This window comes from Mucilaginibacter sp. (assembly GCF_025362475.1).
Taxonomy (GTDB): domain Bacteria; phylum Bacteroidota; class Bacteroidia; order Sphingobacteriales; family Sphingobacteriaceae; genus Mucilaginibacter.
The window spans coordinates 1-57,671 of sequence record NZ_JANYGH010000079.1; the positions used below are offsets into that span (position 1 = coordinate 1).

Annotated in this window: 48 protein-coding genes, 1 tRNA gene and 1 riboswitch (1 of these 50 running past the window's edge); of the genes, 17 read left to right on the forward strand and 32 right to left on the reverse strand. The window is 41.3% G+C overall.

Features of this window, described 5'->3' with window-relative positions; all coding sequences use genetic code 11:
- The first annotated feature begins 13 nt into the window (after nt 1-13).
- On the forward strand, nt 14-1,105 hold the full coding sequence (locus Q0R88_RS26485; protein ID WP_295721716.1) for a PD-(D/E)XK nuclease family protein: 1,092 nt from the start codon (nt 14-16) through the stop codon (nt 1,103-1,105).
- A gap of 75 nt (nt 1,106-1,180) precedes the next feature.
- Here Q0R88_RS26485 and Q0R88_RS26490 read toward each other — a convergent pair whose 3' ends face one another.
- Nucleotides 1,181-2,935 (reverse strand): hypothetical protein, encoded by a 1,755-nt coding sequence (locus tag Q0R88_RS26490; protein WP_295721718.1) that lies wholly within the window; start codon nt 2,933-2,935, stop codon nt 1,181-1,183.
- Between the two features lie 288 nt (nt 2,936-3,223).
- Entirely contained in the window at nt 3,224-3,466 is a 243-nt protein-coding gene (locus tag Q0R88_RS26495) for a hypothetical protein (RefSeq protein ID WP_295721721.1), read from the reverse strand.
- A gap of 87 nt (nt 3,467-3,553) precedes the next feature.
- Here Q0R88_RS26495 and Q0R88_RS26500 point away from each other — a divergent pair, with 87 nt between their 5' ends.
- Nucleotides 3,554-8,155 carry an ATP-binding protein gene (locus tag Q0R88_RS26500; protein ID WP_295721723.1) on the forward strand — a complete coding sequence of 1,534 codons (4,602 nt, stop codon included), beginning with the start codon at nt 3,554-3,556 and terminating at the stop codon, nt 8,153-8,155.
- Between the two features lie 55 nt (nt 8,156-8,210).
- On the opposite strand, the gene Q0R88_RS26505 is transcribed toward Q0R88_RS26500, so the two are convergent.
- Nucleotides 8,211-9,431, reverse strand: coding sequence for a site-specific integrase (locus Q0R88_RS26505; RefSeq protein WP_295721725.1), 1,221 nt, complete (start codon nt 9,429-9,431; stop codon nt 8,211-8,213).
- A 250-nt stretch (nt 9,432-9,681) separates the two neighbouring features.
- Nucleotides 9,682-9,753: transfer RNA gene (locus tag Q0R88_RS26510), tRNA-Glu, on the reverse strand.
- Nucleotides 9,754-9,949: 196 nt separating this feature from the next.
- On the opposite strand from Q0R88_RS26510, the gene Q0R88_RS26515 reads away from it, so the two are divergent.
- The 6 genes from Q0R88_RS26515 to Q0R88_RS26540 are packed head-to-tail and all read left to right on the forward strand — an operon-like array spanning nt 9,950 to nt 16,330.
- On the forward strand, nt 9,950-10,231 hold the full coding sequence (locus Q0R88_RS26515; protein ID WP_295721727.1) for a DUF427 domain-containing protein: 282 nt from the start codon (nt 9,950-9,952) through the stop codon (nt 10,229-10,231).
- Between the two features lie 2 nt (nt 10,232-10,233).
- Complete coding sequence (locus Q0R88_RS26520; RefSeq protein ID WP_295721729.1) at nt 10,234-11,619, forward strand: mercuric reductase; 1,386 nt, start codon at nt 10,234-10,236, stop codon at nt 11,617-11,619.
- 9 nt (nt 11,620-11,628) lie between these two features.
- Entirely contained in the window at nt 11,629-12,588 is a 960-nt protein-coding gene (locus Q0R88_RS26525; protein WP_295721731.1) for an ABC transporter ATP-binding protein, read from the forward strand.
- Complete coding sequence (locus Q0R88_RS26530) at nt 12,585-14,156, forward strand: ABC transporter permease/substrate-binding protein (protein WP_295721733.1); 1,572 nt, start codon at nt 12,585-12,587, stop codon at nt 14,154-14,156. Before Q0R88_RS26525 ends, Q0R88_RS26530 begins: the two co-directional genes overlap by 4 nt.
- Before the next feature lie 4 nt (nt 14,157-14,160).
- Nucleotides 14,161-15,312, forward strand: a complete 1,152-nt coding sequence (egtB, locus tag Q0R88_RS26535; protein WP_295721735.1) for an ergothioneine biosynthesis protein EgtB — start codon at nt 14,161-14,163, stop codon at nt 15,310-15,312.
- 19 nt (nt 15,313-15,331) lie between these two features.
- Nucleotides 15,332-16,330 carry an L-histidine N(alpha)-methyltransferase gene (locus Q0R88_RS26540; protein ID WP_295721737.1) on the forward strand — a complete coding sequence of 333 codons (999 nt, stop codon included), beginning with the start codon at nt 15,332-15,334 and terminating at the stop codon, nt 16,328-16,330.
- Between the two features lie 105 nt (nt 16,331-16,435).
- Here the strand turns inward: Q0R88_RS26540 and Q0R88_RS26545 are convergent, their stop codons facing one another.
- Nucleotides 16,436-17,257, reverse strand: a complete 822-nt coding sequence (locus Q0R88_RS26545) for a phytanoyl-CoA dioxygenase family protein (RefSeq protein WP_295721739.1) — start codon at nt 17,255-17,257, stop codon at nt 16,436-16,438.
- A 124-nt stretch (nt 17,258-17,381) separates the two neighbouring features.
- On the opposite strand from Q0R88_RS26545, the gene Q0R88_RS26550 reads away from it, so the two are divergent.
- Nucleotides 17,382-18,278 carry an AraC family transcriptional regulator gene (locus Q0R88_RS26550; RefSeq protein WP_295721740.1) on the forward strand — a complete coding sequence of 299 codons (897 nt, stop codon included), beginning with the start codon at nt 17,382-17,384 and terminating at the stop codon, nt 18,276-18,278.
- Between the two features lie 5 nt (nt 18,279-18,283).
- Here the strand turns inward: Q0R88_RS26550 and Q0R88_RS26555 are convergent, their stop codons facing one another.
- The 3 genes from Q0R88_RS26555 to Q0R88_RS26565 all read right to left on the reverse strand — a co-directional run bounded on the left by Q0R88_RS26555 (nt 18,284) and on the right by Q0R88_RS26565 (nt 20,886).
- Nucleotides 18,284-18,940 carry a response regulator transcription factor gene (locus Q0R88_RS26555; RefSeq protein WP_295721742.1) on the reverse strand — a complete coding sequence of 219 codons (657 nt, stop codon included), beginning with the start codon at nt 18,938-18,940 and terminating at the stop codon, nt 18,284-18,286.
- 44 nt (nt 18,941-18,984) lie between these two features.
- Nucleotides 18,985-19,767, reverse strand: coding sequence for a sensor histidine kinase (locus Q0R88_RS26560; protein ID WP_295721744.1), 783 nt, complete (start codon nt 19,765-19,767; stop codon nt 18,985-18,987).
- A 633-nt stretch (nt 19,768-20,400) separates the two neighbouring features.
- Nucleotides 20,401-20,886: a hypothetical protein gene (locus tag Q0R88_RS26565; protein ID WP_295721746.1), complete on the reverse strand. Its 486-nt coding sequence runs from the start codon at nt 20,884-20,886 to the stop codon at nt 20,401-20,403.
- A gap of 393 nt (nt 20,887-21,279) precedes the next feature.
- Between Q0R88_RS26565 and Q0R88_RS26570 the strand changes: the two genes are divergently transcribed.
- The 3 genes from Q0R88_RS26570 (at nt 21,280) to Q0R88_RS26580 (ending at nt 25,516) form a co-directional block, all read left to right on the forward strand.
- Nucleotides 21,280-22,215, forward strand: a complete 936-nt coding sequence (locus Q0R88_RS26570) for a hypothetical protein (RefSeq protein WP_295721748.1) — start codon at nt 21,280-21,282, stop codon at nt 22,213-22,215.
- Nucleotides 22,216-22,514: 299 nt separating this feature from the next.
- A complete protein-coding gene (locus tag Q0R88_RS26575; protein ID WP_295721750.1) occupies nt 22,515-24,350 on the forward strand; it encodes a hypothetical protein in 1,836 nt (611 codons plus the stop codon).
- Between the two features lie 434 nt (nt 24,351-24,784).
- Nucleotides 24,785-25,516 (forward strand): DUF6794 domain-containing protein, encoded by a 732-nt coding sequence (locus Q0R88_RS26580; protein ID WP_295721752.1) that lies wholly within the window; start codon nt 24,785-24,787, stop codon nt 25,514-25,516.
- A gap of 60 nt (nt 25,517-25,576) precedes the next feature.
- Here Q0R88_RS26580 and metF read toward each other — a convergent pair whose 3' ends face one another.
- The 9 genes from metF to Q0R88_RS26625 form a co-directional block, all read right to left on the reverse strand.
- Nucleotides 25,577-26,533, reverse strand: coding sequence for a methylenetetrahydrofolate reductase [NAD(P)H] (gene metF, locus Q0R88_RS26585; RefSeq protein WP_295721754.1), 957 nt, complete (start codon nt 26,531-26,533; stop codon nt 25,577-25,579).
- A gap of 42 nt (nt 26,534-26,575) precedes the next feature.
- On the reverse strand, nt 26,576-26,938 hold the full coding sequence (locus tag Q0R88_RS26590; protein WP_295721756.1) for a four helix bundle protein: 363 nt from the start codon (nt 26,936-26,938) through the stop codon (nt 26,576-26,578).
- A gap of 43 nt (nt 26,939-26,981) precedes the next feature.
- Nucleotides 26,982-30,656: a methionine synthase gene (gene metH, locus Q0R88_RS26595; RefSeq protein ID WP_295721758.1), complete on the reverse strand. Its 3,675-nt coding sequence runs from the start codon at nt 30,654-30,656 to the stop codon at nt 26,982-26,984.
- Nucleotides 30,657-30,817: 161 nt separating this feature from the next.
- A riboswitch (SAM riboswitch) is annotated at nt 30,818-30,928 on the reverse strand.
- A 132-nt stretch (nt 30,929-31,060) separates the two neighbouring features.
- Complete coding sequence (locus tag Q0R88_RS26600) at nt 31,061-31,792, reverse strand: Bax inhibitor-1/YccA family protein (RefSeq protein WP_295721760.1); 732 nt, start codon at nt 31,790-31,792, stop codon at nt 31,061-31,063.
- Nucleotides 31,793-31,906: 114 nt separating this feature from the next.
- Nucleotides 31,907-32,890, reverse strand: a complete 984-nt coding sequence (locus Q0R88_RS26605; RefSeq protein WP_295721762.1) for a YihY/virulence factor BrkB family protein — start codon at nt 32,888-32,890, stop codon at nt 31,907-31,909.
- Nucleotides 32,891-33,165: 275 nt separating this feature from the next.
- Nucleotides 33,166-34,392: an alanine dehydrogenase gene (locus Q0R88_RS26610; RefSeq protein WP_295721765.1), complete on the reverse strand. Its 1,227-nt coding sequence runs from the start codon at nt 34,390-34,392 to the stop codon at nt 33,166-33,168.
- Between the two features lie 56 nt (nt 34,393-34,448).
- Nucleotides 34,449-34,865 carry a tRNA (adenosine(37)-N6)-threonylcarbamoyltransferase complex ATPase subunit type 1 TsaE gene (gene tsaE, locus Q0R88_RS26615; RefSeq protein ID WP_295721767.1) on the reverse strand — a complete coding sequence of 139 codons (417 nt, stop codon included), beginning with the start codon at nt 34,863-34,865 and terminating at the stop codon, nt 34,449-34,451.
- 215 nt (nt 34,866-35,080) lie between these two features.
- Nucleotides 35,081-37,591 (reverse strand): TonB-dependent receptor, encoded by a 2,511-nt coding sequence (locus tag Q0R88_RS26620; protein WP_295721769.1) that lies wholly within the window; start codon nt 37,589-37,591, stop codon nt 35,081-35,083.
- 77 nt (nt 37,592-37,668) lie between these two features.
- On the reverse strand, nt 37,669-37,995 hold the full coding sequence (locus Q0R88_RS26625; RefSeq protein ID WP_295721772.1) for a hypothetical protein: 327 nt from the start codon (nt 37,993-37,995) through the stop codon (nt 37,669-37,671).
- Between the two features lie 265 nt (nt 37,996-38,260).
- On the opposite strand from Q0R88_RS26625, the gene Q0R88_RS26630 reads away from it, so the two are divergent.
- The 3 genes from Q0R88_RS26630 (at nt 38,261) to Q0R88_RS26640 (ending at nt 40,352) form a co-directional block, all read left to right on the forward strand.
- On the forward strand, nt 38,261-38,608 hold the full coding sequence (locus Q0R88_RS26630) for a hypothetical protein (RefSeq protein WP_295721774.1): 348 nt from the start codon (nt 38,261-38,263) through the stop codon (nt 38,606-38,608).
- A gap of 137 nt (nt 38,609-38,745) precedes the next feature.
- Nucleotides 38,746-39,465 carry a peptidylprolyl isomerase gene (locus Q0R88_RS26635; RefSeq protein WP_295721775.1) on the forward strand — a complete coding sequence of 240 codons (720 nt, stop codon included), beginning with the start codon at nt 38,746-38,748 and terminating at the stop codon, nt 39,463-39,465.
- Nucleotides 39,466-39,584: 119 nt separating this feature from the next.
- Nucleotides 39,585-40,352: an exodeoxyribonuclease III gene (locus Q0R88_RS26640; RefSeq protein WP_295721778.1), complete on the forward strand. Its 768-nt coding sequence runs from the start codon at nt 39,585-39,587 to the stop codon at nt 40,350-40,352.
- A 146-nt stretch (nt 40,353-40,498) separates the two neighbouring features.
- On the opposite strand, the gene efp is transcribed toward Q0R88_RS26640, so the two are convergent.
- The 7 genes from efp to Q0R88_RS26675 form a co-directional block, all read right to left on the reverse strand.
- Nucleotides 40,499-41,062 (reverse strand): elongation factor P, encoded by a 564-nt coding sequence (efp, locus tag Q0R88_RS26645; protein WP_295721780.1) that lies wholly within the window; start codon nt 41,060-41,062, stop codon nt 40,499-40,501.
- 360 nt (nt 41,063-41,422) lie between these two features.
- Entirely contained in the window at nt 41,423-42,466 is a 1,044-nt protein-coding gene (locus Q0R88_RS26650; RefSeq protein WP_295721782.1) for an NAD(P)-dependent alcohol dehydrogenase, read from the reverse strand.
- A 166-nt stretch (nt 42,467-42,632) separates the two neighbouring features.
- Nucleotides 42,633-43,253, reverse strand: a complete 621-nt coding sequence (locus tag Q0R88_RS26655; RefSeq protein ID WP_295721784.1) for an ATP-binding cassette domain-containing protein — start codon at nt 43,251-43,253, stop codon at nt 42,633-42,635.
- Between the two features lie 113 nt (nt 43,254-43,366).
- A complete protein-coding gene (gene lpxA / locus Q0R88_RS26660; RefSeq protein ID WP_295721786.1) occupies nt 43,367-44,152 on the reverse strand; it encodes an acyl-ACP--UDP-N-acetylglucosamine O-acyltransferase in 786 nt (261 codons plus the stop codon).
- Nucleotides 44,149-45,555, reverse strand: a complete 1,407-nt coding sequence (locus tag Q0R88_RS26665; protein ID WP_295721788.1) for a bifunctional UDP-3-O-[3-hydroxymyristoyl] N-acetylglucosamine deacetylase/3-hydroxyacyl-ACP dehydratase — start codon at nt 45,553-45,555, stop codon at nt 44,149-44,151. The genes lpxA and Q0R88_RS26665 overlap by 4 nt, the downstream gene beginning before the upstream one ends.
- A gap of 116 nt (nt 45,556-45,671) precedes the next feature.
- Nucleotides 45,672-46,712, reverse strand: coding sequence for a UDP-3-O-(3-hydroxymyristoyl)glucosamine N-acyltransferase (lpxD, locus tag Q0R88_RS26670; protein WP_295721790.1), 1,041 nt, complete (start codon nt 46,710-46,712; stop codon nt 45,672-45,674).
- Nucleotides 46,713-46,828: 116 nt separating this feature from the next.
- On the reverse strand, nt 46,829-48,070 hold the full coding sequence (locus Q0R88_RS26675) for an HD domain-containing protein (protein WP_295721792.1): 1,242 nt from the start codon (nt 48,068-48,070) through the stop codon (nt 46,829-46,831).
- 280 nt (nt 48,071-48,350) lie between these two features.
- Between Q0R88_RS26675 and Q0R88_RS26680 the strand changes: the two genes are divergently transcribed.
- Entirely contained in the window at nt 48,351-49,904 is a 1,554-nt protein-coding gene (locus Q0R88_RS26680; RefSeq protein WP_295721794.1) for a bifunctional response regulator/alkaline phosphatase family protein, read from the forward strand.
- A 282-nt stretch (nt 49,905-50,186) separates the two neighbouring features.
- On the opposite strand, the gene Q0R88_RS26685 is transcribed toward Q0R88_RS26680, so the two are convergent.
- The 8 genes from Q0R88_RS26685 to Q0R88_RS26720 are packed head-to-tail and all read right to left on the reverse strand — an operon-like array spanning nt 50,187 to nt 57,276.
- Entirely contained in the window at nt 50,187-50,924 is a 738-nt protein-coding gene (locus Q0R88_RS26685; protein ID WP_295721796.1) for a DUF4197 domain-containing protein, read from the reverse strand.
- Nucleotides 50,925-50,966: 42 nt separating this feature from the next.
- Entirely contained in the window at nt 50,967-51,977 is a 1,011-nt protein-coding gene (locus tag Q0R88_RS26690) for an inorganic phosphate transporter (protein WP_295721798.1), read from the reverse strand.
- Between the two features lie 21 nt (nt 51,978-51,998).
- Entirely contained in the window at nt 51,999-52,649 is a 651-nt protein-coding gene (locus Q0R88_RS26695; RefSeq protein ID WP_295721800.1) for a DUF47 family protein, read from the reverse strand.
- A 47-nt stretch (nt 52,650-52,696) separates the two neighbouring features.
- Nucleotides 52,697-53,761 carry an ATP-binding protein gene (locus Q0R88_RS26700; protein ID WP_295721802.1) on the reverse strand — a complete coding sequence of 355 codons (1,065 nt, stop codon included), beginning with the start codon at nt 53,759-53,761 and terminating at the stop codon, nt 52,697-52,699.
- Between the two features lie 9 nt (nt 53,762-53,770).
- Complete coding sequence (locus Q0R88_RS26705; RefSeq protein ID WP_295721804.1) at nt 53,771-54,469, reverse strand: methyltransferase domain-containing protein; 699 nt, start codon at nt 54,467-54,469, stop codon at nt 53,771-53,773.
- A gap of 18 nt (nt 54,470-54,487) precedes the next feature.
- Nucleotides 54,488-55,612 (reverse strand): NAD(P)/FAD-dependent oxidoreductase, encoded by a 1,125-nt coding sequence (locus Q0R88_RS26710; protein WP_295721806.1) that lies wholly within the window; start codon nt 55,610-55,612, stop codon nt 54,488-54,490.
- Between the two features lie 5 nt (nt 55,613-55,617).
- The gene (locus Q0R88_RS26715; protein WP_295721808.1) at nt 55,618-56,727 is read right to left on the reverse strand and encodes a type III polyketide synthase; all 1,110 of its coding nucleotides are present in this window, start codon (nt 56,725-56,727) and stop codon (nt 55,618-55,620) included.
- A gap of 18 nt (nt 56,728-56,745) precedes the next feature.
- Nucleotides 56,746-57,276, reverse strand: a complete 531-nt coding sequence (locus Q0R88_RS26720) for a YceI family protein (protein ID WP_295721810.1) — start codon at nt 57,274-57,276, stop codon at nt 56,746-56,748.
- 141 nt (nt 57,277-57,417) lie between these two features.
- On the opposite strand from Q0R88_RS26720, the gene Q0R88_RS26725 reads away from it, so the two are divergent.
- Nucleotides 57,418-57,671, forward strand: partial view of a UbiA family prenyltransferase gene (locus Q0R88_RS26725; protein WP_295721813.1) — the 5' portion only. Its footprint extends 631 nt past the window's final position; 254 of the gene's 885 nt are visible here — the first part of the coding sequence; its start codon is at nt 57,418-57,420; the stop codon falls past the right edge of the window.

The window sequence follows — 57,671 nt, forward strand, 5'->3', positions numbered from 1 at the left end:
TACAAGATAACCGATGGAAAAAACAGCCTTCCACCGTGATCTTCTAGCAACCTCTTATCTATTGACTGGTCCCTTTTGCCTCGGAATCACTGGTCCACTTTGCCTCGGAATCACTGGTATACTATGGAGCGGAATATCCAATCAGGAACAGGATCGGTTTATGAAGCAGTTTATTAGCTACCTCCACAGCTTTTCCGGCGTAAAAATCAGGAAAGATGATTTTGAGAATACCACTGTGATCCGAGAACAAGGTAGGTTAGATATTTGGATAAGGGATGAAGTATCACAAAAGGCAATTATCATAGAAAATAAAGTCAATAACGCTCCGGACATGGCCGAACAAATCGACCGGTATTATCAATATTCACACGAACTAAAGGGCTATAATGTCGAGCTAATTATTTATCTCTCCTTGGACGGGTTCAAACTTGCACCTAAAATTTCCACAAAAATCGACCTCCTTGTTCGCAATATTGGCGTGTATACAGGAATGCCCGACGATCTAGTTACGGGTTGGCTTAGCAATTGTCTGAACGATCATATTAACCAGGATAGCTACACATTTATTTACCAATACATTACTTTATTAAAATATCTCGCAAATAAAAATATGGATAATCGGGTAATGGAAGATTTCTATCGTCTTCTTTCAAATGAAAACGCATTTGAAAATATCAACAATATTGTGGAAATGAAAAACCGACTCCCTTCTTACCGGGCGGATAAATTTGCTACAGTAATAGGAGACGGTTTCAGTCCTTTTGTAAAACAAATAAGGTACAAAAGCAACTATTATTTGTTCGATAATTACCAAGTAAATTCAAATATTTTTAAACTCGATGTTTGGTTTGAAGCAGATGGCAATGCGGCATTGATGTTTTGGAATACTTCTGAACAAACTTCAAATGGAAGGGTTGCACTGACTGAAGAACTTAACAGGATAGGGTGGGAACAAGAATTTGACGACGAAATAGGCTATGGATATAATGGATACACTAAACGATTTACGATTGGATCAATTTATACAACAATGGCAATGGTTGATCATGCGGTAAGTAACTTTGTCCGGCAATTTTTTGATACCCTTAAAAAGGGAGCTGTGTGACAACCTTAGATTCTCACACTTACCTACGAACCTGTAATATCAGCAAAAAAACGCTCTGTGGGTACGATGTGCTGATCAAATCGTATTCCTCGAATTGAAAATGATTTTAGTCATTGCGTCGAGCATTCCCGGAGGCTTGTTCAAGTCGGTTTTGTCCAGTCGGCCTGCAAGCCACGTGTCAAAAGCAATAGACTTATTATTCATGATCTGCCCGGCAGTACGGTTATCAGTTTCGTTCAATCTGCGCGGCAATAAAACGTATTGATGATACTCGCTGATCATTTCACCAAGGTTAAACGTTTCTTCACGGAATATATCCTGCCGGTAAATCAAAGTATCTATATCGATAATGGTCAAGTTCCGGACACGCCTCGTAGGAAATCCTTTTACCGCCAGTTTGTCTAATTCAACAATAAACCAGCTATTAACGAGATGATTTAAGCCAGGCACCCGGAAGGAATGGTCATGAAGCACCAATACAGGATAGATTTTAATGGCCTGCGGTTTGTAAGAGGTGTCAAAGGGAAATTGCATGGTGAGCGCCCGCTCAATATTGCCCATGAGTTGCAATACCGCTTTATTGGAACGGCGGCCACCCTTGTCTTCGAAATATAATTTCTTTTTAAACTCAGCCTCCAGCAAGCTGAAATCATACTGTTCCTTAACAGCCGCGTTGATCAGGATATCCTTTGACTCGAAAAGGTACATATCTTCATTCTTCCTGGCATAATAATCCGGTTCTGCATTGATCCCGCTGTCTTTAATCTGTGAACCGGTAAACTTTACATTATCCTCGGGAAAAAAGTTGTCCCGTATCCGGTAAAGAAGCCAGCGTTCTGAAAATGCATCGGTGTAAAGACTTCGTAAATTCTTGAACTGCACGTCACCGGGAAGTGTGGCATTGATCTCATAAAGTTTAAAATACAGGCCTTTGTAAAGTGTTTCTATAACAAAAGGATTGAAAATGATCCGGTAGGTCAGCTCATCCACCCGTAAAAATGGTTTCGATCTGGTTTTGCGGAAATCGATATCAGACAGTGCCTCTTCGTCCTTAACAATCAGTTTTTCGAGAAAAGCGAGGTTATCAGCCAATTGTTCATCTTGTTGCACAACAATATCGGTATGTGCCTCTCGTTGATTTTTCAAAGCAGATAAGGTGAGGGGAATGACCTTTTTGAGATAGGTTTCCCAATCCGTTACATGATAGTAATTAAGGAACGCTTGTAAAAGGGGCTGCATTCCTTCTTGTGACGCTAAAAATTGGAAGAGCGATACAGATTTGATCAGCTGGCAGGCCCAAAGTTCGGTGATGGAATAATTGATCAGTTCACTATAGGCAAAGGATTGTGTCAGATTCCATAAAGGATAACGAAGTAAACTTGTGATATGTTCGGTTGTAGGGCCTGACTGCTCCTGTTTTCTCGTGTTGATCTCATTTTGCACTAACACCGCTTTGATGATGTTCACTTCAATTTCTACGTTAGTTTGTGTCTCTGTATCATCTAGGTGGTCATAGGCATATTCGAACAGCTGTAATGCAGTTTGCGGGTTGATCAAACGAACTTTTCGTTCGGAGCTGTTTTGCAATGCCTGTATCCGTTTCCAGAGGTCATTTACGAACTCATTATTTTCCGGACGGAATTTGGACAACAGTTCATAAGGGCTGCCCAAAACAGATTTCCTGTTGTAAAATCCAAGAAAAAAAGCTGCAATCTGCAATAATTTGGTCCTGCTGATACCAGTCAATAGTGCATGAAGTTCCGGAATCTCACCATCAAACAAAGCGCTGTACTCGGCCAGGATTTCAAAAGTAAACGGATTTTCCGGCATACGTTATAAAAAGCTTTAGGTCAGGCACTCTGTCGTTTGAAAGTACAAAAACGTTGGCCATAATACTATGATTCATTTATACGATTTTTACATCTTTTATTACAGGCATGTTGATTGAGGATAAAATTGTAACGATGCTGATTTTCGGTATAGGAAATATATCCCCGAAAGCAACCGTTCAACGAGTTCACGGTTAGCATAATTGCTGCGCTGACTCATCAATCAGGATGTTGTTTAGCTAACTTAATAAATAAACGCCAATAGCGGAAATATTGTCGGTAAATACCATTAAATACATAGTTGCAAAAAGACATCAAAGCAAATTTCATAAGATTTAAAAACAATTGAATTCCGGTAAGTAACTGCTTGTGCTTTCGGCGCGGCGAAAGCGTGGCGGAAAATTTTCGAGCCAGGGGACAAAAGTACAGGCTGTTGCCATTGCGGCAGAAAGCTGGTGAGCGAAATGAGGGGCGCGACAGCGCGCAAAATGAAGCAAATCTGCTGAACTGCCCATAAATGCATCTCCAGCATAATTATTCCTGTTGATTACGTGGACAATGTGAAAAACTTATTCCTAATCTGAATGCCAGTTTGAAAGAAAGGGATTATTTTTAACCAATGAGTATCATCAGCTACGAACAGCCGGAAGAAATAAAAAACGATCCCGTTTCCTACGAAGGGAAATCTTATCCCTATAACTTGGTTTCGGACCATCGTCGCTTTGAAGAACTCATCTACAGCATCTATAAAATAAAGATCGCCCGGTCGGAATTTCTCCCGTATGATACAATTAGCCTGATGAATGGAGTGCGTGATGAAGGCCGTGACTGCGCACTTTTAAAAGATGAACGGAACTACGGGCTTATTCAATGCAAAAAGTATGAGAAAAGCCTGAGCAAAGATATCTTCGGGAAAGAGATTACAAAGTTTGCTTTATATAGCCTACTCAATCCCTCACTTATATTTGACCGCAACCAGTTTGAGTATTATATCGCCGTGACCACCGGCCTGGCCAATGACTGTTCCAGTTTCATTGATGAATTTAACCACAAAATTGCTGGCGAACCGAAATTGCCGGCCTGGATTAATGACTGCCTGAAAGCCCCGACGCTGGCACTGTTAAAGGTCGAGGACCAGACAGAAAAGGTAATCGACATATTATCGGCTATCAAAGTTAAAAAAATACATCCCGCGGATCTGGATAGTTTACTTGCAGAGCCGGCGGTGGAACATATCACACCACTGTTTTTTAAAGTCAGGGCCTTAACGGATAACAGCCATATCATTGAACTAAAAAATGAGTTCAGGCGTTTTGTCAACAAAACACTTGATAAAAACGAGCTCGCATCCGAACTGCAAAAAGGCTCAGGCAGCCTTCGGTTTCAGATAAACGAGCTCGAAGAGGTTCCGGACTCCCATATTGATCGCCCGGAAACAATTCAGCTGCTGGATTGGATCGGAAATGCCCCTGAAAAAGACAAAACCGGCAGAGACAAAAATATTTGCTTGCTTGCAGGTGATGCCGGTATTGGTAAAACCGTAATCCTGAAAGATCTATATGACGAACTTTCCGAACAAAACGTCCCTGTATTAGCGCTGAAGGCTGACAAATTATACCCTGTCAATATGCAGGATCTACAGGCCAAAGTCAATCTGTCTATACCCGTTTTTGATTTTATTGATCAATGCAAACAAAACTTTGATATCACTGTTATTCTGATCGACCAAATCGATGCTTTATCACAGTCTATGTCATCGGACCGAAATTACCTGCACGTGTTCCGGCAGTTGATCGATAATTTTACTTACGATAGCAATGTGCGGATAATCATTTCGGTCCGGACCTTCGATCTCGAATATGACCCGTCCCTAAAGATCTACAAGGATATCAAAAAGATCAAGGTTGGTCTCCTTCCGGAAACAGCTGTCGAAACGCAGTTGCATAAATTGCAATTTCCGAAAGATGCTTTATCGCCTAAACTTCTGCTACTACTAAGGACACCGAATAACCTAAACATCTTTTCTATCGTGTATGTAAAGAGGACAGGCCCATTCTCAGGGCTTACATCCATTCAGGGATTGTATTCTGAACTCTGGTTACAAAAGATTGTCAACACATCCAATCCTAATATCCAGGCGGAACAACTCAAATTGCTTCTCTATAAAATTGCCAACAAAATGTTCGCAGAACAACGAATATCCATTGGCAGGCAGCAATTCGAGGATAAAAACCAGGAACTGATTTATCTGGAAAGTGAACGGATTCTTAAAGTCGACGGCCCACAGCTACAATTCTTTCACCAATCATTTTACGACTATGTTTTTGCCAAAGATTTCGTCGAACGCAAAGGGTCGCTCTATTTCTACATCATCGAACAAAGACAATCCATCCTCATCAGGTCCGCGGTTAAAATGATAGTCAATTATTTGAGGGATTACGATCATAACCGGTATGCTCGTGAACTGAAAAATTTGTTAAAAAGTAGCAGGATACTTTTCCATGTCAAACACATAGTGGCCTCCATGTTGGCTGTAATAGAGGAACCAAGTGAACAGGAGAAGCAAATATTTCTGGAGGAGATTTGTCGTTCGACGAAACTGAAAACCGTTTTTTTGGAACATGCTTATGGTAACGGCTGGACGGTTATCATTGTTAAAAACGGCTTGCTGGATTTTTTGATAGATCAGGTGGTGTCGAAAAAAAGCACATTCCTCCGAACCCTTTATCTAAAATATTTTCAATCCAATAAGCAACCGAACCAAATAGCCGAAAACTATCTCAGGCACGTTAGCCAGCAATACCTACGCAACCGAATGTCCGATGAGTCAGATACAATATTTGACTTTGTAGCTAGGATCATAGATCAGGACCTTCTTCGCTGGCTGGCCTTCACGTTAAATAAGTGGAAAGACCCAAGAGCGATCCAATTGTTTAAACGCTGCGATAAGTTCTATGAGGTTGATCCGTTTGGCTATTTTCATGCTTTGGAAAACATGCTCGATGACATACCTGATTTTGCATACGAGCAAGTTAAAGATCTTTTGTTTACGGAAGACTACTACAAAGACGACCGCAGAAACGACCATCATACAGAAATAAAGCTGGTCAAACAATTAACCAGCAAGATGCCCTTAGTTGTGGCAAGCCAGTTACTCATCAATCTTGACGCCCAGATCAATAATGAGCGGTACGAGGATCTCGATTTCAATGGGGATTTCAAATATAAGGGCGTTTACCTCAACGAAGACGCAGATGCAGATAACCCGGGACTGCTTTATAAACTTTTGGGGAGCTGTTTGAGAGTGGCCGCTGCCGAGCGTCACCCGATCTTTCTCAAATTCATTGCAGACTTTAAAAACAACGTCAACGAAAGTTACCTGCGGCTCTTGATCTTCGCTTTTGGTGCCGATCCGAAGCTGTACGCGTCCGACGTCTCGGAGCTGCTGACCCATTTGCTCCAAAGCGGAATGCTGTATCACGAAGGAAAGCTGAACGTGGAATTCCGGGTACTCTTTGAAAAATCATTTCTTCATTTTACGGAATATGAAAAGGTAAGTTCCTTAGCGCTGCTTAAGCAGCTCAAAATCAAAAAAGAAATTTTTGTTTTCCAGCGCAACGTTAAAAAGCAATATCACCTGAGCTGGGGGCTGACCAAATACTTTTTCCTGAAAAGGCTATCTGCGCCAATCATTGCAAATGATAAAGAGCTGAAGAAGACATACCAGGAATTAGAACGAAAATTCGGGGAGAAGGCAGATACGATAAAATATCAGTCTACCATTGCGCAAGCAGTTCGCAGACCCTTATCACAACAGGCTTATCATAAGATGAGCCCGGCACATTGGATCAGTTCTTTTAAAAGATATAACAACAACGAACATAATTGGGATGACTACCTTAAAGGGGGGCTTGATGAGCATTCCTGGGCTTTCAAAGAATACCTAGCCAAAAACCTCTCACAGCAGAATATCGAACTGGTCGGGACCATCATCGAGGATGACGACATCTGTCCTACGTATAAAGTGCGCGCACTCTATGGCTTGACCGAAGCTGAAATTGATGCTAAAGTGCTTTTTCCACTCGTTGAAAGCGTCATCGAAAAAGAACAGTACCGGGAAGATCAATCACTTTTCCTCTCCACATTAGGTTTCCTTTTTCATTATGATTGCTACAATGACAACCTCGTGAATTTTGTGATCAACGAAGCGGTTAACGGGGAAACACCGAATCATTGGAAGGAAAAAGAAAGTCATGATAAGACCTCGGTAAACGGCTTAGTCACGTCGGCCATTAACAGCAGCAAGGGAAGAGCTGCGGAATATCTATCGTATATCACCGACAAAAAATACCAGGACAGGATATTTAAGGTCATTGACCAGCTTCTGGAAACCGGGGTGCCGCAGATCCGAGCAGTCATTTACTACCGCTTTGCTTATTTAATGCGCGCAGACAGCGACCGGGCATTTAACTTGTTCGCCAAACACCTCAACAAAGAAGGAAACGAAGAAGTTTTGGTATCTGCTATTTGGTCGCTGCAATACCTCGCGAATTATGATTTCGACAAGCTCCAACCCATCTTCCAAAAGATGATCCGCATAGAAAACTTGGGAGACGAAGACAGCCGTGGCATATCTACCATCATCTTCATTTCGTACCTGAAAGGCAGAGAAACTGCAAAAAAGATTTTCACCGACTTCCTAACGATCAATAAAAAAACTCATTTTTGGGCGGTACATGAAGCACTCGAACATTTTTACCTGTTCCAGGACTCGCCACAGAAATGCCTGGAGATTCTGTTCACCGTGTTAAAGATCGCCGAACCAGAGGACGATTCGGATGAATTAAGTTTTCAGCTCTATAAACTGGAAAACATAAAATTCTTAGATGTGAAAAGATTATTGGATGCTTTTATTGACACCAAGGGATTCCAGTTGTCTGAAGAATTGACTAAATATCTGACTATATCTTGTAAGGACGAGCCTTTTGGATGTGTCGATCTCTTCACCAAAGCCATCAGTAAAAAGAAAAACGCAACCCAAAAAGATCACCTCCGGGATAATGACCACGCCACCCAGTTTGTCATCGCTGGTTTCAGCGCAATCAAAGGCAATGACCGCAAAAGCATAAATTATCGCGCTAAATTGCTAAAGTCATTTGACGCGATATTATCTGACTATCGATTCAGGAACAAGGCTGAAGTAATTTTAGATGCCGTTTAGCGATGGGAATAAACTCTATAAGGTGCCATTTTGCCACCTTATAGAGTTGTAATTATTAAACGGTTAGATATTTCTGTTTAAGAGCTGCCATATCCTGGCTCACTTTTAAATCCAGGATTTTAGCATAGTGCTGAGTGGTTTTGATATTGGTATGCCCTAACATTTTACTGACCGTTTCTATCGGTACGCTATTGGATAGGGTAACAGTTGTGGCAAACGTGTGCCTCGCCAGGTGAAACGTCAAGTGTTTAACGACATCCGATAGGTCAGCTATTTCTTTAAGGTAAGCATTCATTTTTTGATTACTCAATACAGGTAATAGCAATCCTTTATTTTCACATTGGGGATGATCCTGATAACGGTTTAATATAGTTAAAGCTACAGGGAGCAGTGGTATGCGGGAAGATGTATCCGTTTTTTGGCGACTGGTAAATATCCACTGCTCACCATCCATGCCAATGCCGATCTCGCTGCGTTTTAGCTTCTTTACATCGGCATAAGACAAACCTGTGTAACAGCAAAAAACAAAAATATCCCTTACTTGCTTCAGGCGTTCAATCGTAATTTTTGGGGATGTTGTAATATTATCAAGTTCCTGCTGCGTAAGAAAAGTACGCTCCTTTGCCTTAGCCGTGGATTTAAAATTGATGAATGGATTTTGCTTTAGCCAGCCATTAGCAATACAGTGATTAGCTATTTTTTTAAGATGTTTAATGTACTTGGCGGCAGATACACCAGTAATTTTACAATCTGCTTTCAGGTAAAACTCAAATCCTGTAATAAAGGCGTAGTTTAATTGGCTGATCTCTATATCTGTTTTGCCATACTCTTTTTGCAGGAAGCCAGTAAGGTGTTTTTCAGACGTATTGTATCCTTTTAATGTATTAGCCTCAAACCCATTACCAATCAATGCCTTTACTTTGGCATTGTGTTCCGCAAACAGTTTCATCAGATAGCGGCTCTTTTCTGTTTTTCCTGTGAATTGGTTCTGTAGGCTTTCAGTAGTGACGCGCTGGTTTGAATCAATCAGCACCTGGTGCGCATTTCTAACTTTGGTTAGCAGGCTGTCCAGATAATTATTAAGCGATTTGATCTCTTCTTTTGCGCCGATGGCTCGCCCCGCATGGCTGTTCCATTTGGCCGGATCACATTCACGTCCGGCAGACATTTCTACGCGTTTACCATCTACGGTAATGCGCATGTAGACGGCCATAGGGCCGCCTTTGTAGTTTTTTTGCTTTCTCAGGTAAAAAAGCAGGTGGAAATTACTTTTCATAATTACAAGCTTAAAAGTGAAACAAAAGTAAGTTTGTCGCCTGCTATTATCAAGATGTTTAATGATTGAACATCTTGATAGTCAATTAATTATGAGTAATTCGGTGCGTAGCATTTTTCCATTTAGGTACGCACCGAATTTGCGTCTTTTTTGTTGCAATTTGGTGCATAAAATGGTATTTTGATATAAACAAAAAAACCTGCAATCATTTGATTTGCAGGTTTTTAGCATCTTTCGATATTGTTTTAAGTAGCCCGTAGGGGAATCGAACCCCTGTTTCTAGAATGAAAATCTAACGTCCTAACCCCTAGACGAACGGGCCATTTTTTCTTTTTTGTTTCCCTTATTTTGGGATTGCAAAGATATAGCTTTAATGATAAAAATAAAATAAATTTTTCTTTTTTTTTATTTCTGCCTGATAATGAACGGCTTTTTTTTATTTACCAAACAAAATAGCACAATTTCAATTGTAAATCTGCCCCCGTTAAGGCTATCTTTATCCTAAAATCAATTTACTTATGAAAGCAATCTGGAATGATAAGATTATAGCAGAAAGCAATGATACAATTATTGTTGAAAATAATCACTATTTCCCAAAAGATAGCGTGAACGCAGAATACCTTGAAACCACCGACACGCACACAACCTGCCCATGGAAAGGCTTAGCATCCTATTATACCCTGAACGTTGATGGTAAAATAAATCAAGATGCTGCCTGGTATTATCCACAGCCTAAGGAAGCAGCCGCAAACATTACCAACTATGTAGCATTTTGGAAAGGTGTTAAAATAACCGAATAAAAATGAAAAAATACGATGCCATCGTCATAGGCGCCGGCCAGGCCGGCGGTCCGCTTGCCAAAAAACTGGCTATGGCCGGGATGAAAACTGCCTTAATCGAAAAACGTTTTTATGGTGGCACCTGTGTAAATGATGGTTGCACGCCCACCAAAACCTGGGTGGCATCGGCAAAAGCGGCTTATATGGCTGTTAAAAGTTCTGATTTGGGAGTATCGGTAAAGCGGTTCTCTATCAATATGCCCAAGATAAAAAAGCGTAAAGACGATATAGTGATGCGTTCGCGCGTGGGAGGCCAGCATGCAGCTGAGAAAATAAAAGGGCTGGATGTTATTTTTGGAGATGCTACCTTTACCGGCAAAAAAACAATTGCTGTTGCCCTTAACAGTGGAGGCAATCAAAATCTGCAGGCCGATCTTATATTTTTAAATACCGGTGCAAAACCCTCTATTCCCGAAATAGAGGGACTGAATGAAATTAAATATCTTAATTCAACTACCATTTTAGACCTGGATTATGTGCCCAAACACCTTCTGGTTTTAGGGGGTAATTACATAGGTTTAGAGTTCGGACAGATGTTTCGCCGGTTTGGGAGCAAGGTAACCATATTAGAAAAATCAGCAAGAATAGTTGCTCACGAGGACGAAGACGTATCGGCAGAGATGCAAAAAATACTGGAGGCAGAGCAGATAACTATTCATACAAACGCACAGGCCACCAAATTCAAGCAAAAAGGCGATGGTAAAATAACTGCAACAGTGTTGGCTAACGGAGAGGAAAAAAAAATCAAATGCTCCCATGTGCTGATAGCGGTTGGTCGTACCCCTAATACCGAAACACTGGGCTTAGCTAATGCGGGTGTAAAAACAGATGAAAAAGGGCATATCAAAGTAAACACCAAGCTGGAAACTAATGTGACGGGCATTTATGCTTTAGGTGATGTAAAAGGCGGCCCAGCGTTTACACATATCTCTTACAATGATTACACGATAGTTTACCGCAACCTCATTGAAAAACAAAATTTTAATACCACAGATAGGCCCGTTCCTTATTGCATGTTCACCGACCCGCAATTGGGCCGGGTTGGAATTGATGAAACGGAGGCAAAAAAGCAAGGTTTAGATTATAAAGTAGCCCGGTTACCTATGGCATATGTGGCCCGGGCCATTGAAACCGGGGATACACGGGGCTTTATGAAAGCGGTTGTTGATCCTAAAACAAAAAAAATCCTGGGTGTTACCGTATTAGGACCCGAAGGCGGCGAGATTATGACCGTATTACAAATGGCGATGGAAGGCGGCATTACTTATGACAGGATCCGCTATTGCGTTTTTGCTCATCCCCTGTATTCCGAATCATTGAATAACCTTTTTTTGGCTTTAGAAGATTAGTTTTACTACATGATAAAGGTAGATGGTATAAGCAAGCATTTTGGCAGGATTAAAGCCGTCGATACCATATCTTTTGAGGTGCAGGACCAGGATAACCTTATTTTGCTGGGCACTAGTGGTTGCGGCAAAACCACCACACTAAAAATGATTAACCGGCTGATAGAGCCCGACAGTGGCAATATCTACATCAACAACAAAAACATATTTGAGCAACAACCCGAAGTTTTAAGGAGAAGCATTGGCTATGTATTACAAAACAATGGATTATTCCCCCACTATACCGTGGCCGAAAATATTGCCATTGTTCCGCAATTGCTTAAGTGGGATAAAAAGAAAATAGAAGCCCGCACGGCAGAGTTGATGGAAAAGCTGCATTTGGATGCAAATTACCTCCATGCTTACCCAAACGAACTTAGCGGCGGTCAGCAACAGCGAATAGGGCTTGCCCGGGCTCTGGTGTCCAATCCGCCGGTTTTGCTGATGGATGAACCCTTTGGCGCATTGGATAATGTAACCCGGTCAAACATTCATAAGGAATTTAAAGCACTTGATGAGCTGAAAAGAAAAACCATTGTTATGGTTACCCATGATGTACAGGAGGCATTTGAATTAGGCGACAGGATATGCCTGATGGATAAAGGCAAAATTGTACAATCCGGCACACCTGCCGAACTATTATTTAACCCGGCCAATGAATTTGTGGAGGGTTTCCTGAAAGACCAACGCCTGCAGCTGGAGTTTAAAGCAGTTCGGCTACGCGATCTGTGGGGCCTGCTGCCAGAATTATACCAGGACCAGCTTAATTCATCTTCACTATCATCTGATATTGACCTTTGGGCGGCCCTGGAAAGTTTCAAATTCAGCAATGAGGAAATCATCAGGATCAATAAAGATCAACACACGCAAAAGTTAGTAAGCTTTGAGCAATTGATGTCTGCTTTTTATCAATATAAACAAGCAATGGCATGATGGAGCATCAGCAAACATTATTTGAATTTATGGGGCAACAGGCCGATAAACTCGCCATGCAAACGCTGCAGCATATCGGGCTTACTTTTATTTCACTTTTTATAGCCGTGCTTATTGGCTTGCCGCTGGGTATTTTTATCACCCGCAAAGTAAAACTATCCGGGCCGGTTTTGGGTGTTGCTGGTATACTGCAAACCATCCCCAGTATTGCATTATTAGGTTTTATGATCCCCCTTTTAGGAATCGGTGCCAGGCCCGCAATTGTGGCATTGCTGCTTTATGCTTTATTGCCTATCATTCGCAATACCTATACGGGCATTACAGGGGTTGATGCCGCGGTAAAGGAAGCCGCGGTGGCTATGGGGATGAATAAGTGGCAGGTATTGTTTAAAGTTGAGTTGCCACTGGCTATGCCGGTGATTTTGGCCGGTATCCGCACCGCTACGGTAATAAATGTGGGCGTGGCAACATTGGCCTCCTATATTGCAGCGGGTGGCTTAGGCGAGTTTATTTTCGGCGGTATATCACTCAACAATACCAACATGATATTGGCGGGAGCAATCCCGGCAGCGTTACTGGCTATTATTTTTGATTTCCTGCTCTCCAGGGTGCAAAAATTAAACTTCAAAAAGATCAAAGCAGGCGCTTATGGCATACCGGTTTTATTGGCATTATTATCATCGTTTTACTTTATCCCCTCTGCATATGGTGGCAAACTTACCGCCGGTTTTACGCCCGAGTTTATGGGCAGGCAGGACGGTAACCTTGGGCTGGAAAGCAAGTATGGCCTAAAAATCCACACCATTGTTATCAGCGATGCAGTTATGTACAAAGCCGCGTTTGAAAAACAATTGGATGTTATAAGCGGCTACTCAACAGATGGCCGGTTAAAAGCTTATGACCTGGTGGTACTGGATGACGACAAAGTCATTTTTCCACCTTATTATGCCGCGCCCATCGTTCGTGAAGAGTCAATCAGGAAATTTCCCGATCTGGAAAAAACATTAAATTTACTGGCAGGCAAAATAAATGATTCCATTATGACGGAATTAAACTTCCGTACCGACTATCTTCACCAAACCCCAGAACGTGTAGCAAAAGATTTCCTGGAAACCAATAAACTATATAAACCATCCCGCGAGGGGAATGCAGGAATCATTCGCATCGGATCAAAAATTTTTGGCGAGCAATATATCCTGGCTAATATGTACAGCATGCTAATAAAGGGGTATACTGATTATGATGTATCAACAAAAACAGGACTGGGCGGAACTAAAATTTGTTTCGACGCCCTGACCAATGATCAGATAGATTTTTACCCGGAATATACCGGTACGGGCTTGCTGGCTATATTACAGGCATCGCCGGCAACAGTTACCAGGGTAACCAAAAATAAAGATAGTACATACAACTATGTGCAGCAGGAATTTATAAAACGCTACCAGGTAAAATGGCTAAAGCCCATTGGCTTTAATAATGCTTACGCGTTAATGATGAGAAAACAGCAGGCAAAAAATTTAAATATTAAAACAATTTCAAACCTTAAACGATACTTGAATAGTAGATAATTCAATGAATTTAGTCGATTATTATACAAAAGTGCGCCAGCGAACGGAGCAAATTTGCAGTTTCCTGCAAACCGAAGACTACGTGGTGCAGCCTGTAGTTGATGTTAGTCCGCCTAAATGGCATATAGGGCATGTTACCTGGTTTTTTGAAACTTTTATTCTGAAACCTTATTTTATGGGTTACCAGGAATTTAATGCCAATTACAATTACGTTTTTAACAGCTATTACGAAACCGTAGGCAACCGGGTTATCCGTACTGATAGGGGCAACTTAAGTCGCCCAACGGTTGCCGATATTTATCAGTACCGGGCCTATGTGGATGAGGCCATGACCAGGTTTTTACGCGATGAGCCATCGGCAGAAATAAAAGAATTGCTGGTACTCGGTTTTAATCACGAAGAACAACACCAAGAGCTTTTATTAACCGATATTAAATACATTTTAGGGCACAACCCCTTGTTTCCGGCCTATTCTGATAAATATGTATCGCCAAAGATCCAAAAGGCCGACAGTGCCGATTTTATTAAGATGAACGAGGGTGTATATGAAATAGGTTTTACCGGCGATGGCTTTTGTTTTGACAATGAGCTAAACCGGCACAAAGTTTATTTAAACGAATATGAAATAAGCCCGAACCAGGTTACTAATGCCGAATACCTGGAGTTCATTAATAGTGGAGGCTATCATGATTTCAGACACTGGCACGCCGAAGGCTGGGATCGGGTAAACACCAATAAAGTGGAGTGCCCGCTGTACTGGCATTTAATTGATGGCGAATGGCAAAACTATACCTTCCACGGCCTGCTGCCGCTTAATTTAAAAGATCCGGTTTGCCATATCAGCTATTTTGAAGCTTATGCTTATGCCTCCTGGAAGGGCCTCCGTTTACCCACAGAATTTGAATGGGAAGCCGCCGCAACTCAGTTTAGCTGGGGCAAAAGCTGGGAATGGACAGAAAGCTCCTACCTACCTTACCCTGGTTTTGCAAAAGCTCCCGGTGCAATTGGCGAATACAACGGCAAATTCATGGTAAACCAAAAAGTATTGCGCGGAGCATCAGAAGCAACCCCGCCCGGACATAGCAGAATTACTTACCGCAATTTTTTTCAAACAAATTTACGTTGGCAATTTACTGGCATAAGACTTGCGAAGTAAAAGCACAAAACAGGAAGATATGGACTCAACCTTAACTCATACCCAATTGAACCCCGAATCAGGTATTAAAACTGATTCGTTTTATAACGATGTTATAAAGGGCTTGCAATCATCGCCAAAGCGTTTAAATTCAAAATACTTTTACGATGCCAATGGCGATAAGCTTTTCCAGGAATTGATGGGCTGCGAAGAATACTATCCAACCAACTGCGAACTGGAAATATTTTCTGAAAGGACCAATGAGATCACCAATGCGCTAATTGCCTCTGGTGATGCTTTTGACCTGATAGAGCTTGGCGCAGGCGATGCTATGAAATCGACCTACCTGTTGAAAGATTTGCTGGATAAAAAAGCAGATTTTACGTATTTACCTATCGATATTTCTGACAATGTGATATCGTACCTCAATATTACCCTCCCCGTAACCCTGCCTGGGTTAAAGATCACCGGCTTAAACGGCGAGTATTTTGATATGCTGCAGAAAGCGGCATCAATATCCTCCAGGCGTAAAGTGGTACTGTTCTTAGGATCAAATATTGGTAATATGGCCGTTCCTGAAGCGATTGAGTTTTGCAGGGAGTTGAGGAATAACTTATCCGAAGGCGACATGGTACTTATCGGCATGGACCTTAAAAAGGATCCTAAAGTTGTATTAGCGGCCTATAACGACAAGGGAGGTATCACCAAAAGATTCAATCTTAACCTGCTGGAACGGATCAACCGCGAACTGCAGGCTGATTTTGATTTGACCAAATTTGATCACTACCCAACCTATGACCCCGAAACCGGAGCATGTAAAAGCTACCTTATCAGCCTGGAAGATCAAAAGGTGAATATCAGCGGGAAAGAAACCATCACGTTTATGAAAGATGAATACATCTACATGGAGATCTCCCAGAAGTTCACCATTATGCAAACCGACCAGATAGCCATCAATACAGGCTTTGTTCCGCTAACACAGTTCTTTGATGGTAAAAAATGGTTTGTTGATGCTGTTTGGATAGCAGGTACAATATAAACACGATTTAGAGGATGAGGCAGAATTTACAGGTTTTTTGATTTGCGGTTTAAGTATTAAACCCGGCAAAAAACCTGTAAATCTTTTCAAATCCTCAAAATCATGTTAAAGTAATTTCGGATTCAATTCCGAGTCTATAAGCCCGCCAATTGGCTTGCCCATCAACCATTTATGGTGATCATTTTTTTGCCAATCGTTTTTATATGGGGTGATGCGCGCGCCGTCAGCAATATAAATAACGGTCATTACCTCGCGCATTTTATCGGAGTTGTTGCCCGGCGCGTTATGAATTGTAAACCCGCGGTGCCATGTAGCGTCACCAGCCTGCATCGTTTTTGCGCGGCTTATAGGGAAGTTATTGTTTTTCACATAATCATCAAATGCCGATTCCGACTCGTCTGAGATCTCGTGGTTAAAAACAGCTCCCTTGGTATAAGAGTTTGATGCAAAGGTGAGCATCCCCATATCAACATCAATATCAACCAGCGGCATCCACATGGTTACTGTATTATTGGTATCAATAGGCCAGTAATATTGATCCTGGTGCCAGGGGGTGGGGCCGCCGCCGGCTTCTTTAAACAAGGCCTGGTCATGGTACAGCCTCACGTTTTCAACCCCCATAAGGTCGGCGGCAATTTTTGCCATGCGCCTGGCAAAAACAAATCTTTTTACATCGGCATCAAGCTGCCACAGGTTCATGATCTGCAAAAATGCTTTGCCGTAAGTGTCCCTGTCTTCCAGCTTTCTTTTTTCGGTGTTATACCGGTCTGCAGCACCTACAATTATCGGCCTGTAAACCTCCATTTCATCCTTTGAAAGTACGCCTCGAACCAAAGTATGTCCCTTTTCACGGAACTCATGAATGCTTTCTTCGGGCAATTCTATCAAATCATCCAACAGCAAAAGATCAGAAATCTTTGTATTCATATTTTTTTTAGTTTATATCCAAAGTAAGTTTAACTTTAGCTGATAAAAAATGATGTAAATGGTGTTATTATGGATTATTTTATCCGTAACTTAACAATAAAATAAATTTACGCTAAAATATGCAATGATAAAGGCCTCGTACGAAGTTCTTCAACCCGCAAACACGCAGTCATTCCTGGTCAGGAAATTTGATAAACTGGCATTTGATGCCCCTTACCATTTTCATGAGGAATATGAGCTGACATGCATCATAAAAGGCGCCGGCAAACGATATGTTGGCAGCCACATGGAAGACTTTGTGTCTGGCGATGTTGTGTTACTTGGCCCTAACCTGCCTCATTGTTGGAAACTGGAGGGCGGTGATATTTTGCCCAGTGAAGCATGCGCTATTGTGATACAGTTTAACGATGCTTTTTTAGGCGACGAGTTTTTTAACAAGTTTGAGCTACTGCATATTAAGAAGCTTTTTCAAAAAAGCGGCTGTGGGATTTCGTTCCACTCAGATACGCAGGCAGAGGTTAAGCAACTTTTGATGAACCTAGTTGAGGAAAAAAGCAATTTCAGGATATTGATAGGCTTACTGGAGGTACTGCAGTGCCTGGCCTCGTCAGATGAATATATCCTGCTTGATCAGCACCGCATTGTGGCAGAGCGTACATCTGCAGAGCGGGAACGCATTAACCCGGTATTTGCCTACCTGGTTGAAAATTTCAGAAAGCAGGTATCACTGGATAAAGCCGCCAGCATAGCTAACATGACCACAAATGCTTTTTGTAAATACTTTAAGAAAGTAACCCGCAAAACATTTATGGAAACCATAATTGAATACCGGCTTAATTATGCCATACAGCAATTAGTACAAACAGATAAACCTATATCCGAAATTTCATTTGAAAGCGGCTTTGGCGATGTATCGCATTTTTATAAAATGTTTAAGGCCAAAATGCACCTTAGCCCGCTTAATTACCGTAAACGGTTTATGCGTAATTTAGCCAGTAGTGCCAAAAAACTATCGGCCTAAAAAAATTATACTACGTTGATGATACCGCGTTTAATGGCATATATAACCAGGCCGACTAAATTTTTTGAACCGGTTTTTTCAAACAACCGGGCCCGGTAGCCCTCAACGGTACGTACACTCAGAAAAATTTTATCGGCTATTTCCTGGTTTGAGTATTCCTGGCAAACAAGTTTCAAAACCTCTACTTCACGTTCATTCAGGTCGGCTTTATTTTGAGCAATATTTTCGGCGTGATCATTGCCCACCAGTTGTTTAATGAGCGTAATGGATAAATGTTCATTAAAATAAAAACCCTTGCTATGAACGGTAGATACAGCTTCGATGATCTCCTCCGGCTCGGCATTTTTAAGCAGGTAGCCCGATGCCCCGGCTTTCATCATGTCAACAATATATTTATCCTCGTTAAACATGGATAGTGCCAGTATCTTAATATTTTTATAATTCTGATGAACAAAAGCTGTAGTTTGAATACCATCCATCTCCGGCATTTTTATATCCATCAAAAGCACATCAGGGGTTTGGGTTGTTAATAACCCCATCAATTCTTTACCGTTTGAAGCCTCAAGTACCAGGTCAAAATCTTTGAAATCTTCAAGCGTAGCTTTTAAGCCATTTCTGAAAATTTTATGATCATCTACAATACCTAATTTAATTGTACCCATTGATTCACAAATAGTTGAATAAAGATAGTTTTAATGTAACAAAACTATGCTATTTTTAATTTAATAGTAGTGAGCGTACCATTTAATGGCTTGCTGTAAATATTAATGTCCCCGTTAATCAACTGCACCCGGCTTTCCAGGTTTTTAATTCCAAACCCCTGCTTTACTCCACCCAGGTTAAAGCCCACGCCGTTATCTTTAAACTCCATCACCATATAATTACCCTCCTTGTTAATAGACAGGTAAATAACTGTCGCATCGGAGTGTTTAATGGCGTTGCCAAAAAGCTCCTGCGCTATACGGTAAAGGGTAAGTTCTATTTCTTGCGCAAAGCGCTGGTCGGGCATATTTTTACTAAACTTTACTTTAATATGGGTGGTTTGCTCAACCTTATTACTTAAAGCTTCAACAGCAACTAACAGGCCATAATCGGTAAGTACGGGAGGCAACACATTATGAATAATATTACGAATCTCCTGGATGCATTCATCGGTCAGTTTTCGCGTATCGGCAAGCAGCGGCTGCGTTGCTTCGCTCATGCAATTTTTATCAAGCCGGTGCAAATTAAGCTTTATGGCCGATAACACCTGCCCAACACTATCATGCAGATCCTCAGCCAGCCGCTTGCGTTCACTCTCCTGAGTTTCAAAAACAGCGGCCAGCAGATCGCTTTGGCGCGCGTCATGTAATGATCGTAATTCAACCTGATTTTTGATCATTTTACGCTGGTAAATGATCACAAAAAAGAACAAGCAGGTGATCAGTACCACTACTACCAGTGTACCAATTATTAATACCGGGATCAGGTTGTTTTGTGGGGTTTGCAAAGTAATCCTACTGAAAATAAAATATTAGCGATTATGTTAGTAATGCTGTTAATTATATAGTAATTGTGCCGGTCACTTATGGGTATTTGTGTTAATAGCATAAACAGAAAAATATTAACTGATGAATAAAACAGAACACCCGCATTTATCCAGAACAGCCCTTGTTTTTCAATGTCAATATATTTTAAGGGATTTAACAACTTGTAAAAGTATATTAAAGATAATATAATTAAAGATACGCTCAATGATGTATTTGAAACTGTGGGGTATTCATTCATATTGCTATTAAAATACAGCATAAGCACAAATGTGATGAAAGCAAGTGCGAGTGTGATCTTTTTAAGAATAGGTTTATTGAACAGAACGTAATAAATTAACGTGTAGAAGATCAGGGACACTAAAATATTTAAATGAATAACCGGCATGTTGTTTTTTGTTCCGCTTTCTGACATTAGCCACATGACAGGATCAAAAGTGCTGGATATAAGAAAATAAAGAGCTGCGATTTTCAAAACCCTATCAAGGTGCTTATAATTATATACTGTTGCCAATACAGGAAAAAAGCCAGATATCCCTGAGATTAGAGCAAATATATTATCTATAGACATGGCTATTAATAAATTGGTGCTTTAATTAGCTTCCTGAAAGTGCATTTTTGGGGCAGCCTGTAGATCCTGGACATGGATACGATTGATTACCTACTAAATTATCAGTAGTTGGAGCAGATACTTTAAATGTTTTTATTTCTGTAGATACAGCAGCAACTTCTTTTTTAACTTCTCCGGGTAATTGATCCTGGCCATCTGCCTGTACCCCGGTTATTACAAAGCGTTTTTCACCTTCGGCATTGGCAACTACTTTGATAAAGAAATTGCCTACGCTTACAAAAAACTTTTGCCAGCCGCTAAGCTGTTGTTTATTAGCATAATAAATGCGAATGCCTAAACAGCCATTTTGTTGCAATATAGTGTTCAATATCTTTTGTCCAAAAAATTGAGATACAACTCCATCAGGATGTCTGTGTCTGTGGTTACGTGTCCAGCTGGCGGCAAGTTCAAGATCAATGGGTGCACCTTCATCACCGGTAATTGGATTAGGGTCTCTTGGTTTTGTTTCCATAAGTAATTTTAATAGAGGGTTAGGGATAAGTTTGGCTAAAACTAACATTAATTAGTTATTATTTCAATGATCAAAAAACGTAGAGAGTAAAACTAAACGACACGACAATATCATAATTAACTCATTTATAATAGTTTATAAATTTTAATGCTCTTAAAATTTATATTTTTACGTATTTCTACGCATTCAAAACTGTATTAATACGTGCTCCATAACCCATTGAGAATGAACTGTTTTGTATGGTGTTTTAAATGACCCTTCTTAAACTTAATCTTGGCCGCCTTTGGCAGCGATTCGATATAATACGATATTGGTTTTATTATTAATTTGGCTAAATATTATTAATACCTTTAATAAGTAATTCATCACATCAAAAACCTAAGTCTAAACATCATGCAATCTGAAATACCGATCAGCAAAATTAACCCGGAGCAAGTAGGCAAATTTATTACCAAAAGCTATTATCAGGAACTCGCTCAAAATTTCGAAGATAAATTCCCATCAGAAGCCCGTTCTGTAACACTCTCAAAATCAACACTTGAAACAGCCTTAGGCGACAAAAATGTCTCAGGCATTAAATTCATGAACGGCCTTGAAGATGCAAACGTTCCCTCGTCAAGGCTTCTTGTGCTTATGCCTGTCAATTATACTATGAATAGCAGCCTTCCAAATGCCTTGATCAATAAGAGTGGCTTTATGACAAATACCGGTGCTATAATCTCTTTAGAAAAAACATGGCAGGTATTATTTAATCATGTACTTAATTTTAAAAAACTTGATTTAAGCGTTCATTACACAAAAATTAACCGGGGATCATTTCTTGGACGTAACGTGCTAATCGAACTTGTAAATAAAACTGATGGTGATAACCTTATTTATAATTTTGGTTATAATATGGAGATGAATTACCCGTACAAGGCACTCATACACCCCGAAAACAATTTGTCTTTAATAGTAGACCAATCATTTCCTTGCCCGGGTTCATCCGGTTGCCCTAAAACAGATAGTGATATGTGCGCACTTACCCATATTGCAACCAATTTTGCCGGTAACAACGCCGAAGGACAATTAAATGTACTTAGGGCTTTCAGAGATAAGATTTTGCAGGATAAATTTAATGGCACCGAAATAGAAAAATATTATACCATTTCAGCATCATTACTGGAGGCTATTAATAAGCGGCAAAACCAAGAAATTATATTTAAAGGCATATATGATAAATATATAAAAACATCCATCGATTCGATAAAACATAATGATGAGGCAACCGCCTACGCCCTGTTCCAGGAAGCTATGCAGCACCTTACAGATACTTATTTATATCAATAATTCCCAAGAACAAAAAAAAGCGTCTTTTCTTAACTGAGATGGCGCTTTTTTGGTTTATATCTCACCAGTTTGCATAACCGCACGCGTATTTCTACGCTACAAAACTGTATTAGTACGCTAACAGATAGCGTACAACCCCAAGCTATAAAACAGTAGTAGCAACATTGATTAGGATCATTTTTAGCTAAACCTTTGATATATCAAATCAGCGGCATGAAGTGCCTGCATGGTTAGATGTTATGGAGTATGCCGAAAATCCAATTAAAGAGTAAGCCGAAAAAAATCTAAATTAAAAACCTATGAGCTTTATTATTAAAGGAAACCTACGTGGTTTGCTGTGTTCTGATTGTGAGATCCCCATATCTGGTACATCTGTAAAAGTTTACAAACCTTTGGACAGGGGCAACGAAACCCGCCTGGCAGTAGCTGATGCCAAACAAACATTTCACCAGGTAAGCGATGAAGAACTGAAAGAAAAAGAAAAGCTATTTGTTGCCGAAGGCAGTTTACAGGATAATGGTGATTTTGTTATTCAGATTGGCGATAAATCGGGCTATGAGGGCGGAGCTTTGGATGTTGACTGGTATTGCGGCAACACCCCTATAAAAATCGGTCCCGGACCAAAAAAAGACCTTTCCCTGCAATTTCATATCACCACGTTACAGCCAATGTATAAGCAAAGTGAAAGGGGCGAGCAGTTAGCATACTTTGAATATAAAATAGATTCTAAATGGTTTTGCCGAATCCTTACCCTGCTTGATATCTGGGCGGTTTGTGGCATCGTAGTTGACTGCGAAACCAAAAAACCAATAGCGGGTGTAAAAGTATTTGCCTACGATGTTGATTTGTTTCAGGATGATACATTGGGCAATGCTTATACCGATTTTAATGGCAAGTTTGTTATTGTGTACCCCGGCGCCAATTTCAGGCAAACACTGCTTTCGCCATTTTTAAATGTAGAATGGCCTGCCGGTCCTGATTATTATTTCAGAATTGAATCATCATCCGGCGCTGTTTTGTTGCAGGAAGATAGGACCCGCGGCCGCCAAACGGACAGACACAACGCTCATAATTGCTTTTGCGTGAAGCTATGTGTTAAAGGAGGCGATATTCAGGTTCCCTGGTTTACCGCAGTAGGCAACTTCAGTATTACATCAGATATTGATGCATCCGGCAAAACGTTGATTACTAAATTTGGCGCCGGTGGCACCGGGTATGGCTTTTTCAGTTCGGTTAAACTGGAGGGTTATGCAACAAAAAAAGTTCCTACTGCACCAGCAAGTGCACTTCATTATCGCTTTTTATACTCATTGGATAATATAAATTTTAGCCCGGTAACCAGTGCACAAATGGAAAGCACCCCGCTTAAAGTGGCCACACGCCAAATTACCTGGAACGGCACAACGGGTTTTCAGGATGTAGTTATCGATATTAATCAGCCGGCATCTGTACCTGATAGTATCCCGGCCGATAACTTTCCAAACCCAATCCCGGATCATGTTCTTAATCCGGATGTTAATGGCTGGATAAGGGTTGACCAGCCCGCGTTAGATAATGGATTTTACGGGGCGCTTCTTTATTTAAATACCAACACCATTATTGGCGGCGGCGATGCAAGCACCGGTTTAACAGCGGGAGATGCCGTAAGCGTCGCAGATCAAAAAAATGGTAAAATGTTATATATCCAATTTCAAACCACAGATGACCCAACCAACCCTGCATCTACCAATTTAAATACCCAGGCGCTCATCGGTAAAATATATGTAAACAACTGGAACGAGGTAAACCTGCTTAAACTGGAAGAACTGTTTGCAGGAGGCGGCAGCGGTTGTACACCGGTGCAATCGCAGGCCCATGCCGATTATACAGTTGATCATGAACTGATAGCCAGTTGGAGCATGGGTGTATGGTCAAACGCTATAGGCAGTGTAGCGGGCTTACCATCGGGGACTTTCCCAAGAGGCGGAGCCGCTAAGTTTAACCTGGCATCGCCACCGATACCTTATGTATTAGTGCCTGCATTTAATACCTGGCCATCATGTGCGTATAGCTTAACATTAAACACTGTACGTAATTTAACTACCGGTGAATATAACGACCAGGGTAAAACCAACCAGGTTATCTTCTGTAAGTAAATTGCTCAAAAAGGTATCACTTTAATTTAGTGGTACCTTTTTTATTAAAACAATCTTAATATATACGAGCACTCATACAATAGGAACAGCATATGACTGAAAAAATCCATAAGTATTAGTGCAGATGCTAATAACTAAATGTAGATATTTGATAGGTGGGTTTTAAACAAAAATTAAATATATCGGTGCCCCCTTCATCCATAACAATTAAATTAATAGTACCACATCTTACAACACAGGATCAAAAACACGAGTTTGAAAATGAACACTATTTTTTTAATAGTTTAGAAGATATGTTTTACAACGAAGAAGAGCGGGTTATACAGAAATTAGTAAAGCCTAAAGTGAGTGGAAGCCTATTGAAAATTATGGTGACCTACTTCGAAAAATAATCTATGAGTTTTAATTCAGATAGAACAATACGTCTCGTGCCAATGAAACTAATAATCACGACATTATTAATTTTTGTGTGCATAATCAATTTTACAAGCACCTATGCCCAGGACAGATTACCTCGTAATTTAGATGATGCTATTTCCTATTTTAAGCAACATTGGTCGAAGAAAAAGCTAGAAGATTTCAGAGCAAAACCCGAAAACAAGGCAGTTGTAGAGTTGCATTCTTTTGGAACGGGATTATGGATTAGAAACACCTGGATTAGAGGAAACCGCGATACGGTTTTGACAAATTTTTTTTCCGCATTAGGAGTTCACAGCGCAGATGATATGTCTTCAATAATTTTAACTTCTTTACATAGAAGTTTGAATAATAAGAAAATCAATCTCCACACACAAGTTGAAAATTGCAAGGCTTACTGGAATACAATAATGGACTGTGAAGACAAAGCAACAAAAAATGCAGTTTTGATTTACAACAAGTATAAAACCGGAAGAATTGTTACCATTTATATGCCTGTTGATAATAGCGACAACAGTAAAAACGCGGTTCAGTATGGATGTCCAACTAGCGAATGGACATTTAATCCAAAAAATGACCTACTGATAAAAGCGATAATAGTAGAAAAGTATTTCATAAATAATAAGTCAAATGTCTTCTTTAAAGTCCAGATAACGAACATGAATCGTAAAGACACCAAAATCTTTTTAAAAGAGGTAAAAGTCGGTGACACGACAGACTTTTCACTTTCTGGATTAAAAATTCGATAGTATTATTTGCCCTATATTATAGGAGATCCTCGCTAAAGGAATCATATTTTAACCTATCTACTAAAATATCGCCTCAGCAATCCTCTTAGTTGGCCCGGCGTTGCTCATGGTATAAAAGTGCAGTACAGGCACACCAAAAGCCATCAGCTCGCGGCATTGGTTTATCATCCACTCTACACCAATATCCTTCACATCTTTTTCACTTTTGCATCCGTTTACTGCATCGCACAGATCTTCCGGCATATCAATATGGAATGTTTTAGCCAGGTTGATCAATTGCTTTGATGTGGTAACCGGTTTTAAGCCCGGTATAATAGGTACTGTAATACCATTGGCGCGGCAGTTGTTCACAAAATCGAAATACTTTTGGTTATCAAAGAACATCTGGGTTACAATGAAGTTTGCGCCCATATCTACCTTTTGTTTCAGGTATTTAAAATCGGTTTTGAGGTTTGGAGCTTCAAAATGTTTTTCTGGGTAGCCTGCAATCCCGATACAGAAATCGGTTTTAAGACTGTCATTATTATGCTCATGCAGGTAAACGCCATTGTTCATGTTCACTACCTGTTGCAGCAGGTCGGTAGCGTAATTATGCCCGTTTGGGGTAGGTACAAAAGAAGCGTCTCCACGTCTTGCATCTCCGCGAAGTACGAGTACATTTTCGATACCCAAAAATTGCAGATCAACCAAACCATTCTCGGTTTCATCCTTGGTAAAACCACCACACAACAAATGCGGAACGGTATCAACCTTATACTTATTCATAATGGCCGCACAGATAGCAATAGTGCCGGGGCGTTTGCGATAGCTCAGTTTCTCCAGCAAACCATTATCGTGCTCCTTATAAATAAAATCCTCGCGCAGCGAAGTAACATCAATAAACGGCGGTTTAAATTCCATCAACGGATCAATAGCATTGTAGATGCCCTCGATGCTCTGACCCTTTAACGGTGGAATTAGCTCGAAAGAGAATAGTGTTTTGCCGTTTGCATTTTTTATGTGTTCCGTTATCTTCATTATATGGTTCGGGTTACGAGTTGCGGGTTGCGTGAAGCTGCCCTATTTCGCTAAGTTTGACTTATAATAATTAATGAGCCCAGCTAATAATCTTCTTACTTTTTCAAGCTGGTTTAGTAAGTTATCTAATACTTCTTTGTTTATAAAATTAAGGTCGAAAGATAGATAAAACTGGGTTTCTAATTCGTATGCCGAGCCTCGTGCTATGAAAAAAAATTGCAGGGAGTCTTTCCCGTGATTCCTTCCCGATCCTTCAGCTATGTTAGATGGGATAGATATAGCCGCACGTTTGATTTGCGACTGCAAGGCAAAGATTTCTTCCTTGGGGAAATCAATCATGCTTGTGTAAACAAGCTTAACTAATATCCTTGCCTCTTTCCATACATCTAAATCAGTATATACCATTTTTATTTTTTCCCGAAACTCGCAACCCGAGCCTCGCAACAACTCAATAATTAATATTCGGACCTAACCAGCGTTCAACCGTTTCGAGATCCATGTTTTTCCTAACCGCGTAATCCTCAATCTGGTCCTTGCTAATCTTGCCAAGCCCAAAATACCTTGCCTGCGGATGCGCGAAATAGAAACCGCTTACCGATGCAGCCGGGGTCATCGCCAGGCTTTCAGTCAGGTGCATTTTGGCGGTATCTTCTGCTTTTAACAATTCAAACAAGGTTGTTTTTTCCGTATGATCCGGACAGGCGGGATAACCCGGTGCCGGGCGGATACCCTGGTAGTCTTCTTTAATCAGGTCTTCAGTGCTTAACTTTTCTCCTTTAGAGTAGCCCCAGTATTCCTTACGTACCAGTTCATGCATTTTCTCAGCAAAGGCTTCGGCAAGGCGGTCGGCAAGGGCTTTGGCCATAATACTGTTATAGTCGTCATGGTCGGCCTCAAATTCCGCTACCATCTCGTCGCAGCCAATACCTGTAGTTACCGCAAAGCCGCCAAAATAATCAGGAACTCCACTTTCTTTTGGCGCGATAAAATCTGATAACGCATAATAAGGATCGCCCTTTACCTTTTCGGCCTGCTGGCGAAGCGTATGAATGCGGGTGAGCAACTGCGTTCTGCTTTCATCTGTATACAATTCAATATCATCACCAACACTGTTAGCAGGCCAAAAACCTATTACGCCATTAGCCTGCAATAGTTTTTGATCTACAATTTTCTTCAACAGCTCCTGTGCATCATCAAAAAGTTTTTTGGCTTCGTCGCCCACAAATTTATCCGCAAATATTTTAGGGTAGCTGCCGCGCAATTCCCAGGTATGGAAAAACGGTGTCCAGTCGATATAGGGAACAAGCTCTTCCAGCGGGTACGACTCCAATACTTTGGTACCGGTAAACGTTGGCTTAGGCGCAATATCACCATCCAGACTGATCTGAAATTTTGACTGCCTGGCCTGATCAATGGTGACAAAGCGCTTGTCGGATTTTTTATTCAAATGCGCTTCGCGCGATTTGGCGTACTCGTCTTTAATATTTTTAATGTAAGCATCACGGTTTTCGCGGTTCATCAAACTGCTGCAAACAGTAACACTACGCGATGCATCCAATACATGAATAGCAGCACCCGAGTAATGAGGATCAACCTTTACTGCAGCGTGAATACGTGATGTGGTAGCCCCGCCAATAATCAACGGAATAGTAAAGCCCTCCCGTTCCATCTCTTTGGCAAAATGCACCATCTCATCAAGTGATGGGGTGATCAATCCGCTTAGGCCGATAATATCTACGTTTTGTTTTTTGGCTTCCTCGATGATTCTTTGTGCGGGCACCATTACGCCAAGGTCAATTACCTCGAAGTTATTACAGGCCAAAACTACGCCCACTATATTTTTACCAATATCGTGCACATCGCCCTTTACGGTAGCCATGAGTACCTTACCGGCATTGGCACGCTGATCTGCATTGGCATTGTTTTTCTTTTCCTCTTCAATGAAGGGCAACAGGTAAGCCACCGCCTTTTTCATTACACGGGCCGATTTTACCACCTGTGGCAAAAACATTTTACCGGCACCAAACAGATCACCAACGATGTTCATGCCGTCCATTAGCGGACCCTCAATCACCTCCAGTGGTTTATCATAAGCCTGGCGCGCCTCTTCCACATCATCATCCAGGTATTCAATAATACCTTTAACTAACGCGTGTGATAAACGTTTGGCTACTGGTTGTTTACGCCATTCTTCATCGCGTACAATCTCTCTACCTTTACTTTTAATGGTATCGGCATACTCTACAAGTCGCTCGGTCGAATCATCACGGCGGTTAAGCAATACATCCTCCACCAGCTCCAGCAGGGTTTTATCAATCTCTTCATAAACTTCCAGCATCCCGGCGTTTACAATACCCATATCCATACCCGCTTTAATAGCATGATACAGGAATGCCGAGTGCATAGCCTCGCGCACAACATTGTTTCCCCTAAAAGAGAATGAAATATTACTCACCCCGCCGCTTACTTTGGCGTGAGGCAGGTTTTGCTTTATCCAGCGGGTAGCTTCAATAAAATCAACCGCGTAGTTGTTGTGCTCTTCCAGGCCGGTGGCAACAGTTAATATATTCGGGTCGAAAATAATATCCTGCGGAGGGAAACCAACCACATCAACCAATATATCGTATGAGCGTTTACAAATCTCAATCCGGCGCTGTAATGAATCGGCCTGTCCGGTTTCGTCAAAAGCCATCACCACGGCAGCGGCGCCGTAGCTTAATATTTTGCGGGCATACTCAATAAACTTTTCTTCGCCCTCTTTAAGGGAGATAGAGTTTACGATGCCCTTACCCTGGATACATTTTAAGCCAGCCTCAATAACCGTCCATTTAGATGAATCAATCATGATGGGCAATTTGGCAATATCGGGTTCGGAGGCTACCAGGTTCAGGAATTTAACCATCACCGCTTCCGAATCAATCATCCCCTCATCCATGTTGATATCAATCACCTGGGCACCGCCCTCAACCTGTTGCAGGGCCACAGCCAAAGCGGCTTCATAATCCTCGGCTAATATCAGTTTTGAGAATTTTGGCGATCCGGTGATATTGGTACGCTCACCTACGTTCACAAAAATACTTTCGGGCTTTATGGTAACGGCCTCTAAACCACTCAGGCGAAGATCAGGCTCCACTTCCGGGATTCTCCGGGGTGGATACTTAGATGCCCGCTCGGCAATACATTTGATGTGTTCCGGTGTAGTACCACAACAACCACCCACTATATTAACCAGCCCGGCTTTGATAAAATCATCAACCTGGTGAGCAGTTTCATGAGCAGTTTCGTCATACTGACCAAACTCATTCGGCAAGCCGGCGTTTGGATAAGCTGATATATATACATCGGCTTTTTCAGAAAGTTCTGCAAGGTGCGGGCGCATTTCCCTTGCACCTAAAGCGCAGTTTAAACCTACCGAAAGCAGGTTGGCATGGCGGATAGAATTCCAGAAAGCCTCAACAGTTTGCCCCGATAATGTACGCCCGGAAGCGTCGGTAATAGTACCCGAGATCATCACCGGCAGATGCTTGCCAGATTCATTTGCATAACGGTTGATGGCAAACAAAGCAGCCTTGGCATTCAGGGTATCAAATATGGTTTCAACCAGTAACAAATCCGATCCGCCATCAACCAGACCGCGAACCTGGTCGTAATAAGCATCGGCCAGATCATCAAAAGTAACCGCCCGGTAACCCGGATCATTAACATCAGGCGAAAGGGAAGCAGTACGGTTGGTTGGCCCAACAGCCCCGGCCACAAAACGTGGTTTATCCGGTGTTTTTATATTGTACTCATCAGCAACTTCGCGGGCAAGGTGTGCACCTTCATAGCTAAGCTCATAGGCCAGTTCTTCCAGCTTATAATCGGCAAGGGAAATTATTTGTGTGCTAAAAGTATTTGTCTCGATGATATCCGCGCCGGCATCCAAATATTCGGCATGTATGGCCTTAATGATATCCGGGCGTGTGATATTCAAAAGGTCATTATTCCCCTGCAGATCGCTATTGTGATCTTTAAATCTTTCCCCACGAAAATCCTTCTCGGTAAGCTGGTACCGCTGTATCATGGTGCCCATGGCGCCGTCGATCACAAGGATGCGTTTTTCTAATTCTTTTCTAATATCCATTGATAGTATCAAGTAATTAGTATCAAGTATCAAGTACGGCAAATTCCGGTGCTTGATTTTAATTAGGTCATGATACAAGCAAAAAAATGTCTTGATACCTGATACTAACTACTTGATACTTAAAAAACTTATTTCGAAAAGTCGGGTGTTATTTTGACTTTCGCTTATCTTTCCCAGGGCCGTGCGGCTGGCTGAGTAGAATGTAGCACCTTGTGAAGCACAGGTTGCTAAGACATCGCAGGGTCTAATCCCTCCGTCTTTCTCCATAAGCATTGCAAAGGTGCATAATAATGCGGTAAAATGCAATAGTGTATATCTTCACGTATCTGTACGCTAAGTAAATTTACGCATACAAAAAAAGCCGCCTTTTCAGGCAGCTTTTAATAATAAATGTTTTGCTAATATTATTTTCTTCTGCCGAATAAACGCAGGATCATCAGGAAAAGGTTGATGAAATCAAGGTATAATGTTAAGCCACCCATAAGGGCCATTTTTTTTGCCGAAGCATCGCCATATTCAAGGCCGGCGCCAATACGCTTAAGTTTTTGAACATCATATGCCGTTAAGCCAACAAAAACAGCTATACCAACGTAGCTAATAATATATTCTAATTGGGTACTGTGCATAAACATGTTAAATATTGATGCTACAATTATACCAATCAGGCCCATTATCATTATCGACCCAAAGTTTGTAAGATCGGTTTTCGTGGTATATCCGGCAACTGCCATAACGCCAAACACTACCGAGGTTGTAACAAATACACCCACTACAGAGCTTGTCGCATATACTAAAAGAATGTAGCTTAAACTTACTCCCATTATTGCCGAAAATGCAACAAAAAGCAATGCTAAAACCCCGTAAGACAAGCGGTTAAAACCAAACGAGATAATTAACACAAAAGCAAGCGGAGCAAACATTACAATAGTACCTAAACCTGTGTTACCACCTGTTTCCGGGTTTCTGAGCATTTCATACAATGCCTGGTTATTTGAAAAAACAAAAGCGCAAAAGGCAGAAAGGCCTAAGGCAACAAACATCCATAAAAATACATTAGCTATAAATTTACGGGATGCATCTTGTTCTGTTAATTGTATTACGTTTTTGTAAACGTATTCAGGATCTTTAGTTTCCATTTTTTTATAAATAATTCTTATACGAATTTACGAATAATAAGTGAATATCATGTGAAGATTGTTTGTGGAGAGTCAAGAGATCAGGACCTAAACCGGTTAACTCCACACGGCCGATTATTTCTTCAGCACATCCTTTTTCAAATGCCCCTGTAATTGCGGATTTTGTGGGGGAAGATTTTTCACTTCTCTTTCAACCTCGGTTTGTTGAACAGAAACCGCGTAATCTGCCGGTTCAATACGGCTGCCAATGGCCTCGGCGTATACCTGGGTAAACTCGGCGCCAATGTATAATATAGCTGATGTATAATAGATCCAAACCAAAATAACAATGATGGAGCCTGCAGCTCCGTAAGCAGAACCCTGAGCCGTATATTGAATATACAGACTAATCATATACTGACCAAGCATAAAAAGCAACGACGTAAAAAAAGCGCCAGACCGTACATCTTTCCACTTGATTTTTACATCGGGCAAAAACTTAAAGATGATGCCAAACAAAGTAGTAATTACGATGACAGTGATAGCCAGGTTAATTCCTTTTAACAGTAATCCTGTTACAACGGGGATAAAATGTTGTATTTTATCCTTCAAGGCATCAAGTATAATATTTACTGCAAGTGTAGCTAAAAGCAAAAAACCAAGGCTTATAATTAGTGAAAAAGATACAAATCGATTTTTGAGCAGTTGAACCCAGCCGCGTTTTGGCTTGGCTTTTACCCGCCAAATGGTGTTCAATGAATCCTGTATCTCAACAAAAATGCTGCTTGCGCCTAATAACAGGGTAATTACACCAATTATTACCGCCAATCCCGATTTGCCCGAAAGCGCCAGGTGCTTTAATATATCTTGGATTTGTAAAGCTGCCCCTGAGCCCACATAATGGGCAATTTGTGGATACAATCTGTCGGTAGCTGCATCCTGCCCAAAAACCAAACCCGCTACCGATATAATGATGATAAGCAAGGGGGCTATGGAAAACACGGTATAGTAAGCCAAAGACGCACTCAATTTTAAACCATTATCACTACTAAAGCCTGAAAAGGTTGCCACTAAAACCTTCCAAAGCTGTGTTAAATATTCCTTGCTTAAAAAACTCATTCCTTATTTTTTTAATTATACTGCTTAAACCCATATTGCAAAGCAATTTTAATGCCTTTAAGCAAATGGTGATTAAAATTCCAATTACAAAGCTGTAAAAGGGGAATCGGGCGGCTGGCAATCAGGCCATTCGCCAAAATCATCATTCCACCATTCACTTTTTAGTACGGTGAAACCATGCGTTTGCATATCCGGGGGCTGTCAATATACTTGTAGTGTTGTGCTGGGCGTTGTTGTTTACAATTAAAAGCAACAAGGCAGCAAGCCGACAAAGTTTACCGGTTTGATACAATAAGCAAATCAAGATCTTTACATGGGATGCCGAAACGCTCGCCGATGTGTTTGTTTGTAAGATGGCCCTGGTAAATATAAACAGCATTACGCACACCCGATTTTTGCCATATCACATTCTTGATACCTCCATGTTCGCCAATATCCAGCAGGATAGGAGCAAAAATATTGGTAAGCGCATAGGTGGCCGTACGGGCAACTCTTGAAGCTATATTGGGCACGCAATAATGGATCACATCATATTTGCGAAACACCGGGTGAGTATGATTGGTAACTTCGGATGTTTCAAAGCAGCCGCCCTGGTCAATACTTACATCAATAATTACCGAATCGCGCTTCATGCGGCTAACGGTTGTTTCTGATATAATGCAGGGACTGCGTCCATCCTCCGCGCGCATGGCCCCAATAGCCACATCGCATGTAGTAATCGCCTTTTCCAATACTATTGGTTGTACTACAGAGGTAAAAACCCGGCTGCCAATATTGTTTTGCAAACGTCGCAGTTTGTATATTGATGGGTCAAAAACCTTTACCTCGGCGCCTAACGATATAGCGGTGCGCGCGGCATATTCACCCACAGTACCGGCACCCAGTATCACGATCTCTGTTGGCGGAACGCCGGTAATGCCTCCCAGCATCAGGCCTTTACCTTCAAAAACGTTACTTAAATATTCGGCGGCAATTAATATGGATGTAGCGCCCACAATCTCGCTCATGGCCCTTACCACGCTAAGAGAGCCTCCTTCATCGCGCAAATGCTCAAAGCATAGCGCGGTTATTTTTTTATTGATGAGGGCATGCAGGCAATCTGCTTTAAGTGTTGCCATTTGCAGGGCCGAAATCAGTATCTGTCCGGGCTTCATCATTTCAATCTCCTGCTTCATAGGAGGAGCGATTTTTATGATGATATCCGCCTCATAAACAGCTTTGGTATCATATACAATATGAGCTCCCTGCTCGCTGTAATCTTTGTCGCTAAAATTGGCGGCCTGCCCGGCATTACTTTCCAGCATTACATGATGTCCGTTATTTACCAATAACGCTACCGAAAGTGGCGTAAGCGGAATCCTGTTTTCCTGGAAGGAAATCTCCTTGGGAATGCCGATAAATAGTTTGTTTTTTTTGCTTTTAACCTCCAGCATCGACTCCTGCGGTTGCATCATTGCCTGTTTGGCAACATCCGAAAACCCGCTGTATATCCCTGAACTCATTTGTGTGTGTTATTTTTCTGGCTGATGAAGATAAGAAAAAACGACTTATCATAAAACTAAATAATTTCAATGTCTATCTGCCTCGCTCCATCATCCAAAACCTTTAGATTAATGTTGGAGTAATGCTGTGGCAGCAGGTCTGGTATTTTCTCGGGCCACTCAATAAAACAATAAGCACCGTCATAAAAGTATTCTTCATAACCCATATCAAGGGCTTCGGTTTGGTCCTTAAGCCGATAAAAATCAAAATGATATATTTTACCTTTTGTAGTATGGTACTCGTTAACAATAGAAAATGTAGGACTGGTCACCGTATCCGTTGTGCCTAAGCCCTTGCATAGTTCTTTAATAAGTGTGGTTTTACCCGCACCCATATCGCCATAAAAAAGAAAGATCCTACTGTTTGCCGCATGCTCAATAATAGCTTTGGCAGCGTTGGGTAAATTTGATATAGATGGAATGATTAGCTGCACGGTAACATTTTTAATTAAGCTACCATGTCATTGCGAGCGCAGCGTGGCAATCGCGGACTTTATATCGCGGACGTGCACAGTTCGCGGTTGCTTCGTCGTTCCTCCTCGCAATGACATAGTAGAAGATCATTCAAAAATACTCAAAAATACTTAAACCAATAAGAAAGTCCTGCCGACGATAACCGGCAGGACTTTCTTAACTAAAGGAATTTATCTTATGATTTCTTACCCGTATTAAATCCAAACGGCACCACAATTTTAAAGCTGATATTACGGCCCATGTTAAATATGCCCGGACGTACGCCCGCAGGCACTGTTGCGTTATCAAAATATTTTAACCGGCTCATGTTTGATTGATAGTTAACATTTGCAAGGTTGGTACCTTCAATAAATAATTTAATTACCGGTTGCCCTGCTTTGTTTACAATGTTACCACCAAAGCCGGCGCTTAACAGGTTATAACCAGGCGTAGCAGTCTCGGTACCGTAAGCTGCAAAATAACGGTTTTGGGCACTGTAGTGATCAAAGCCTACAAAAACATACAAGCTTTTAAAGTCGCCAAAGCCACCGTTAAATGTTCCGCGCAGTTCAGAGTGGGTGTGCAACGGGGGTATAAACGGCAGGTATTTTAAGCTGTCGGCCACCGGGCCGCCGTTGCCCTTATTTTCGCCATAAGTTAAACTTAACGCGTTTTCAAAATGCAGCCATGGTATAGGGTGCAAATCTACATTCACCTCGCCACCGTAAATACGCGCTTTACTTTGCACATAAGTAAATGTGGTATAACCTTGTGTATAAACCGGGCTTCCATCAGGATTTAAAACCTGCTGCTGGTAAATGTAGTTGGAGATATCGTTATTAAACACCTCCACACTGGCCGATATATTCGGGAGTGTTAAAAAGGTGCCAAGGTCTTCCTGTACACTGAATTCGGGTTTAAAGTTTTTATCACCGATGTGATAGATCTGCGAACCCGGGTCTGGTCCGTTGGCCGAGATTTCGGCAATACTTGGCGCCCTGAAGCCCCTTGAAATATTACCTTTTACCAGGAACGCGTCAGACACGTTGTAGGTGGCTCCAAAGCTACCCGATGCGCCCCTGAAGGTTTTGCTAAAGGCTTCAAACTGGTTGCTAACATTTAGTGTGGTGGTTGGATTTGCTCCTGTGTATAATTGAGGAAATCCGTTGCTGCCCAAACTATCAACATAGGCAGCACTACTGCTAAATGACCGGTTATCATACCTTGCACCTAATGACAGATCAAGCTTTCCGTAGCTTTTCTTCACTACAAAAAACGGACCTACATCAAACTGGTGATAGGCCGGGATTGGAAAATCTGTAGCATCGCCGATAGTATTATTTTGATACTGCCCATTAATGCCAAAAGTGGTTTCATAATCATTGCCGATACTGAAATTGTATTTAACATCATAGGTATAAGTAGTTAAATGAAGGTTTAACCCGGCAACATCACCAGCTTCGGGATGGGTATACTCGCGCCTGTGACTGTATTGATAACCCAGGTTTACAACCAGGTTTCCATCGCCCAATCTAAAGTTACTATTGTTATAGATGCGGTAAAGCTGCACATGCTGGTGCAGCGTAGGGATAGTATACGAGTTTAACACTGATTGCGGAACGATAGGCCGGGAGGCATCGTCCTCTGTAATCTGTCGGGTAAACTGGCGGGTAATTGAATCGCGGCTACCATCGGGTATAGATTGCTCATCATCAAAAACAGATGCATGCAAATATGACGTACCCCATGATTTATTTAACCCTAACATAATACGGGCGTCTTTTTCTTTGTAGTTGGTACCGTAAACACGGCCATCATGCTGGTTCTGATAATTTTTTCCTTCTTTGGCAGATACTACAGTTCCCCAAACAAAACCATTTTGATTGCCCTGAAGCCTGAATGATCCGTTCAACAAACCCTGGTTAGTGCCATAAATGCCCTGTACAGAACCTGCTATTGTACCATCGGGAACGGGTGACGGTGATATTAAGTTAACAACTCCACCAATAGCATCAGAGCCATAGGTTAAACTGGCGGGCCCTTTAATTACTTCAACACGATCAACAGAATTTTGATCTACCTCAATACCGTGCTCATCGCCCCATTGCTGCCCTTCCTGGCGGATACCATCCATCAGCGTGATCACCCGGTTATAACCAAGGCCATGGATAAAAGGTTTTGATACGTTTGGCCCGGTGGTAACGGCGCTTACACCCGGCAGGGTAGCTATCTGATCAATAATATTACCAGAAGCAGCGCGCTGTTCTAAATAAGTTTTCCCCACGGCTAACATAGGCACAGGGCTACGCTTTATTTCGGTGGCTTTACTTACACCGGTAATTATAACCTCGCCGGCCTCAACAGATGAAGTTTGCAATTTTACATCAAATACCGTGGTTTTGGAAAAATCAACCCTTTGGTTGAGCGTTGAATAACCAATGTAACTTACCTGCACAAGGTAAATGCCTTTAGGTATGTTGTTAAAAATGTACTTACCGTTTGCATCGGTGATTGCACCTTTTCGCAGATCGGGAATAGTGATTGTAGCACCTATAATAGGCTTGCCATCGGCTTTATCGGTAATAATGCCCGATAGGGTTCCGATAACATCTTCCGGCGTATTTTTAGTAGTTATAGTGGTAGCATGTGCCAAATAAGTAAAACCTATAAACAGCAATATTAAGAAGCTAATTAGCTTTAATTTCATAACGAATAAATTGTGGATCAATAAATACCGCCTTTAAAACGGCTCAGTTTGTAAAAAATTCTAACAGAATAGATTTGTTACGAAATTACAGGAGGAGCCCTGCCGGCTGCAAGCACAAGCGACATGCTTACAAAATCATAGTCGCAAGGTTTAAAAACATGCATTACTGCAAGTTGTGGAGTTGCATATAAAGGGGTATCAATTACTGCAAAATTGTGGTGCATGGCATCGCACATATCGCATTTCTCCTTCACGGTTTGCTGCGGATGGCTGTTTGTTACCAGTTCTGTTTTGGAGATGCCTTTTATAAGCTGGTGCTGGTGCGAATAAACCATATACTGACCTGCAATAAAGCAGATGAGCAACAGCCACGAATAAATAATATTTGATTTATTTTTCTTCACACTTACAACCTTTTTTAAGGTGCGGCACAAAAATAAGCAATAAAACCACATAATTAATGCAACATTGTAACAATTGTGATAAGTTGGTAGTGGATAGTTCATGGACCAAGGCAGCCTAAGTCGTGATTATTGGGCCATCACTCATTAACTATCAGGATGTTTATAGGTATTAGTTTACAGTAGCTTTATGTGTTTACATCATGTTATTAACATTTCGCCATGATCCATGAAGTATCAACCATGAACTAACCCTATCTTTGCCCATATGAAACCTGCTGAAATTAATTTAAAGTGGACTGCACTGCAGGAACGCATTGCTGAAGATTTTGATAACGAAAAACCCGATATAAAGGTAATACTGTTTTTAATTGGTGTGCAGGAACTTGGCCAGGGACCGCGAAAGTTTAGCAAACGCCAAAAGGAAGAGCTGATGCATATAGCCAATTGCAAGCTGATGAGCATGATGGGATTTTATGAACTGGAAGGACTTGATCAGGATGGCTGGCCGCATTGGAAACTGATAAAAGTTATCCCCAACTACACGTTGCTTGAGCAGGAAATGCTCTTGAAATCATTAATAATTAGTTATTTTGAGGAACAGGGCGTAGTTTAACTGCCAGGTTTGAATCGGGGGTGAAGTTGGTTAAATTTCCTGTTCCTTAAATTTCTATAAATTCATACATTCGAAAAAACTTGGATCAGGTAACATGATGTACGTTTCCTGAATTTCAAAAAACTCTGCTTCAGCCAATGAAAAAGCTTTTTACAATAACACTGTTATTACTTACCATTACAGCCACAGCCTTTGCCAAGCCACCTAAAAACCAATATGTACGCATCAGTACCGGTTACGGCAGTGTCATCATCCGCTTGTACAATGAAACCCCTTTACACCGTGATAACTTTATAAAGCTTGCAAAAAAAGGGTTTTATAATGGCGTGTTATTTCACAGGGTGATCCAGAATTTCATGATCCAGGGAGGCGACCCCGACTCTAAAGATCCCAATAAAGCAAAACCCGGAGCCGAATTGGGCAATGGAGATGTTGGCTACACGGTACCAGCCGAGTTTAGAGATAGTTTGTTCCATAAGCGTGGGGTACTTGCAGCAGCCCGTGATGATAATCCTAAAAAAGCATCAAGCGGGTGCCAGTTTTACATCGTAGAGGGCAAACGCCTTAGCGACGCTAAAATGGATTCGCTGGAAAACGGCCGTTTAAAAGGATATAAAATACCGGCCTGGCAGCGTGAATACTATAAAACAGTAGGCGGCACCGCCCAATTAGATCATGGTTATACCGTTTATGGCGAAGTAGTATCTGGCATTGACATGGTTGATCATATTGCTGCGGTGAAGAAAGATAAAAATGACCGTCCGCTGGAAGATGTACCCATGACCGTGGAGGTTTTGAGCAAAAAGCAATGCAAGCAGCTGGACAAGCTTTTGAGCCCAGGCCCCCCAGCCCCCTAAAGGGGGAGCGATATATTTGTGATAGGGCTCTTCAATCATTACAGATATAATTAATATTGCGCACAAAATATTTTACAATAATTTAAATCAAAAATTCCCCCTTTAGGGGGTTAGGGGGCATGAAAATAATCACTTATAACGTTAATGGTATCCGATCTGCAATAAGCAAAAACTGGCTGGCCTGGCTACAGGCTACCGATGCCGATGTAGTTTGCCTGCAGGAAATTAAAGCTACTCCCGATGTACTTACCGATCTTGGGCTGGTAGATCAGTTGGGCTACAAACACTACTGGTTCCCGGCCGAAAAAAAGGGGTATAGCGGTACCGCTATCTTCTGCAAACAAACACCAAAACACATTGAATATGGCTGTGGCATACCAGATTTTGACCGCGAAGGCCGTTGCATCAGGGTTGATTTTGATGAAGTATCCGTAATGAGTGTATACTTCCCGTCGGGCTCAAGCGGCGACGAGCGTCAGGTATTTAAGTATCGCTTTTTAGATGAGTTTGGCAAATACCTTACCCTGTTAAAGGTAGATCACCCTAAACTGGTAGTATGCGGCGATTACAACATTTGCCACCGCCCCATCGATATCCATAATCCAAAATCAAACGCCAACTCATCAGGCTTTTTACCCGAAGAACGTGAGTGGATGGAGAAATTCATCGAAGGCGGTTTTATTGATACCTTCCGCCATTTGAATAAAGAACCGCATAATTATACCTGGTGGAGTTTCAGGGCTGGCGCAAGAGGCAAAAACCTGGGCTGGCGTATTGATTATACCATGGCAAGTACCGAGTTGGAAAATAACATTAAAAGGGCCGCTATATTACCCGAAGCCAAACACTCGGACCATTGCCCGGTTTTGCTGGAGCTGGAGTTTTAGGCCCCCCGGCCCCCTGAAGAGGGAGCTTATAGGGCTTATTTCAAGTTCGGCATGACACCAAGAGACAAAAAAAGGAGGGTTTGTTAAAAACAAACCCTCCTTTTTTATATGCTATTCAAAAAACTCCCCCTTCCGGGGGTTGGGGGCTACCCCTTTACTCTTTCCACATATGCGCCGGTTGCTGTATCAACCTTAACCTTATCACCAATATTGATGAATAATGGTACGCGGATCTCGGCACCGGTTTCAACTGTCGCGTTTTTTAGGGCGCCTGTTGAGGTATCGCCTTTAACGGCTGGCTCGGTATAAGTAATTTCCAGTTCGGCAGATCCTGGGATAGAACCCATTATAGGTTCTTCGCTTTCAAAAGCTACTATTACGTTCATGCCTTCTTTCAAGAATTTAACCGCGGGGCCAAATAATTTTTTAGGTATGCTATGTTGATCATAAGTGGTGTTATCCATTACAACTAATGAATCGCCCTCGTCATATAAATATTGATAATCACTGGTTTCAACACGGGCAATATCAACCTCCTCGTCGGTACGGAAACGGTACTCAACCAGTTTTCCTGATTTTACATTACGCATACGAGCCTGGTAAAATGCACGCAAGTTACCTGGTGTACGGTGTAAAAATTCCTCTACCTGCACTAACTCGCCATTAAAGCGAAGCACATTTCCATTTTTAACATCTGATGCTTTGGCCATAAAATAATATTGAGGCGCAAAATTAGGAATTAGATATGAGATGTGGAATATGAGAGATTAGATTTTTATGGAGGAGATAATCAGGTGGTTAGGGATAGGAATAAAGATAAAAGGAGCAAGGAATAAGGACTGAGGGATTATAGGTAAGCCTTTTATAAAACGTTATTAATTATAAAATCCTGAGGACTTTGAAGGAGAATTGCCGTTTTAAAAAGTTTGTCATCCTGAGGAACGAAGGATCTATTCGCAAGCTCTACAGAGCGAAGAAGCATAGCGGAGCAGATCCTTCGTTCCTCAGGATGACAAAAAGTTTTTTTAATCAATACATCACATGTAGGATATATCTATAATATCAAAAATCTACAGCGTAGCAATATCAATTACGAAACGATACCGTACATCACCTTTTTGCATACGTTCATAGGCAGTGCTGATATCTTTGATATCAATCATTTCAATATCAGATACGATGTTGTGTTCGGCGCAAAAATCAAGCATTTCCTGAGTTTCGGCTAAGCCTCCAATGCCAGATCCGGCAAGGCTTTTACGGCCACCCAATAAACTGAATGCCTCAATGCTGGCCGGTTCTGGTGGCACCCCTACGCAAATATGTACACCATTGGTTCTTAATAAAGACAGATACATGTTAAAATCATGTGGTGCAGAAACAGTATCCAATATAAAATCGAATGAGTTTTTAGCGGCTTCAATCTGTTTAGGATCGCTGGTTACCACAAAATGATGTGCTCCCAATGCTTTAGCATCTGCTTCCTTGCTTGGCGAAGTACTTAACACGGTAACTTCGGCGCCAAAGGCTACACCAAACTTAACGCCCATGTGGCCTAATCCGCCCAAACCTAAAACTGCAAGTTTATGGCCTTTTCCAACTTTCCAGTGCCTAAGCGGCGAGTAAGTAGTGATACCTGCGCATAATAATGGCGCGGTGGCGGCAAGGTCAAGTTTATCAGAAATATGAAGTACAAAATCTTCATTAACAACAATACTGTTGGAGTAACCGCCGTAGGTAGGTGTTTTATGATCCTGTTCCAGGCCATTGTAGGTTTGCGAACTGCCGTTTAAGCAATATTGCTCCAGGTCCTCTTTACAGTTTTCACATATCCTGCATGAATCAACCAGGCAGCCGGTACCGGCAAGGTCGCCAACTTTAAATTTTTTAACATGATCGCCAACTTTAACCACCCGACCAACAATTTCATGTCCCGGTACCATTGGGAATATCCCGGGAAACCAGTCATTCTTTATCTGGTGAAGGTCACTATGGCAAACGCCACAAAATAAAATATCAAATTGCACATCATGCGCACCAACTTCGCGTCGCTCAAAATCCCATGGGGCGAGGTCGGTAGTAGGTGATTGTGCTGCATATCCTTTTACTGGTATCATAAGTAGTTTTTTGTTTTAGTAACTAAAGATACGGGAATAGATATGAGATATTAGCTGTGAGATTTCAGATTTCGACCGGAAGTTGCTGAATTATGACAATTGCATGTGGAGGGAATAGCATAGCTCAAAATTTTCGACAAGACTGATTTTAACTTCCGTCTCAAATCTAACTCTTGTAATCAGATATGCTCAGCCGTTGTTTACAAAAACCATACTCATGTTCCTGGTTTGAGCAGATGATAGTGAGGCGACCTGTTGCAAACTGTTCAACCAGGCTTAAATACCAATCCACACCCTGATGATCCAGGTTGGAGGTTGGCTCATCGAGCATCAACATTGGGGTATCGGCACAAAAAGCCAGGATCAGCTTAAGGCGCTGTTTCATGCCCGATGAAAAATATTTAATAAGCTTATGCTCGCTTTTGGGCAGGTTTAGCAAATTGATCAGGTGCTTTTTATCAACCCCCTCTTTGTAAGCTTTAAACTTAAAATGAAAATCAACCATTTCACTAAGCGTAAACTCCTCAATTACCTCCAGGTATGGGGCGGCAAGACTTAAATATTGAAATACTTGATCAATCTCGATTTGTTTTTCCTGAAATGCAAAATCAATAGTACCAATTGACGGGGAAAGACTGCCGTTTAAAATCTGTAGCAAGGTAGATTTCCCCGAACCATTTGGCCCAAGTATGGCATATGATTCACCGCTGGTAAACGTATGGTGTATCCCCCTGAAAATCCAATCGCGGTTAAAGCGGCGGCCAATGTTATTTAGGGTGATGGTCATGTGTAGTCTGAATCAGAATTTACAGAATTATAGAATGCGCAGAATAGAGAATGTTGAACAAATTTACAGGATTCTGTTAATTCAAAAATCCTGTAAATTCTGATTCAGACAATTTAGCTATTCCCAAAACCCTTCATGATACCTCTTTGCGAATTTTGCAGGAAGTTGATGATTTCATCGCGTTCCACACTTGGGGTAAACTCGGCTTCGATGATGTCAAGGGCCTTACTTACATTATATTTTTTGAGGAACAGTATACGATATATCTCCTGGATTTCATTGATAGTAGCAGCAGAAAACCCTCTGCGGCGCAAACCAACCGAGTTGATACCAACATATGATAATGGCTCCCGACCAGCTTTGGTGAACGGCGGCACATCCTTACGTACCAACGATCCGCCGGAGATCATGCTATGCGCACCAATTTCAACAAACTGGTGAACGGCTGATGATCCGCCAATAAAGGCGTAATCATATATATTGATATGCCCTGCCAATTGTACCGCATTTGCAATAATCACATTATCGCCGATAACACAATCATGCGCTACGTGCACATATGCCATCAGCAGGCAATTACTGCCAATGGTGGTGGTATTTTTATCCAAAGCAGTACCACGGTTAAGTGTTACACACTCACGAATGGTTGTATTATCACCTATAGAAACAGTGCTTTGCTCGCCTTTATATTTCAAATCCTGGGGTGGCGCAGATACTACGGCTCCCGGAAATATACGGCAGTTTTTCCCTATACGGGCGCCATCCATGATAACCGAGTTGGAGCCTATCCAGGTACCCTCGCCAATTTCAACATCTTTATGGATAGTAACAAAAGGTTCAATCACCACATTATCGGCTATTTTAGCCTGTGGGTGTATATATGCTAAAGGCTGGATCATGCTTCTGTTCCTTTTACTTTTACAATTTGTGCCATTAATTCAGCTTCAACAACAACTCTGTCGCCAACCATACCTACGCCCTTCATAGTCGCAATACCTCGTCTGATAGGGGCCAGCAGATCGCAAATATAAATAATAGTGTCGCCAGGTACTACTTTACTTTTAAAGCGGGCATTTTCTATCTTCAAAAACAGGGTCAAATAATTTTCAGGATCGGGTACCGTATTTAAAACCAGGATACCCCCGGTTTGTACCATACCCTCAATTTGCAGCACACCCGGAAATATAGGGGCGCCCGGGAAATGACCTTTAAAAAACTCCTCGTTAATGGTTACATTTTTCATGCCCACAACATGGCTTTTGGTCAATTCCAATATTTTATCTATCATTAAAAAAGGCTGCCTGTGCGGTAGCATACCCATAATTTCAACCGTATCAAATACCGGCTTGGCATTAGGATCATACACCTTAACCTGTTTGCGGCTTTTTTCTTTTTTAATTAATGTTTTTATTTTTTTTGCAAAGGCCACATTAGCAGCATGGCCGGGGCGGGCAGCCATAATGTGCCCTTTAAGCGGCACACCAACCAGGGCCAAATCGCCTATCATATCCAGCAGCTTGTGCCTTGCAGGCTCATTCTGGTGGCGCAATTCAATATTATTAAGTATTCCCTGCGGGGCTACATTAATATCTTTACGGTTAAATAGTTTGGCAAGGTGGGCAAGCTCTTCTTCGTCCACTTCTTTATCAACAACCACAATAGCGTTGTTAAGATCGCCCCCTTTAATCAAATCATGCTTAACCAACATCTCTAACTCATGTAAGAAGCAAAAGGTACGGCATGATGCAATTTCCTTTTTAAACTCACTTATAGTTGATATACTGGCGTGCTGACTTCCCAACACCTGCGAGTTATAGTCAACCATACAGGTAAAACGGTAATCATCCAAAGGCATGGCCACCATTTCTACTTTGCGGTCGGGCTCAGAGTAATGAATATTATAAGGGATGTGGTAATATTCGCGGTCTGCTTCCTGTTCAACCAGGCCGGTTTCCAGTATTACATCAACAAACTGTATCGAACTGCCATCCATGATAGGCGTTTCGGGCCCATCCATATCAATTAGTACATTATCAACCTCTAAACCTACTAATGCAGCAAGTACGTGCTCCACTGTATTTACCGTAGCGCCGTTTTGTGAAATAGTAGTACCACGTGATGTATCTGTCACATTATCAACATCCGCGTCAATTATAGGCGAACCGGGCATATCAACCCTCCTGAATTTATAGCCGTGATTTTCGGGTGCAGGGTTAAATGTCATGGTTACCCTTTGACCGGTATGTAGGCCGGTGCCCGAAACCGAAACAGGTGTTTTAATGGTTCTTTGTTTTACATTCATTTTTTGTAGCGTTCATTGGTTCAATTGTTCATTAGTTCATTGGTGAATAGTTCATTATTGCCATCAGAAAAGACCAATGAACTAATGAACCGGTGAACCAGTGAACGTTTACCGAACTATTGCCCCTTCTTTAATTCGATAATTATTTTTTCTAATTCGTTTATTCTTTTCTCCAACTCGGGCAGGCGGTTTATAACCACATTTGACCGCATATTGGCATTGTATGATGTAGCAGGAGTACCGGCCCATTTTTTACCTTCCTCGGTAATAGAGCGGCTAACTCCTGATTGAGCCTGAAATTGCGTACGGTTTGCTATGCTGATGTGACCAACTAAACCCACCTGGCCGCCCATAATTACGTTTTCGCCAACCTTAGTACTGCCTGATATGCCTGTTTGGGCCGCAATTACTGTATTAGCCCCAATCTCTACATTATGGGCTATCTGTATCAGGTTATCCAGCTTTACGCCCTTGCGTATCACTGTTGACCCCATAGTGGCTCTGTCAATGGTAGTGTTTGATCCCACCTCCACATTATCTTCCAAAATCACGTTACCGATTTGGGCAACTTTGGTATAAGTACCATCAGGATTGGGTGCAAAGCCAAAACCATCGCTGCCAATCACCGCGCCCGAGTGTACCACAACATTATTACCTATTACGCAATCAAAATAAACGGTAACACCAGAGAACAAGGTAACGTTGTTTCCAATGGTTACATTATCAGCAATGTTAACATTGGGATATATTTTACAATTGTCGCCAATTTTTGCGTTAAGCCCAATGTAGGCAAATGCACCTATATAGGGCTCGGCACCAATTTGTGCAGATGGGTGGATAAAGCAAGGCTGTTCGATGCCTTTTTTATTGAGTTTGAAGGTATTGTATTTTTCCAGCAGAACCGAAAATGAGCTGTAAGCATTCTCTACCCTGATCAGGGTAGCGGTAACAGGGCCGGTAAGCTGCAGATCATTATTTATAATAACTACCGACGCGTTTGTAGTATATAAGTACTGCTCATACTTAGGGTTGGCCAAAAAAGAAAGACTGCCTGAAGTGCCTTCTTCAATTTTGGACAGTTGATGAACGGTTACCGAAGGATCACCTTCAACAGTTCCGTTAAGAAGAAAACTTATATCCTGGGCAGTAAATTGCATCGACAAATTTAAATGTTAAAATTAAAGCAGCAAATAATTAATTGTGAGTATCAAGTATCAAGTAGTTAGTATCAAGACAGCTGCATTGAAGCGCCCCAAAATCTTGATACTTGATACTAACTACTTGATACTTCAATTAACTCCTTACTATAGCAAAGTATATATTTTTTTACCGTTTTAGCTAATGCCTCTAAATTTGAGTTATCGCTTGCGGTTGTAATATCATGTACATGACCATCCTTCATCAATATGCCAATATTGCCATCGCCGGCAGTGTAGGCATTATTACGTATGGATGTAGTGAAAACAAAGTAACCTGCATCCTGCTCGCTTACGCTATATTTTTGCATCGCTTTTTTAATGAGCGAACTTACAAAGGCCTTATCCGGGCGTTTGTTGCTGATATCTACATGATACAATTTACGCTGTATCAGGTTCTGTGATAAGGTTGATAATATAAAATCATGATGCCCCGCCCAAACCTTTACCGCGGCCATAATATCGGTATCATCCAAACCGGCAAAAGTATCCAGGTGATGATCTTCGTTCATGAAAGCACCCCTGCTGATGTGGCCTTTGATAAAATGTTTTAAAGCGGGTGTGGCAAACAGATCCTCGCCCTTTAAGGTAAGCTCACGGCAGCGTTTAAAAATTTTTACCAGTAATTCCTCACCGGCAACCACTGCTTTATGCAGGTAAACCTGCCAGTACATCAGCCTGCGGGCAATCAGGAATTTTTCTATCGAATAAATTCCTTTAGCATCTACTACTATAAGATCGTCCTTAACGTTCAACATTTTAATGATCCGCTCTGAGCTGATCACACCTTCTGATACACCTGTAAAAAAACTGTCGCGGTTAAGGTAATCCAGCCTATCCATATCTAACTGGCTTGATACCATTTGATGCAGAAACCTTCGGGGGAAAGTATCATTAAAAATACTGATAGCCATGGTTAAACGCCCGCCAAATTGCTCATTGAGTTTATTCATGAGCATTGATGAGATATCCTCGTGATCAATCCCTTCAATAATAGTACGCTCCAACGCGTGCGAGAACGGACCATGACCAATATCATGCAGTAATATGGCAATGGTAACCGCTTCCTCTTCCTCATCGCTAATATTGTGACCCTTGGTACGCAAGGTTTCAATAGCCATATCCATAAGGTACATTGCACCCAGCGCATGATGGAAACGGGTATGCAGCGCACCGGGATATACCAGGTGTGTCATTCCCAATTGCTTGATGTACCTTAATCTTTGAAAGTAAGGATGCTCAATCAGGTCGAATATCAGCTCTGTTGGGATGCTGATAAAACCGTAAACCGGATCGTTTATTATTTTCTTTTTATTCAATGGGATCAATAAAGTGCAAAAATGTAAAACAAAGGTAAAATAAGCGCCCGATGTTTGTTAAATTTTGTTAATACCTTTACTCAGTGACAACAAAACCGTCCCTTTGAGGTTTTATTGTCTGAATCAGAAACGTCTGAACCGGAACTCATCGAATTAAAGAATTATTTGAATTTTACTTTAATGGTGAATATTTGGCAAGCAGATAGTTCTGTTTATTCCTTAATTCGATGAGTTCCGGTTCAGAAATAATTCTGATTCAGACTACTTAAATACAGATATTATGCAAGATACAACCATTTTATGGGCTGATGACGAAATTGACCTGCTACGACCACATATACTTTTCTTAAACGAAAAAGGCTACAAGGTTACAACCGTAACCAATGGCAACGATGCTGTTGATACTTTTAAGAGCGGCTATTTCGACCTGGTTTTCCTGGACGAAAACATGCCTGGTCTTACCGGCCTGGAAACACTGCAGCAGATCAAGAACATTAATAACGATGTGCCTATAGTGCTGATCACTAAAAACGAGGAAGAATATTTGATGGAGGATGCCATCGGTTCAAAAATTGATGATTACCTTATCAAACCGGTTCACCCCAAGCAGATCCTGCTTACCATTAAAAAACTTACCGAAAACAAACGCCTGGTTACCGAAAAAACAACCATGGCTTACCAAATGGATTTCCGTACGCTGGGCATGACGCTTAACGATAACCTGAGCCACCAGGAATGGGTTGATGTTTACAAAAAACTCATCTACTGGGAGCTGGAACTGGAAAAACTGGAAGATGCCGGTATGCACGAGATATTGACTATGCAAAAAGCTGAAGCCAATACACAGTTTTGCAAGTTTATTGAACGCAACTATTTAAACTGGATAAAGAACCCGGATTCGGCGCCTACCAGCTCGCCGCAATTGTTTAAAAAGAAAGTGTTCCCTAAAATGGATGGCAAGGGGCCTTTGTTTTTTATACTGATAGATAACCTGAGGTTTGATCAGTTTAAGATTATCAACCCCATAATTTCTGAATATTTCAGGTTAGAGGAAGAGGATACTTATTACAGTATTTTACCTACTGCCACGCAATATGCCCGTAACTCTATTTTTAGCGGCCTGATGCCTTTGGATATGGAAAAAAGATACCCGCAGATGTGGCAAAATGATGAAGACGAAGGTGGTAAAAACCTTTTCGAATCTGAATTTATTGCCGATCATTTAAAACGGGTGTTAAAAAGAGACTGTAAATACTCTTACCATAAAATACTTAATATTGATGAAGGCCGGGCCTTGAATGAATCGGTAAGTAACCTGATGAATAACGAGCTGAATGTGGTTGTATACAACTTTGTTGATATGCTATCACATGCCCGTACCGATATGCAGATGATTCGTGAGCTGGCCAGTGATGATGCTGCTTACCGCTCACTAACCTTATCATGGTTTGAGCATTCGCCTTTGTTTGATTTGCTTAAGTTTTTGGCACAGAAACAAGTGCGTGTAATTATTACTACAGACCACGGTACCATCCGCGTAAAAAACCCAAGCAAAATAGTGGGCGATAGGAACACCAATACCAACTTGCGCTATAAACAAGGTAAAAACCTTAATTATAATGCTAAAGAAGTATTCCACATCCGTAACCCGCATGATGCTATGCTTCCTAAGCTGCACTTAAGTTCAAGCTTTGTATTTGCTAAGGAAGACAGCTATTTTGTTTACCCGAACAATTATAACCACTTTGTTAATTTTTATAATGAAACCTTCCAGCATGGAGGGATCTCGTTAGAGGAAATGATAATACCGGTTGTAACCTACGGACCAAAATAGGAAGCCCCTCTAAATCTCTCCGCTGATTAGCGGAAGACTTTAAAAACATAAAAGGAAAGGCCAATCGTTTTGCGATTGGCCTCTTTGTTTACGCGTCATAGCGCAAACAATTTCGTGAAACGCTGAAGGTGAAATGACGTTTTAAAGGTTTGTCATCCTGAGGAACGAAGGATCTATTCGCAGACTGTACAGTGCGAAGATGCATGGCGAATAATAGATCCTTCACTGCGTTCAGGATGACAAAAAGCAACGACGGGTAGTTGGGTTTGAGTTACTGAACTTTTATTGACCGTTTTTCTTCTTATCAGCAAAAGCGAATACCTTTTGCAATAACGGCGTTGTGCGTGCACCAAGATTTTGGCGAATATCCAACTCTTGTTTGGCTATCTCCAGAAATAAACCATCAATAGCTTTTTGGGTTACATAATCGCTGATATCGGGATTAATCTTAGATACAAATGGTACTTTGTTGTAGGCCTGGGCTGCATCAGTATAGTATTTTGTAGCACCTGTTTTGTTTAAACTTAACTGTACAACAGGTTTAAACTTGTCTGCTAACTGCAAGGTTGTTGTGCGCTTAAAATATTGAGTTGCAGCATCTTCTTTACCCAATAAAATATTGGTAACATCCTGCAAGGTCATTTGCTTAATAGCACTGATAAATATGGGTTTTGCCTGTACAGCTGCATCTTCTGCAGCATGATTAAGGGAGGTTATCACATCATCACAAAGACTGCCTAAGCCAATACTTCTAAGTGTTTTTTCTGCTTTTTGAGCTTGGGGCGGAAAAAGTATCTTAACCTCCGCGTTCTTCAAAAAACCATCCACTGCCGATAGTTTATCTGAGCTTTTACCGGTTCCTATTTCAAGGGCCTGTTTAAGGCCATTGCCAATTTCAAGTGTTGTTGGGTTGCCCCCTGGGTTTGTTACTGCTGCCTGGGCTACCTGGTTCAGCGTATCGCAACTGCTAAGTGTTATAAAGAACAATAAAACAGTTATTGATAATATTATTTTTTTCATAGTGGCTAAAAGTAACAAAAATGCCTCCAAGTATTTGGAAAATTATCCTATCGCTTTTAATAAGGCAAATACACCGGCAGCAATCAGGGCAGAGATTGGGATGGTAATTATCCAGGCCCAAACCAGGTTAATGGTTACTCCCCAGCGTACTGCAGAAACACGTTTGGTTAAACCAACACCGATAATTGAACCTGTAATAGTATGAGTTGTTGAAACCGGAATACCAAATCTTTCGGTAATAAAAAGGGTAATGGCACCAGCTGTTTCGGCACTTACACCTTCCAGTGGAGTTACCTTGGTGATCTTTGATCCCATGGTTTTAACAATCTTCCAGCCACCAGACATGGTTCCGGCTGCAATGGCAGAGTAACAAGCCAATGGTATCCACTCGGGCATTGCTGCGCCCGGCTGAATAATTTTAGCTGCAATTAAGGTTACATATAATATCCCCATTACCTTTTGCGCATCATTACCACCGTGTGCAAAACTTAACGCCGCTGCCGATACCAACTGTAATCTTTTAAACCAGCGCTCTGCCGTAGTAGGCCTTGCCCTTTTACAGATGTTTAATATCAAAATGGTTACTATATATGCTATAATTAAACCAATAAATGGAGCTAAAACTATATATGCAACAATGGTAAGCACATACTTCATTTCGATAGCATGCAGGGCATTTGCACCCATGTAAAGGGCATTAGTCATACCTGCGCCCGCAAAGCCACCAATAAGTGTATGTGATGAGCTTGAAGGAATACCAAACCACCAGGTAATTAAATTCCACGAGATAGCGGCAATTAAGCCGGCTAATATTACATGCATGGTTACATAATGTTCCAGTACAATTTTTGAAACTGTATTGGCAACTTTATGATCCTTTATAAAAAAGTAAGCGGCAAAGTTAAACACCGCTGCCATGAGCACAGCCTGGAAAGGTGTAAGTACTTTAGTAGATACTATGGTAGCGATGGAGTTGGCAGCGTCATGAAAACCGTTTGTGTAATCAAAAACAAGAGCAAGTACAACAACAACGACAAGTAGGGAAGTAACCATTTAGTGATGATTAGGATATGCTTAAGCGTTTTTAACTAAAATTGATTCCATTACGTTGGCCGCATCTTCGCACATATCTGTAGCAGTTTCAAGAGCGGCAAGTATCTCTTTATATTTTATAAGTCTGATAGCATCTTTTTCGTACAGGAACAAATCTGCCACGGCGCGGTCAAATACATAATCGGCCTGGTTTTCTACGCTGTTTATCCTTATACATGAATCGGCAATGTTACGTACGTTACGCAAATCCTTTAATTCGCGTACAGCTTTTTCCAAATCAATACTGGCTTGCAAAATCAGATCAGATAACTTGCGGATATGCTCATTAAAATCATCTATCCTGTAAAGGCTCATGCGGTTAGCAGCACCTTGTATATAATCGGCAACATCATCAATAGCGGTAGCTAAAGCATGGATGTCCTCACGATCAAACGGCGTAATGAAGTTTTTACCCAGCTCCAGATATATCTGGTGTGTAAGTTCATCCCCTTTGTTCTCCAGCTTGTCAATCTGTTTAAACAACTCCTCGCGGGTGGTGGCGTTGTTTGAGTTAACCGCTTCAACCAATATAGTACCCATGGTTACTACATTGCTGGCCGCTTGCTCAAATAAAGGAAAAAATATTTTTTTATCCTTTGGTACAAAATACTGGAAAATGCTGTTAAGTGACATATTGCTTTAAATTGGGGTAAAGGTACGGTTGCTATGTTAAATTAATGTTAACTTTTTAACACTGGTATATTTGGGAAAGGTAAAGTTTGTTTTGCTCTTTGCAAAGTAAAACCAAAGGTAGATCCCAACCCCTCGGTACTGCGTACATTAATAGTTTGCTGGTGTGCTTCGATAATATGTTTTACAATAGCCAGCCCCAAACCCGAACCACCAATTTGCCTTGAACGGCTGGTATCGGTGCGGTAAAAACGTTCAAACAGGCGCGGCAGAAATTTCTCTTCTATACCAATTCCATCGTCAGTAACTTCAACCAAAACCTGGTCATGCAGTACAAACAGGCTTACTGATGTGTTGCCTTCCTCTTTGCCGTACTTAAACGAATTATCTATAAGGTTCACCAAAACCTGCCTTATTTTTTCCCTGTCGGCGTATACAATAATGCCTTCATCATATTTTTGTTTAAAGATCAGCTTAATCTTGTATTGCTTGCCTTTAATCTCCAATGATTCAAACACCTCTTTTATAAGATCATTGATCTTAAATTTGGTATAATTTATAGGGATCTCGCCCGATTCCAGCTTGGAGATCTCATCCAGATCCTTAATCAGGTAACTTAAACGATCAACATTTTTTGAGGCTTTCTCCAAAAACTGCCTTGCCATTTCACGATCATCAAAATCATCATCCTGCAGGGCTTCTATATACCCCTGTATAGCAAAAAGCGGTGTTTTAAACTCGTGCGATATATTTGACAAAAAATCCCGGCGAAATTTTTCCTGCTTGCGCAATTCATCAATTTCTGATTTTTTTTGCTTTGCCCATTCTTTTACTTCCTGCTCAACATCATCAATCGGGTTGGCGGTTACGTGCTCGCCAAGGGCATCGCGCAGGTCGCGCCCTAACTTTAAATTATGGATAAGCTTATAAATAAGTTTAATACGCGAGTAAATGTACTTTTCTATGAGGTAGTAAAATACAATGTAGCTTACGGCAAGGGTAGCCGTAAAAGTGATCATAACATCGTACCATTTGTGTTGAAAATAGAAGTTTACTGCCGACAGCGTTATTGCTACGCCTGTTGCGGTAACTAAAACCAATACGCGCAAATTCATAGCGTAAAGCTACGATTTATAGATCACTAACTGCCAGCGGAAAGGCCACTTCCATGTTAAATTAAAGTTATCAATTCCTGCATTTTTAAGCAAGGTTAATAATTCGTGCTTTTTAAAGGCACGCTTTACTGATAAAGGACCATCATAACGTACCATTTTGTTGCGGGTTAAAACATGGGTTATCACTATAACTGCGTAGTATAATAACCAATGCCGGTGCAGATCGGTAATAATGATGCCTTTGCCGGCAGATGCATGCATGTTTTTGATCATCTGTATCCAATGCTCATCATCAAAATGGTGGGTGAACAGGCTGCTGATAATAATATCGTGTTTGCCCAGCAAATGAATATCGTTTATTACATCGGCTTGTACATAGCTGATATTATTAAAACCTTTTGATGCATTACCTGCAAAGTTGATTGCCGCGGGGGCCGCGTCAATACCTGTAAGTTTTAGGTGAATTTGCTGTTGCTTAGCCCAATTGGCAATGGCAATCAGCGTATCGCCGCCTCCACAGCCCCAATCACTAACCGAATAACCATTATGCACCGGAAATTTTTTGAGGCTGTCGATTATACTATTATGCCCGCCAAACCAGGAGTTTACTTTACCTAATCCCTCTAATACCGGGGCTATTTCATTATATGATAAATGGAGATCATCCATGATCTCGGCATCAAAAACGCGGATTGATAAATCGGGCATATCGTAAATACACTTATATCAGGCAAAAGGTTTGCCATGGGTTTTACTTATCAGGTAACGGGATAACGGTGGCAGGCCATTCAATAGGTGCAGGGTAAGCGCTGTGGTATTGTTATTGCCAAACAACCGTTGTAGCTGTCGCCCAACCCACAAACGCTGTGCAAATTGCTTATTCCAGCTTTCTGTATAGTCGGCTTCCAGGTTTACCCGGTTGTTATCAACAAATTTACCGGGCTTATAATGGATGATGATTTTCTCTGATAGTATCTTAGCCGAGTGAATAGCCATAGTCATCCCATTGCCGCAAAGTGGGGCAATCATCCCGGCAGTATCTCCGCTCATCAGGATGTGGTTATCAACCGGGGCCTTTTTCTCAAATGAGATCTCATTGATCACTTCGGGCTTATCCAGCAAAAATTCTGCATTGGTAAAAATATCGTTCAGATAAGGATTTTTACGAATTATGTTATCCTCTAAAGCCTGTAATGTGCCATACTTACGCAAGTCGTCCCGGTGCGCCATATAACACATGCAATACCTGTCGCCATCTGTTTTGCTTACGCCACAGTAGCCATCTTTATAATTATTAAGCTGGATAAGATCATCCGGAAAATCCATTTTTACATGAAACTTTACCGCCAGGTACGGGCTTCGCTTATAAAAAAATGGCCGTTTTAGTTTTTGGTCGAGGTTTGATCGTTTACCGAATGAGCCGATAACCAGCGGGGCAGTCAATACCGCCCCGGGAGTAACAACCTCGAAATGATTGTCTTTAAAATGAATGTCCTCCACCCGTGTGCCAATCATGAAGTTTACCCCTTCCACCATCGCTTTATGGTAAAGGAAGTTATCAAAAGTGTAACGACTCAATCCAAAACCACCCAAATCAAGCTTTTGCGAAAATTTGGTGCCTGATGCCGCTGTAACTTCCACCCGGTTAATGCGGGAAACGTTCAACTGATCAAGATCAATACCTAAGCTGCCGAGAAAGGGAATTACTTCGTTGGAGATATATTCACCGCATACCCGGTGCATCGGGTAGGTTTTTTTTTCGATGAGGGTAACCTTTAATCCGGCGCGGTTAAGCAATATCGCATTAAATAATCCGGCCAGGCCGCCACCAACTATCAATACGTCGCTCATGTGGGTTAATGCATTTCAAGTATCATACCTTCAACCGTTAAACCGGGTCCAAAAGCAAAGCTCATGATCTTTTGATCTACCAGGTTTCCGGCCTTAAGCATTTTCTGCAACACAAAAAGAATAGTGGCAGATGACATGTTTCCGTATTCCTGCAATACCTGGTAAGCAAACGCATTACTTTCTTCGGGAAGTTCCAATGCCTCTTCAACCGCTTCCAATATTTTACGGCCACCGGGGTGTACCGCATAAGCGGTAATCTGCCCGGCATCAAGCTTTGCTTTTTGCAAAAACCTGCCGGTTAAAGCCTTTATGTTTTTTTTGATCTGTTTAGATACGCGCGACGTAAGCTTCATTTCAAAACCGGTGTTGCCCACATACCAGCCCATATCATCGCGGGCTTCGATCACAAATTCCGAGTAGAAATTTTTTAAAGAGAGATGTGTTCCTTTACTCAAACGTTGTGATGTATTTTCAACCAATACCGCAGCTGCCCCGTCAGAGAACAGGGAATTGGCAACCCAATTATCCAGGGTATTGTCTTTTTGAAAATGCAGCGTACAGAGCTCTACACTTACCACCAGTACTTTTGCTTCTGGGGTGGCCCGGCAAATATAGTCGGCAACTTTTAAACCGTTAATTGCACCATAGCATCCCATAAAATTGATACAGGTGCGTTCTGTATCGCGATTAAGGCCAAGCTTTTCTACCAGCTCGATATCAATGCCTGGCGCATGCATGCCGGTACAGCTTATGGTTATCAGGTGTGTTACCTGTTGTAAAATACCTTCTCCAAAGCCCGCAATGCAGTTTTTTACAGCATTAATGGCTATAGCTATCGCTTCGTTTTCGTAAAACTTTAGCCGCTTCTGCGTGTCAGGGAAAGGATCAAAATTTCCTGACGGATCAAAAAAGGTATAATTAGATGGGTCGCTTTCGCCAAAATCCTTAATTACCGAATACCGATGATCGATACCCGAATTATCATAAATGCTTTTTAACCTTGCTGCATTTGTATTATCCAACCCAAAAGCGTTCACCATAAAGTGGTAAATATCAGCCTGGGCAATACGGTTATGGGGATTTGCTATCCCGATGGCACTAATGCAACTCTCCATTAATTTTTTTTAAACCTTTTATTTGCTAATCTCTGTTTCTACCAGGATATTGGCTTCGTTTGATAGCACAATATTTTGGCCGCCAATGCCAAAGTCGGTTCTTAAAACCTGGAATCCCCCTTTAAATATTGCGGTATTGCCCGCTTCAGTATACGTAAAAGGTATTTCTATCAACTTTGTTTTATCTTTAATACTTACGTTAAAACTGCCCGTATAGTTGTTTCCGCTTGTATGTTTAAATGAAACCGATTTTACGGTGATCTTAGGATATTTGGCTACATCAAAGTAGGCTTCACTTTTGATGTGGCTATCCCGGCTTTCGTTATCGGTATTTAAACTATTAGATGCTACCGAAGCCTCTATTGAGCTACCCGCAAGGTTGGTTGGCTTAAACTGAATATCAGCATTAACGCCTCCAAAATTACCGCTTACATTAAAGCCCAGGTTTTTAATTTTAAAAGAGACATTTGAGTGTGTTACCTTGCTTTGTGCAAAGGTGTTTATAGCTAAAAAAGCTAAGATCGCGACTGCATATATTTTTTTAATCATGGTATAATAACGTAGTTTTCAAACATAATGATTTATGCAATACTAATTTTTACTTTAGTGAAATGAAGCATCCTATTTTATGTTTATAACGTTTAGTAAACAGTCACCGTTGCCTTCATCTTTCTAATATGCATCAATTGAATGAAAATTAATCAAATTATACCTACATCTTCGGCACTTGCACACCTGCGTTTTGTTTTTTCTGTCTTCCTGCTGCCGGTATATTTGTTTGCCTTTAGCCAGGTGCCGTTTATTGATCCTGTTAATGCAATATTGGTGTTTTTAATCTGGCATTTTTTGGCATTCCCGGCAAGTAATGGATATAACAGCTATTTTGATAAGGATGAAGATAGTATCGGTCTTTTAGAAAAGCCACCCCAGGTAGATATCAGCCT

Bases quoted from the DNA above. Each gene is read 5' to 3' on its own strand.
- Q0R88_RS26485 (WP_295721716.1), top strand. From the start codon at position 14: ATGGAAAAAACAGCCTTCCACCGTGATCTTCTAGCAACCTCTTATCTA.
- Q0R88_RS26490 (WP_295721718.1), bottom strand. From the start codon at position 2,935: ATGCCGGAAAATCCGTTTACTTTTGAAATCCTGGCCGAGTACAGCGCT.
- Q0R88_RS26495 (WP_295721721.1), bottom strand. From the start codon at position 3,466: ATGCTGGAGATGCATTTATGGGCAGTTCAGCAGATTTGCTTCATTTTG.
- Q0R88_RS26500 (WP_295721723.1), top strand. From the start codon at position 3,554: ATGAGTATCATCAGCTACGAACAGCCGGAAGAAATAAAAAACGATCCC.
- Q0R88_RS26505 (WP_295721725.1), bottom strand. From the start codon at position 9,431: ATGAAAAGTAATTTCCACCTGCTTTTTTACCTGAGAAAGCAAAAAAAC.
- Q0R88_RS26515 (WP_295721727.1), top strand. From the start codon at position 9,950: ATGAAAGCAATCTGGAATGATAAGATTATAGCAGAAAGCAATGATACA.
- Q0R88_RS26520 (WP_295721729.1), top strand. From the start codon at position 10,234: ATGAAAAAATACGATGCCATCGTCATAGGCGCCGGCCAGGCCGGCGGT.
- Q0R88_RS26525 (WP_295721731.1), top strand. From the start codon at position 11,629: ATGATAAAGGTAGATGGTATAAGCAAGCATTTTGGCAGGATTAAAGCC.
- Q0R88_RS26530 (WP_295721733.1), top strand. From the start codon at position 12,585: ATGATGGAGCATCAGCAAACATTATTTGAATTTATGGGGCAACAGGCC.
- egtB (WP_295721735.1), top strand. From the start codon at position 14,161: ATGAATTTAGTCGATTATTATACAAAAGTGCGCCAGCGAACGGAGCAA.
- Q0R88_RS26540 (WP_295721737.1), top strand. From the start codon at position 15,332: ATGGACTCAACCTTAACTCATACCCAATTGAACCCCGAATCAGGTATT.
- Q0R88_RS26545 (WP_295721739.1), bottom strand. From the start codon at position 17,257: ATGAATACAAAGATTTCTGATCTTTTGCTGTTGGATGATTTGATAGAA.
- Q0R88_RS26550 (WP_295721740.1), top strand. From the start codon at position 17,382: ATGATAAAGGCCTCGTACGAAGTTCTTCAACCCGCAAACACGCAGTCA.
- Q0R88_RS26555 (WP_295721742.1), bottom strand. From the start codon at position 18,940: ATGGGTACAATTAAATTAGGTATTGTAGATGATCATAAAATTTTCAGA.
- Q0R88_RS26565 (WP_295721746.1), bottom strand. From the start codon at position 20,886: ATGGAAACAAAACCAAGAGACCCTAATCCAATTACCGGTGATGAAGGT.
- Q0R88_RS26570 (WP_295721748.1), top strand. From the start codon at position 21,280: ATGCAATCTGAAATACCGATCAGCAAAATTAACCCGGAGCAAGTAGGC.
- Q0R88_RS26575 (WP_295721750.1), top strand. From the start codon at position 22,515: ATGAGCTTTATTATTAAAGGAAACCTACGTGGTTTGCTGTGTTCTGAT.
- Q0R88_RS26580 (WP_295721752.1), top strand. From the start codon at position 24,785: ATGAAACTAATAATCACGACATTATTAATTTTTGTGTGCATAATCAAT.
- metF (WP_295721754.1), bottom strand. From the start codon at position 26,533: ATGAAGATAACGGAACACATAAAAAATGCAAACGGCAAAACACTATTC.
- Q0R88_RS26590 (WP_295721756.1), bottom strand. From the start codon at position 26,938: ATGGTATATACTGATTTAGATGTATGGAAAGAGGCAAGGATATTAGTT.
- metH (WP_295721758.1), bottom strand. From the start codon at position 30,656: ATGGATATTAGAAAAGAATTAGAAAAACGCATCCTTGTGATCGACGGC.
- Q0R88_RS26600 (WP_295721760.1), bottom strand. From the start codon at position 31,792: ATGGAAACTAAAGATCCTGAATACGTTTACAAAAACGTAATACAATTA.
- Q0R88_RS26605 (WP_295721762.1), bottom strand. From the start codon at position 32,890: ATGAGTTTTTTAAGCAAGGAATATTTAACACAGCTTTGGAAGGTTTTA.
- Q0R88_RS26610 (WP_295721765.1), bottom strand. From the start codon at position 34,392: ATGAGTTCAGGGATATACAGCGGGTTTTCGGATGTTGCCAAACAGGCA.
- Q0R88_RS26620 (WP_295721769.1), bottom strand. From the start codon at position 37,591: ATGAAATTAAAGCTAATTAGCTTCTTAATATTGCTGTTTATAGGTTTT.
- Q0R88_RS26630 (WP_295721774.1), top strand. From the start codon at position 38,261: ATGAAACCTGCTGAAATTAATTTAAAGTGGACTGCACTGCAGGAACGC.
- Q0R88_RS26635 (WP_295721775.1), top strand. From the start codon at position 38,746: ATGAAAAAGCTTTTTACAATAACACTGTTATTACTTACCATTACAGCC.
- Q0R88_RS26640 (WP_295721778.1), top strand. From the start codon at position 39,585: ATGAAAATAATCACTTATAACGTTAATGGTATCCGATCTGCAATAAGC.
- efp (WP_295721780.1), bottom strand. From the start codon at position 41,062: ATGGCCAAAGCATCAGATGTTAAAAATGGAAATGTGCTTCGCTTTAAT.
- Q0R88_RS26650 (WP_295721782.1), bottom strand. From the start codon at position 42,466: ATGATACCAGTAAAAGGATATGCAGCACAATCACCTACTACCGACCTC.
- Q0R88_RS26655 (WP_295721784.1), bottom strand. From the start codon at position 43,253: ATGACCATCACCCTAAATAACATTGGCCGCCGCTTTAACCGCGATTGG.
- lpxA (WP_295721786.1), bottom strand. From the start codon at position 44,152: ATGATCCAGCCTTTAGCATATATACACCCACAGGCTAAAATAGCCGAT.
- Q0R88_RS26665 (WP_295721788.1), bottom strand. From the start codon at position 45,555: ATGAATGTAAAACAAAGAACCATTAAAACACCTGTTTCGGTTTCGGGC.
- lpxD (WP_295721790.1), bottom strand. From the start codon at position 46,712: ATGCAATTTACTGCCCAGGATATAAGTTTTCTTCTTAACGGAACTGTT.
- Q0R88_RS26680 (WP_295721794.1), top strand. From the start codon at position 48,351: ATGCAAGATACAACCATTTTATGGGCTGATGACGAAATTGACCTGCTA.
- Q0R88_RS26685 (WP_295721796.1), bottom strand. From the start codon at position 50,924: ATGAAAAAAATAATATTATCAATAACTGTTTTATTGTTCTTTATAACA.
- Q0R88_RS26690 (WP_295721798.1), bottom strand. From the start codon at position 51,977: ATGGTTACTTCCCTACTTGTCGTTGTTGTTGTACTTGCTCTTGTTTTT.
- Q0R88_RS26695 (WP_295721800.1), bottom strand. From the start codon at position 52,649: ATGTCACTTAACAGCATTTTCCAGTATTTTGTACCAAAGGATAAAAAA.
- Q0R88_RS26700 (WP_295721802.1), bottom strand. From the start codon at position 53,761: ATGAATTTGCGCGTATTGGTTTTAGTTACCGCAACAGGCGTAGCAATA.
- Q0R88_RS26705 (WP_295721804.1), bottom strand. From the start codon at position 54,469: ATGCCCGATTTATCAATCCGCGTTTTTGATGCCGAGATCATGGATGAT.
- Q0R88_RS26710 (WP_295721806.1), bottom strand. From the start codon at position 55,612: ATGAGCGACGTATTGATAGTTGGTGGCGGCCTGGCCGGATTATTTAAT.
- Q0R88_RS26715 (WP_295721808.1), bottom strand. From the start codon at position 56,727: ATGGAGAGTTGCATTAGTGCCATCGGGATAGCAAATCCCCATAACCGT.
- Q0R88_RS26720 (WP_295721810.1), bottom strand. From the start codon at position 57,276: ATGATTAAAAAAATATATGCAGTCGCGATCTTAGCTTTTTTAGCTATA.